This window comes from Metabacillus arenae, assembly GCF_014773385.1.
In the GTDB taxonomy this organism is placed as follows: domain Bacteria; phylum Bacillota; class Bacilli; order Bacillales; family Bacillaceae; genus Metabacillus_D; species Metabacillus_D arenae.
Window position 1 is genome coordinate 230,686 of sequence record NZ_JACXAI010000001.1, and the last position, 57,671, is coordinate 288,356.

60 protein-coding genes, 1 tRNA gene and 1 pseudogene are annotated in these 57,671 nt (G+C 33.9%); 6 read left to right on the forward strand and 56 right to left on the reverse strand.

Annotated elements, in window-relative coordinates; all coding sequences use genetic code 11:
* Positions 1-56: 56 nt before the first annotated feature.
* The 11 genes from IC621_RS01175 to comGA all read right to left on the reverse strand — a co-directional run bounded on the left by IC621_RS01175 (position 57) and on the right by comGA (position 5,672).
* Positions 57-527: a hypothetical protein gene (locus IC621_RS01175; protein WP_191154888.1), complete on the reverse strand. Its 471-nt coding sequence runs from the start codon at positions 525-527 to the stop codon at positions 57-59.
* Positions 524-730, reverse strand: a complete 207-nt coding sequence (locus IC621_RS01180) for a helix-turn-helix transcriptional regulator (RefSeq protein WP_191155068.1) — start codon at positions 728-730, stop codon at positions 524-526. The genes IC621_RS01175 and IC621_RS01180 overlap by 4 nt, the downstream gene beginning before the upstream one ends.
* Positions 731-880: 150 nt before the next feature.
* The gene (locus IC621_RS01185; RefSeq protein ID WP_191154890.1) at positions 881-1,060 is read right to left on the reverse strand and encodes a YqzE family protein; all 180 of its coding nucleotides are present in this window, start codon (positions 1,058-1,060) and stop codon (positions 881-883) included.
* Positions 1,061-1,110: 50 nt separating this feature from the next.
* Complete coding sequence (locus IC621_RS01190; protein ID WP_191154892.1) at positions 1,111-1,602, reverse strand: shikimate kinase; 492 nt, start codon at positions 1,600-1,602, stop codon at positions 1,111-1,113.
* Positions 1,603-1,647: 45 nt separating this feature from the next.
* A complete protein-coding gene (gene comGG, locus IC621_RS01195; RefSeq protein ID WP_191154894.1) occupies positions 1,648-2,019 on the reverse strand; it encodes a competence type IV pilus minor pilin ComGG in 372 nt (123 codons plus the stop codon).
* Positions 2,012-2,434 carry a ComGF family competence protein gene (locus IC621_RS01200; RefSeq protein ID WP_191154896.1) on the reverse strand — a complete coding sequence of 141 codons (423 nt, stop codon included), beginning with the start codon at positions 2,432-2,434 and terminating at the stop codon, positions 2,012-2,014. Before IC621_RS01200 ends, comGG begins: the two co-directional genes overlap by 8 nt.
* A 13-nt stretch (positions 2,435-2,447) precedes the next feature.
* A complete protein-coding gene (comGE, locus tag IC621_RS01205) occupies positions 2,448-2,756 on the reverse strand; it encodes a competence type IV pilus minor pilin ComGE (RefSeq protein WP_191154898.1) in 309 nt (102 codons plus the stop codon).
* Complete coding sequence (comGD, locus tag IC621_RS01210; protein WP_191154899.1) at positions 2,740-3,180, reverse strand: competence type IV pilus minor pilin ComGD; 441 nt, start codon at positions 3,178-3,180, stop codon at positions 2,740-2,742. Before comGD ends, comGE begins: the two co-directional genes overlap by 17 nt.
* Positions 3,170-3,469: a competence type IV pilus major pilin ComGC gene (gene comGC, locus IC621_RS01215; RefSeq protein ID WP_191154900.1), complete on the reverse strand. Its 300-nt coding sequence runs from the start codon at positions 3,467-3,469 to the stop codon at positions 3,170-3,172. The genes comGD and comGC overlap by 11 nt, the downstream gene beginning before the upstream one ends.
* Before the next feature lie 111 nt (positions 3,470-3,580).
* Entirely contained in the window at positions 3,581-4,615 is a 1,035-nt protein-coding gene (comGB, locus tag IC621_RS01220) for a competence type IV pilus assembly protein ComGB (RefSeq protein WP_191154902.1), read from the reverse strand.
* A complete protein-coding gene (gene comGA / locus IC621_RS01225; protein ID WP_191154904.1) occupies positions 4,605-5,672 on the reverse strand; it encodes a competence type IV pilus ATPase ComGA in 1,068 nt (355 codons plus the stop codon). Before comGA ends, comGB begins: the two co-directional genes overlap by 11 nt.
* A 199-nt stretch (positions 5,673-5,871) precedes the next feature.
* Between comGA and IC621_RS01230 the strand changes: the two genes are divergently transcribed.
* A tRNA-Gln gene (locus IC621_RS01230) sits at positions 5,872-5,943 on the forward strand.
* 82 nt (positions 5,944-6,025) lie between these two features.
* On the opposite strand, the gene IC621_RS01235 is transcribed toward IC621_RS01230, so the two are convergent.
* The 9 genes from IC621_RS01235 to galE all read right to left on the reverse strand — a co-directional run bounded on the left by IC621_RS01235 (position 6,026) and on the right by galE (position 14,563).
* Positions 6,026-7,825 carry an ABC transporter ATP-binding protein gene (locus IC621_RS01235; protein WP_191154906.1) on the reverse strand — a complete coding sequence of 600 codons (1,800 nt, stop codon included), beginning with the start codon at positions 7,823-7,825 and terminating at the stop codon, positions 6,026-6,028.
* Positions 7,826-7,828: 3 nt separating this feature from the next.
* Positions 7,829-8,995: a nucleotidyltransferase domain-containing protein gene (locus IC621_RS01240; protein WP_191154908.1), complete on the reverse strand. Its 1,167-nt coding sequence runs from the start codon at positions 8,993-8,995 to the stop codon at positions 7,829-7,831.
* Positions 8,988-9,464 (reverse strand): lasso peptide biosynthesis B2 protein, encoded by a 477-nt coding sequence (locus IC621_RS01245; RefSeq protein ID WP_191154910.1) that lies wholly within the window; start codon positions 9,462-9,464, stop codon positions 8,988-8,990. The genes IC621_RS01240 and IC621_RS01245 overlap by 8 nt, the downstream gene beginning before the upstream one ends.
* Positions 9,451-9,765, reverse strand: coding sequence for a lasso peptide biosynthesis PqqD family chaperone (locus tag IC621_RS01250; RefSeq protein ID WP_191154912.1), 315 nt, complete (start codon positions 9,763-9,765; stop codon positions 9,451-9,453). The genes IC621_RS01245 and IC621_RS01250 overlap by 14 nt, the downstream gene beginning before the upstream one ends.
* Positions 9,762-10,703 (reverse strand): aldolase, encoded by a 942-nt coding sequence (locus IC621_RS01255; RefSeq protein ID WP_191154914.1) that lies wholly within the window; start codon positions 10,701-10,703, stop codon positions 9,762-9,764. The genes IC621_RS01250 and IC621_RS01255 overlap by 4 nt, the downstream gene beginning before the upstream one ends.
* A gap of 81 nt (positions 10,704-10,784) precedes the next feature.
* Entirely contained in the window at positions 10,785-10,913 is a 129-nt protein-coding gene (locus IC621_RS01260) for a paeninodin family lasso peptide (protein ID WP_191154916.1), read from the reverse strand.
* 4 nt (positions 10,914-10,917) lie between these two features.
* On the reverse strand, positions 10,918-12,864 hold the full coding sequence (locus IC621_RS01265; protein WP_191154918.1) for an asparagine synthase-related protein: 1,947 nt from the start codon (positions 12,862-12,864) through the stop codon (positions 10,918-10,920).
* 93 nt (positions 12,865-12,957) lie between these two features.
* Positions 12,958-13,368 carry a VanZ family protein gene (locus IC621_RS01270; RefSeq protein ID WP_224752238.1) on the reverse strand — a complete coding sequence of 137 codons (411 nt, stop codon included), beginning with the start codon at positions 13,366-13,368 and terminating at the stop codon, positions 12,958-12,960.
* Positions 13,369-13,528: 160 nt separating this feature from the next.
* On the reverse strand, positions 13,529-14,563 hold the full coding sequence (gene galE, locus IC621_RS01275) for a UDP-glucose 4-epimerase GalE (protein WP_191154922.1): 1,035 nt from the start codon (positions 14,561-14,563) through the stop codon (positions 13,529-13,531).
* A 287-nt stretch (positions 14,564-14,850) separates the two neighbouring features.
* On the opposite strand from galE, the gene IC621_RS01280 reads away from it, so the two are divergent.
* A complete protein-coding gene (locus IC621_RS01280; protein WP_224752239.1) occupies positions 14,851-17,319 on the forward strand; it encodes a right-handed parallel beta-helix repeat-containing protein in 2,469 nt (822 codons plus the stop codon).
* A gap of 151 nt (positions 17,320-17,470) precedes the next feature.
* On the opposite strand, the gene IC621_RS01285 is transcribed toward IC621_RS01280, so the two are convergent.
* The 23 genes and pseudogenes from IC621_RS01285 to IC621_RS01395 all read right to left on the reverse strand — a co-directional run bounded on the left by IC621_RS01285 (position 17,471) and on the right by IC621_RS01395 (position 40,635).
* Complete coding sequence (locus IC621_RS01285; RefSeq protein WP_191154924.1) at positions 17,471-18,568, reverse strand: acyltransferase family protein; 1,098 nt, start codon at positions 18,566-18,568, stop codon at positions 17,471-17,473.
* 60 nt (positions 18,569-18,628) lie between these two features.
* Entirely contained in the window at positions 18,629-20,197 is a 1,569-nt protein-coding gene (locus tag IC621_RS01290; protein WP_191154926.1) for a lipopolysaccharide biosynthesis protein, read from the reverse strand.
* 47 nt (positions 20,198-20,244) lie between these two features.
* Positions 20,245-21,144: an SP_1767 family glycosyltransferase gene (locus tag IC621_RS01295; RefSeq protein ID WP_191154928.1), complete on the reverse strand. Its 900-nt coding sequence runs from the start codon at positions 21,142-21,144 to the stop codon at positions 20,245-20,247.
* Positions 21,141-22,115: a glycosyltransferase gene (locus IC621_RS01300; RefSeq protein WP_191154930.1), complete on the reverse strand. Its 975-nt coding sequence runs from the start codon at positions 22,113-22,115 to the stop codon at positions 21,141-21,143. The genes IC621_RS01295 and IC621_RS01300 overlap by 4 nt, the downstream gene beginning before the upstream one ends.
* 14 nt (positions 22,116-22,129) lie before the next feature.
* The gene (locus IC621_RS01305) at positions 22,130-23,317 is read right to left on the reverse strand and encodes a glycosyltransferase (RefSeq protein WP_191154932.1); all 1,188 of its coding nucleotides are present in this window, start codon (positions 23,315-23,317) and stop codon (positions 22,130-22,132) included.
* 59 nt (positions 23,318-23,376) lie between these two features.
* On the reverse strand, positions 23,377-24,573 hold the full coding sequence (locus IC621_RS01310) for a glycosyltransferase (RefSeq protein WP_191154934.1): 1,197 nt from the start codon (positions 24,571-24,573) through the stop codon (positions 23,377-23,379).
* Positions 24,570-25,688 carry a polysaccharide pyruvyl transferase family protein gene (locus tag IC621_RS01315; protein WP_191154936.1) on the reverse strand — a complete coding sequence of 373 codons (1,119 nt, stop codon included), beginning with the start codon at positions 25,686-25,688 and terminating at the stop codon, positions 24,570-24,572. The genes IC621_RS01310 and IC621_RS01315 overlap by 4 nt, the downstream gene beginning before the upstream one ends.
* A 16-nt stretch (positions 25,689-25,704) precedes the next feature.
* Complete coding sequence (locus tag IC621_RS01320) at positions 25,705-26,883, reverse strand: glycosyltransferase (RefSeq protein ID WP_191154937.1); 1,179 nt, start codon at positions 26,881-26,883, stop codon at positions 25,705-25,707.
* On the reverse strand, positions 26,880-27,917 hold the full coding sequence (locus IC621_RS01325) for a glycosyltransferase family 2 protein (protein WP_191154939.1): 1,038 nt from the start codon (positions 27,915-27,917) through the stop codon (positions 26,880-26,882). The genes IC621_RS01320 and IC621_RS01325 overlap by 4 nt, the downstream gene beginning before the upstream one ends.
* A gap of 15 nt (positions 27,918-27,932) precedes the next feature.
* Positions 27,933-29,126, reverse strand: coding sequence for a glycosyltransferase (locus IC621_RS01330; protein ID WP_191154941.1), 1,194 nt, complete (start codon positions 29,124-29,126; stop codon positions 27,933-27,935).
* A 9-nt stretch (positions 29,127-29,135) separates the two neighbouring features.
* A pseudogene (locus IC621_RS01335) lies at positions 29,136-29,894 on the reverse strand (glycosyltransferase family 32 protein); the annotation flags it as partial.
* Positions 29,895-29,913: 19 nt separating this feature from the next.
* Positions 29,914-31,020 carry a DegT/DnrJ/EryC1/StrS family aminotransferase gene (locus tag IC621_RS01340; protein WP_191155075.1) on the reverse strand — a complete coding sequence of 369 codons (1,107 nt, stop codon included), beginning with the start codon at positions 31,018-31,020 and terminating at the stop codon, positions 29,914-29,916.
* A 51-nt stretch (positions 31,021-31,071) separates the two neighbouring features.
* Complete coding sequence (locus IC621_RS01345; RefSeq protein ID WP_191154943.1) at positions 31,072-31,719, reverse strand: acetyltransferase; 648 nt, start codon at positions 31,717-31,719, stop codon at positions 31,072-31,074.
* Positions 31,716-32,330 carry a sugar transferase gene (locus tag IC621_RS01350; protein WP_191154945.1) on the reverse strand — a complete coding sequence of 205 codons (615 nt, stop codon included), beginning with the start codon at positions 32,328-32,330 and terminating at the stop codon, positions 31,716-31,718. Before IC621_RS01350 ends, IC621_RS01345 begins: the two co-directional genes overlap by 4 nt.
* A 33-nt stretch (positions 32,331-32,363) precedes the next feature.
* Positions 32,364-32,519: a hypothetical protein gene (locus tag IC621_RS01355; protein WP_191154947.1), complete on the reverse strand. Its 156-nt coding sequence runs from the start codon at positions 32,517-32,519 to the stop codon at positions 32,364-32,366.
* A 54-nt stretch (positions 32,520-32,573) separates the two neighbouring features.
* On the reverse strand, positions 32,574-33,644 hold the full coding sequence (locus IC621_RS01360) for an EpsG family protein (RefSeq protein ID WP_191154949.1): 1,071 nt from the start codon (positions 33,642-33,644) through the stop codon (positions 32,574-32,576).
* 30 nt (positions 33,645-33,674) lie between these two features.
* Positions 33,675-34,556, reverse strand: coding sequence for a glycosyltransferase family 2 protein (locus IC621_RS01365; RefSeq protein ID WP_191154951.1), 882 nt, complete (start codon positions 34,554-34,556; stop codon positions 33,675-33,677).
* A gap of 4 nt (positions 34,557-34,560) precedes the next feature.
* Positions 34,561-35,670, reverse strand: a complete 1,110-nt coding sequence (locus tag IC621_RS01370) for a glycosyltransferase family 1 protein (RefSeq protein ID WP_191154953.1) — start codon at positions 35,668-35,670, stop codon at positions 34,561-34,563.
* A complete protein-coding gene (locus IC621_RS01375; protein ID WP_191154955.1) occupies positions 35,655-36,809 on the reverse strand; it encodes a glycosyltransferase family 4 protein in 1,155 nt (384 codons plus the stop codon). The genes IC621_RS01370 and IC621_RS01375 overlap by 16 nt, the downstream gene beginning before the upstream one ends.
* Positions 36,810-36,968: 159 nt before the next feature.
* Positions 36,969-38,795, reverse strand: coding sequence for a polysaccharide biosynthesis protein (locus IC621_RS01380; RefSeq protein WP_191154957.1), 1,827 nt, complete (start codon positions 38,793-38,795; stop codon positions 36,969-36,971).
* Between the two features lie 4 nt (positions 38,796-38,799).
* Complete coding sequence (locus IC621_RS01385) at positions 38,800-38,979, reverse strand: hypothetical protein (protein WP_191154959.1); 180 nt, start codon at positions 38,977-38,979, stop codon at positions 38,800-38,802.
* 275 nt (positions 38,980-39,254) lie between these two features.
* Positions 39,255-39,923, reverse strand: a complete 669-nt coding sequence (locus IC621_RS01390) for a CpsD/CapB family tyrosine-protein kinase (protein ID WP_396652955.1) — start codon at positions 39,921-39,923, stop codon at positions 39,255-39,257.
* Positions 39,904-40,635: a YveK family protein gene (locus IC621_RS01395; RefSeq protein ID WP_224752241.1), complete on the reverse strand. Its 732-nt coding sequence runs from the start codon at positions 40,633-40,635 to the stop codon at positions 39,904-39,906. Before IC621_RS01395 ends, IC621_RS01390 begins: the two co-directional genes overlap by 20 nt.
* Positions 40,636-41,079: 444 nt before the next feature.
* Here IC621_RS01395 and IC621_RS01400 point away from each other — a divergent pair, with 444 nt between their 5' ends.
* Both IC621_RS01400 and IC621_RS01405 read left to right on the forward strand, forming a co-directional pair.
* A complete protein-coding gene (locus IC621_RS01400) occupies positions 41,080-41,424 on the forward strand; it encodes a helix-turn-helix domain-containing protein (RefSeq protein WP_191154961.1) in 345 nt (114 codons plus the stop codon).
* 355 nt (positions 41,425-41,779) lie between these two features.
* A complete protein-coding gene (locus tag IC621_RS01405; protein WP_191154963.1) occupies positions 41,780-42,025 on the forward strand; it encodes a DUF2626 domain-containing protein in 246 nt (81 codons plus the stop codon).
* Between the two features lie 117 nt (positions 42,026-42,142).
* Here the strand turns inward: IC621_RS01405 and IC621_RS01410 are convergent, their stop codons facing one another.
* Both IC621_RS01410 and IC621_RS01415 read right to left on the reverse strand, forming a co-directional pair.
* Entirely contained in the window at positions 42,143-43,249 is a 1,107-nt protein-coding gene (locus IC621_RS01410; protein ID WP_191154965.1) for an SAM-dependent methyltransferase, read from the reverse strand.
* A 3-nt stretch (positions 43,250-43,252) separates the two neighbouring features.
* Positions 43,253-43,885 (reverse strand): MBL fold metallo-hydrolase, encoded by a 633-nt coding sequence (locus tag IC621_RS01415; RefSeq protein ID WP_191154967.1) that lies wholly within the window; start codon positions 43,883-43,885, stop codon positions 43,253-43,255.
* A 91-nt stretch (positions 43,886-43,976) separates the two neighbouring features.
* On the opposite strand from IC621_RS01415, the gene IC621_RS01420 reads away from it, so the two are divergent.
* Together IC621_RS01420 and IC621_RS01425 are read left to right on the forward strand one after the other, a co-directional pair.
* Positions 43,977-44,471 carry a hypothetical protein gene (locus tag IC621_RS01420; RefSeq protein WP_191154969.1) on the forward strand — a complete coding sequence of 165 codons (495 nt, stop codon included), beginning with the start codon at positions 43,977-43,979 and terminating at the stop codon, positions 44,469-44,471.
* A 61-nt stretch (positions 44,472-44,532) separates the two neighbouring features.
* Entirely contained in the window at positions 44,533-44,706 is a 174-nt protein-coding gene (locus IC621_RS01425) for a DUF2759 domain-containing protein (RefSeq protein WP_191154971.1), read from the forward strand.
* 54 nt (positions 44,707-44,760) lie between these two features.
* Here the strand turns inward: IC621_RS01425 and IC621_RS01430 are convergent, their stop codons facing one another.
* The 11 genes from IC621_RS01430 to rpmG all read right to left on the reverse strand — a co-directional run bounded on the left by IC621_RS01430 (position 44,761) and on the right by rpmG (position 57,596).
* Complete coding sequence (locus tag IC621_RS01430) at positions 44,761-45,075, reverse strand: MTH1187 family thiamine-binding protein (RefSeq protein WP_191154973.1); 315 nt, start codon at positions 45,073-45,075, stop codon at positions 44,761-44,763.
* 148 nt (positions 45,076-45,223) lie between these two features.
* A complete protein-coding gene (locus IC621_RS01435) occupies positions 45,224-46,345 on the reverse strand; it encodes a YqgU-like beta propeller domain-containing protein (protein ID WP_191154975.1) in 1,122 nt (373 codons plus the stop codon).
* Positions 46,346-46,414: 69 nt separating this feature from the next.
* A complete protein-coding gene (locus tag IC621_RS01440) occupies positions 46,415-47,548 on the reverse strand; it encodes a M14 family metallopeptidase (protein WP_224752242.1) in 1,134 nt (377 codons plus the stop codon).
* A 445-nt stretch (positions 47,549-47,993) separates the two neighbouring features.
* Positions 47,994-49,910: an LTA synthase family protein gene (locus IC621_RS01445; RefSeq protein WP_191154977.1), complete on the reverse strand. Its 1,917-nt coding sequence runs from the start codon at positions 49,908-49,910 to the stop codon at positions 47,994-47,996.
* 569 nt (positions 49,911-50,479) lie between these two features.
* Positions 50,480-51,448 (reverse strand): ROK family glucokinase, encoded by a 969-nt coding sequence (locus IC621_RS01450; protein WP_191154979.1) that lies wholly within the window; start codon positions 51,446-51,448, stop codon positions 50,480-50,482.
* A 50-nt stretch (positions 51,449-51,498) separates the two neighbouring features.
* Complete coding sequence (locus IC621_RS01455; protein WP_191154981.1) at positions 51,499-51,702, reverse strand: YqgQ family protein; 204 nt, start codon at positions 51,700-51,702, stop codon at positions 51,499-51,501.
* A gap of 274 nt (positions 51,703-51,976) precedes the next feature.
* The gene (locus IC621_RS01460) at positions 51,977-53,440 is read right to left on the reverse strand and encodes a spore germination protein (protein ID WP_191154983.1); all 1,464 of its coding nucleotides are present in this window, start codon (positions 53,438-53,440) and stop codon (positions 51,977-51,979) included.
* 270 nt (positions 53,441-53,710) lie between these two features.
* On the reverse strand, positions 53,711-55,243 hold the full coding sequence (locus tag IC621_RS01465) for a rhomboid family protein (RefSeq protein WP_191154985.1): 1,533 nt from the start codon (positions 55,241-55,243) through the stop codon (positions 53,711-53,713).
* Between the two features lie 645 nt (positions 55,244-55,888).
* Positions 55,889-56,680 carry a DUF92 domain-containing protein gene (locus IC621_RS01470; RefSeq protein ID WP_191154987.1) on the reverse strand — a complete coding sequence of 264 codons (792 nt, stop codon included), beginning with the start codon at positions 56,678-56,680 and terminating at the stop codon, positions 55,889-55,891.
* Positions 56,677-57,240, reverse strand: coding sequence for a 5-formyltetrahydrofolate cyclo-ligase (locus IC621_RS01475; protein WP_191154989.1), 564 nt, complete (start codon positions 57,238-57,240; stop codon positions 56,677-56,679). The genes IC621_RS01470 and IC621_RS01475 overlap by 4 nt, the downstream gene beginning before the upstream one ends.
* A gap of 206 nt (positions 57,241-57,446) precedes the next feature.
* Positions 57,447-57,596 carry a 50S ribosomal protein L33 gene (gene rpmG, locus IC621_RS01480; RefSeq protein ID WP_191154991.1) on the reverse strand — a complete coding sequence of 50 codons (150 nt, stop codon included), beginning with the start codon at positions 57,594-57,596 and terminating at the stop codon, positions 57,447-57,449.
* Positions 57,597-57,671: the final 75 nt, after the last annotated feature.

Here is a 57,671-nt window from a genome sequence, read left to right on the forward strand (position 1 = left end):
CAATGTTTGCACCTCTAAAGTAAACCCGTTATATCGAGTTAACCAGCTTTATTTTTTTATATACTTTTTCTCATTGAGAAGTAATAAGACATGATTTGTACGACGGGAATCAGTAATACTACAATGATTGGATAATACGGAGCCCTGTCCTGAATGAATGGATAAAGCAACATCAAACCCGCAATTATTGGAACCGCTATATACAATGTAATATAGGAATTCCGGCAAGCTTTTGCTGTAATCATCATCTCCCTTTCGTCCTGTTCTTCAAATTCTGGAGGAATCATCATAATGGAAGCTAATTTTTTATGTTTTCTCTTGCTCCGTTTGAAAAACAGAAAAGAGATGAGTCCGCCAATTAAGAGAAATACTGTCAGAGGCATTAAGTTTATAGATATAAACCAAGGCGGCTCAGGATTTTTTACAATCTCAGCGAATTGTAACTGGGCATCATAAAATGAAATTAAAGCCAAAGCAAACAACACATATAAAACAATGGTGAATAAGACAGTACTAAAAGTTTTCATTTTCCTTCATCCTCCCCTAACCAAAATACGTCTTCCATTTTCAGTTGAAATGTTTCACAAATCTTTAATGCGAGCAATAATGATGGGATGTAATCTCCCTTTTCGAGGGCGGCTATCGTTTGCCTTGTAACCCCAACTGCAGCCGCTAATTTTTCTTGGGTCAAATCATTTCTGGCTCTTAGCTCCTTTACACGATTAACTATTTGCACGGCAACACCTGCATTCTACTATATTCATGTTAAGTAAACTTAACATCCAACTATTCACATTGTAAAACAGACTCAACATAATGTAAAGTTCATTTAACATATCGACCAAAAAATAATCACCCATCCGATGAGATAAGTGATGAACTATTTGCGTTTTTTTATCAGCAATTGCAGAGCAAACGGAATGATTCCAAACCATCTGGTAGCAATCGGACTGCGCTCGATTTTTTTTCGTTCTTTTCTCTGTTTTTTTTCTTCCTGTGGTGTATCCAGATATTTTACGATTTGTTGTGTTAAATATTTTACATAATCATTAGTAGACATACGAAAAGCCACCTCCCTTTCTACTAGACAGTGTGGCCCTTCAACTCTGTTTATAAACGGGATTGAATTTCATTAACAATATTTTCGACTGTTTTACTTGTTGTATTTACTTCAAATGTATTCTCTTTATAAAAAGGGAGACGCTCCTGAAACATCTTGGCGATGTCAGATTCGGTTTTATTTAGTATTAAAGGGCGTGTCCTATCTTCCTTAAGCCTATTGATCACTTCGCTTGGCTCACAGTATAAGAAAATGACGGTGCCTTCCTTTAGCATCAATTTTCGATTTTCTTCTTTTATGACAATGCCGCCTCCGGTTGTGATAATTCCTTCATAGCCTGAAAGCTCTTTTAAAGCATCTGTTTCCATTCCTCTAAAAGCCTTTTCGCCGGATTCAACAAAAATATCTCTTATTTTCTTCCCAGTCTTTTGTTCGATATAGGTATCTGTATCAACCACATCCAATCCTAATGCGATAGAAAGCGCCTGTCCAATTGTTGTTTTACCCGCTCCCATAAAACCTGTTAAATAAATGGCAGTCATTTGTTACACTCCAACTTTTTTCCCCTATCATATCATGAATTCTTTTTACTGTGTCCAATTAATGAGCGAAGAAGTTAATAAATCGTAATCATAGCTAGCTGAGTTTTGGTGACCACTAGTTGTTTGATAATCAATTTTTACAGAAATCACATTTATATCAGATCGGGGACTAATTTGATAGCTAAACTCTCCGTTATCCAGTCTAACAGTTTTTTTCATCTCCCCTGAATTTTCCTTTGCTTTGGCTAAAGATTCCTTTACGGCAAGCTGCAATAGTAGATGCTGCATATAGTATTCCTTTTCATCCTTTTGAAATTGTATTTCCGTCATCACTACTGTGGAGATATGGGCAATAAAAAGAAGGGATACAAGCATCAAAAGAAGTGTTGTAGGAAAGATATTTCCTTTTTCATTCATCTATTTTTCCACGTTCAAAACTTTCTAGGGTTGGGAATGAAACCTGCCGCTTCCTTCCAGACAAACTTGTTACTTCCATTTTTAATCCTTTCGGGATTTTTGTGAATTTTACATCCTTGACCTTTTTAATAACATATTCATTCCCTGCTGCTTCTACACTCCTCCGCAAAAATGTTCCGCTTCGTTGAAAGAGGATTTGCTGGTTGTTTTTGTTCTTAACAATGGCTGCGTAGGATATCGTAGATATACCTTTCGCCTCAAAAATATCTTTGCTCATTTGTTTGGTTGCTAAGCTCCACTCCAATGGATGAATATCTGAAGAGTTGTTTAGATTGATAAGAATTAACGGGAGAATGATAGTAAAAGAGGAGGTAATCATAAACGTGACAAATAATGAAAAAAGTAAGTTTAACAAAGAATAGCCTTTATTATTCGAAAGTATTTGCACAAATTTCTTTTCTCTCACTATTTTCCCAATAAATACACTTTTTCTGATAAGGCTTCCCCTCCATTGTTTGAAAATGGTAAGTAATCCCTTGATTTTCTATCGAATTTAATTCCTTTTGCAAAGCTATATTTTCAAATAATAGCTTATAAGCGGCAGCCTCTTCTTTAATGTTTGATCTTGTTTCATATAAAAGAATGAGCTGGGGAATAAGCGATAGTGCAAATAATGACCAAATGCTGAAAGCAAGTAGGGATTCTACAACGGAAGCTCCTCTATTGTTCCTTAACATTAAAACGTCCGCTCCCCAAATAAACAATAATTGAGTATGTTTTCCCTTGATAAGAAACTAGGAATGTCCCACTTTTTGATACCGTTCCACGATCTGTAAAGCGAATTTCAGGATCCATTGTACTCTTTTGAAAAGTAAATCCATTTTTAATCGACCGTTCGATAATTGTCTTTGCCCCAGCTTTTCCATAACTAACCGCCTGATAAGCATGATTTGAAAATGAGAGGACTGTCGGCACTTTATGAACCAATGAATAATGCTGTGCATACAAAATATCCTCCTCCATTTGTTCAAAAAAGTGCTCAACTGCTTTCTTTTCATACATGGGTTGAAAAGCTGCCCATCCGATTGCTGATAGAATAGAAACAATGGATAGAACAACAATGCTTTCAATTAAGGTAAATCCCTTTTGATTATGGAGCAATTCCTACAACTCCATTGGTTATTGTAATTGCTTTTCCGTTAGGACATTTAGGGGCTGACTCCTTTATATAATCTTCCGTTTGCATCTCTGCCAAGGTAGGCTCTTTATCTTCATTCATTCTAAAAGCTTCAGCTTGGCCTTGAATCATATTTACCAGTCCATCACAGCCCTTTTCTTGAATATTTGCATGATGTTTAGTCACATTAGGTATGGTAATTAGTAAAAGAATCGAAATGACAAATAGAACAATCAACATTTCAATCAGTGTAAACCCTTTTTCATTATTCATTTAAACTTCCTCCTTGTATATTAAGAGTAGCCCATATTTTAGTTAACATAATATCTAAAATCATGGGGGTACTCTTTTATTTGTTCTTTGATAATTTAATAGTGTTTAGCTCTAAATTTGATTCATCATTTGATACATTGGCATCAAAATAGACAGGTAGACAATGAGTACCACGATGCCTACGAATAGATAGATTGCCGGCTGGATGACCGTTGTCCATTTCTCCACTTTTCTTTCAAGCTGATCTAACAGAAATTGACTGTACGTATATAGTTCTCGGGACAACTGACTGTTTGCTTGACCGTATGCAATGACTTGAACGATTTTATCGTCATAAAAATTGCTTTTTAAAAATAAAGATTCAAGCATCTCTCCTCTAGTAAGTCCTTCAATAACTCTAATTCCTTCTTCCTTGTAAAAGGGCATATAGTGCTGGTCTTTAAAGATTTGAAAACTATCAAATACTGAAACACCCGCCCTTAAAAGGCTGCTTAGTTGGGCTGAAAAAAAATAGCTGTTGAATAAGCGGATAAAATGATTTATTAGTGGAATTCGAACATAATAAGACATTTTTTCATGGGGGGATTTTTTGCGAAAAACCAGAAAATAAAACACTAACAAGAGAACGATGACTCCTAAAAAAAGATAGAAAGCCCACTTAATGCCTTCAAACATATACAAAAGAAGACTCGTAAAAAAAGAGGGACTTATGTTCATGCTTTGATACATCGACTGAAATTGAGGACCGATTACACCTTGAATGATATAGATCATGATTGAGACAGAGAAAAGCAAAAAGAGAGGGTAGCGGATAACCTTTGTTATTTTTTCAAGATGGGAAAGTCTTTGATCCAAAAGCTTACTGCTTTCATTTAAAGCATAACAAAGATCGCCATGTTCCTCCGAAAATAGGAGAATAGCAAGCACATCCTTATGAAATTTTAATTGCTGCAAAGTTTCTTGAAAAGGGATTCCCTGCTTTAATTGCTGTAAGCAACGTTCAATTTCTTCCTTCTTTTGTTTAGACAGATGCATCATAACAAATTGTAAGGCTTCATTTAAGGTATAACCTTTGCTTAACAGGGAACTGAGCTGCTGCAGTAAATTTGCTTGATCCTTAAGTAGCCAGGTCCGTCTAATCTCCATGGTGTATCACCCATTTATGATAAATAGCAGGGTTCAAATAACCGAGTGCGATTCCCTTTCGAATGACATCCTTTAATAGAGGGTAGTGAAATTCACCCTCATCCCCTCTTACCTTCTTTAATACATTTGATAAGTTTTTGCCATAAAGGAGTTCATACACACTTACTTTGCGGTTTTTCCTCATTTTCTTACAATAAGGAGAACATTCGCCAATACAAAACGGACAGGCCAGGTCCACCAATCTTTGGGCAGCCAAAGCAAGTAATGTTTGTTCAATTTCAGATAGACGAACATCAAATTCAAGCAATCTGTGGACCGCACCAATTGCGTCCCTAGTATGCATAGAAGACAGAACAAGATGACCGGTAAGTGCTGCACGAACGGCAATCTGAGCGGTTTCAGAATCCCTAATCTCTCCCACCATAATAATATCTGGGTCGTGCCTTAGTATAGCTTTTAACCCTGTTGAATAGGTGATACCCGCCTTTTCATTTACCTGAACTTGAAGCACATCTTCATTTTTAGATTCGACAGGGTCTTCTAAAGTGATAATGTTCCTGTGAAAATGTTTTTTGGCATATTGCAAGAGTGAGTATAAGGTAGTCGTTTTACCTGATCCAGTTGGCCCGGTGAAAATAATTAGCCCATGAGAGTGGTTTAGCAGGGATAAGATCTTTTTGCTTGTTGAGGGAAAGAGAGACAGGTACTGAAACGAGGGAACCTTTTCTTGGGGCAGAATTCTAATGACCAAGCTTTCTTCGTAAACAGTGGGCAATGTTGATAAGCGGAGGTGAACATTTAATTTCTGTGTAGAGACTGATAGAACACCATTCTGAGGTTTCCTTCTCTCGCCAATATCCATTGAAGCCAGAAACTTAAAATGAGATATTAAACGTTGGGAAACTTGTTTGTTAATTTTCCTGCTTTCTCTTATGGCATGATCAATCCGATAATGAATATGAGCATGATTTGCCTGCGGGATAATGTGAATATCTGAAGCCTGCAAAAAGTATGCTTCCTCAACTAATCGTTCACTTAACAATTCAATCGGCTGCACTTCATTAATCAACTCCTTGCAAAATCAATACAGCCTTATTGTAAGCCCATTATTAAATGATTGCATATCGGTAAAACTTCCTTTTCCGTGCAGGACTGATGGCAAATTGTAAGTTTATGAGCAGATAATTATTAATTTTCTTTAGAAAAAATGAATAGAAAATGATATTTTACACATTCTAAAAAATGTTCATCTACAATGGGCTATAGCCAAGCGGTAAGGCAACGGACTTTGACTCCGTCACGCGTTGGTTCGAATCCAGCTAGCCCAGTAAAATATCTCCAAAATAGAACGGATGAAGGGAAGTCTTTTGAACAAAGACTTCCCTTCATATATTCTTGGTAGTATTTCAATTAATTAACCTCTAGTTGATTATTGAGTAAATGATGAAACATGCTCTTCTTCTCTTTAGCTAATTGGTTAAATCCACCTGTCTGGACAATTTCACCTTGGTCTAATACTAAAACTTGATCAGCATGTCGAATGGTAGATAGTCGGTGGGCAATGACAATAATCGTCATCTTCCCTTTTAATTCCTCTAAAGCTTCTTGGATTTTCTTTTCATTTTCTGTATCTAACGCACTTGTGGCCTCATCTAACACTAGAATGGAAGGTTTCCGCAGTATTGCTCTTGCAAGAACAAGCCGCTGGCGCTCGCCTCCTGAAAGTCTGATTCCCCGATCACCAATCATCGTATCAAGACCTAGAGGGAGTTTATTAACGAAATCTGCTGCAGAAGAGAATTTAAGTGCTTCCCATAATTGTTCTTCAGTTGCTTCTTCATCAACTAAGCTAAGATTTTCTCTTATAGTTGCATTAAATAGAAATGGATCTTGAGGCACATAGCTGATAGCACTCCGCAATGCTAATAGATTGTCCTCTGACAACAAAGTCCCATCTACCATTACTCTTCCTTTATCAGGTTTGTTAAGTCCCATTAGAATATCAATTAGAGTACTCTTTCCGGCTCCAGACGGACCTACAACTGCTGTCATTTTATTAGCCGGGATTGTAACATTTATATTTTTTAAGGCGTATATCGAAGAGTCCTTTTTATAACGAAAATACACATCCTGGCAAGTCATTTCTTTTTTTATTTGAAGCCTGCCAGCATTTTGAAAATGTTCCCCATTATTAATTTCTCTTGCTGAGTCACTATCATTTTGTAAATCTAAAAGGGAATGTAAAGACGGCAGCATTGAACTCATTGTCTCAAGGTTTGATTGGATACCCGCAAACCTCGGCCAAAGACGGGCAAAAATAAGAACAATCAGCATTAATTGAGCTGGCTGGGATTGAAAAAGCTGTATAGAAAAATAGACAAAGACAGCTAGAAGAACCGAAGAAGCGACCTTGTATCTAAGCTGTGAAACTGTACGTAAACGAATGATCTCAATCACATTGTTTTCCATTCTTTTGCATAGGTTATGAAACCAGGATATATGCTGGTTTTCCAATGTATTACTTTTAATATCTTTAATCCCGTTGATATGATCTGTAATTCCTGATAAATAGCTTTGTGATAATTTAGTCGTTTTTCCGCCTAACGCACTAGCTTTTTTTATAAATTTTCGAGAGAAAAAAAGTAAAATAAATCCAAAAAGTAATACAAAGCCAGTTATTTTTGCTGAGAACCAAATCGCAAAGCCAATTTGAATCAATGTAAATACGAAAGCTGCTAAAAATTGTAAAAACAAACTTATCATGCTGGAGACTCGTGCAAGTTCAGTGGTCATCGAATTACTAATATCCGTCTTTCTATTTTTCAAAAAGAATTCCCAATTGGCTAACATAATAGATTTGTATGTTTTTTCCCTTAAATGACGAAGAAAGCTCTGTTGGATTTTTGCATTTAATATGATTTGTTTATGCTGAAAAAAACTTTGACCTACTAGTAAGAGTACATAAATTCCTAAGATTATAAGGATACCAATTTCTCCAGGAATAGGATTGAATAGATTACTAAAATAACCTGCCTGCGAGTTTTCACCTTGTCCTATAGTCATCATTCCAGTCATCCCAATTAATGGGATGATAAGCAAGAGACCGATTCCTTCAAACAGACTAATTAAGATCATCCCAATTAAATTTAAGTATAAGATTTTCCCAGTATGCTGATGAAGTTGCTTTACTAAATATAGGATCTGCTTCATTGTTCAATTTTCTCCTATTGTTCTGGAAATTGTTTTACGAAAAAACCAAATAAAAGGCCTTAATGGAAAATATAAAAAATGCAGGAATTTCGGAAGCCGTAACACTTTTATATCCATCGGGTAGGGATATAAAAAACTTAGTATGAATAAGAATTTGTGCTGCAATGACTTTATTGAGAATAAATAGTTTTTATGATATTTGGCTACATCAGCTGGCAATGGTTCTCTATGTAGATTAATCAATTGTTCATAGTAAAAAATGGTTGATTGTGCCAGCTTCCATGAGCGATTGTTTATTTTCTGTTGAAGCCCCGTATTTATTGGTGTTTTAAAGAGCTGTGAACATAATATCAACGCTTGTTCAGTTATTGTAAGAAATTGAAATTTTTTTAGGTGCTTTTTTGTTTTTTTCCAATCAAATTCCTGCTTCATCATTTGATGAATGTCGACTAACCAGCGAAGTCTGGACCATCCATGTCTTGCCCCATGAGATATTAAAAACAATAACAAGTCCTCTTGACTTAAAAAATATACTGGGAAATTGGTCATTGAACTTTTTCTTTTTCTCTCCCAAAGCTCTGAAAAAGAAGGCTCTTTAGCTGGTCCTGGATTTAACCTCCAATGAACTTCCAGCTTGATTTGCTTTTTTGGATGAACGTATCCTATATGATGATGCCTCCACTTCCAATCGTTTAATACACTTACAAGCTCTTCCTTTACATAACCAGATTCCAGTAACATACGGTCAACCTTATTAAGCTCTGAAAGTGGAACCAGAACATCTAGATCACTTGAAGTCCTGAGTGAAAGGTCGCCATACAGCTCAGCAGCAAGGATAGGACCTTTTAAATGGATCATCTTTATGTTTTCTTCACCAAACTGCCTGCTTATCTGTTCCATTTCACCACTTAAGAAAAGCATTTTAAACGTATTCTTTTTGTATTCAGTCCTCAACCTATTAATCACATTTTGTGGAACACACTCTTTGTCTTTTAACTTGTAATAGAGAAGCGGATAAACACGATGATGAATCGAAAGCTTAAGAAATAAACTCCAATCGATATGTTCAAACTTTTCCCCGGAGATCATTTTATTTTCATTAAGAAGCTCACATATAAGGATAAGTTCTTTTGGGACTGATGCTATATTCAGATCGAACTGGCTATTCATAGGCCTCTCCTTCATATCTACTACTCATTTTCTTTGCAAACATAGCGACAACTGTGAATTTTTTCATTTCTTCAGAACCAGTTAGAAAATAGGGACCACTGCGGAGCCAGGCATGGGCAATCAGCTTCCCATTCTCATCCTTTGCTGTACCTAAATAGAGTGTGCTTTCAATTTGACGTCTTTCAAGCATCTTCATTGCTGCTATAGCTTTAACTAGACACATGCTTTCCCAAAATGTATGGCGGCTCATGGCATTAACAGCACTCGCTATATTAACAATTACTTCTCTATTTGAGCGATTAGATATAGATGTTTCTTCCATTTTCATTCCCAATTTTGGTGCTACCTCTAAAAAAGGCTTAGCCTTTAAGATTCGCGCCCAGCCCAGCAGAACAAATGCTTCAATAAATAGCAGCTGTAACCGTGGTCTAAATGAAAAAAAGACAAATAACCTTTTAAGAAATTTCATGGGCAGTCTTATTGATAATTTGGATAATCTCTTCTTCACACAATTTTTCCAAAAATGAAAGAACCTGTTGCTTACATTCTTGCTCCTCAACATCATATTGCTCCATTAATTTCACAATAAGTTCATTGACGGTGATCGGAGATTCAACGATATCCCAAATTGCACCCCCGACCTCTCCCAAATTATAATATTTACTGTTAGTAATGCTCATCATAACCTTTTCTCCATCCATATCACTGACAATGTTTCCATCTACTTGGACAACAAAAGAGTCTAACTCAATTGCTTGTTTGTTCATCATCCTTTTGCCTCCTCTTTAATTGTATTTAACACTAAATCCACTAATTGAGGTGCAGTGAAGCCAGTTAATGGCCGCTGTAATTGATACATCTCAATCTGATTAGAAAGATTTGCTGCCGTTTGAAAATGCCAGTTCATCAATCCAAGCTTTGGGATTAAAAAATTTCGATATGTATGTGTGTATAACGTGCGGAGTCTCTCGAGCTTGTTGATTGGTTGTATGCCAATTTGATCTTTGTCTGTTTTTATTAGTTCAAATACACCAGCAAGAGGTAATGGTTCGGAATAAAAATTTGAACGAACTGGAACAGCATATTTTGTTTCTCTTTCAAATAAAGGGCGGTACTGACTTACGTTCATACCAAACTGATTTAAGCTTTCTTCCCATAGTTTTTGCTGTGGATAAGAGGCGGTAACCATCGGCAGGTTCTCATTTGAAAAAGATACGGCAATAACATCATCAGTTAACAGCTTGTAACCATACCTTATAAAGGCAGATGCTAACGTTGACTTGCCTGCTCCAGACTCTCCGATAATCGCAATCGCTTTTCCATTCATTTTGATAACACTTCCATGGAGCGGGAGAATTTTTCTTTGCATTAAAAGAATACCCATACATGAACCAAGAATATAAAGTCTAAGCTTATTCTCGTCTACACCGATGAATGGCGAATATAATATTCTTTTCCCATCCTCTACGCAAAAAACAGCAGTATTTGGAACTCTAAATAGGACAGAATTTCCTGAAGCAATGAAACTTTGATTTGTTCCTGCTAACTCACTCCATCTCTTTGACAAATCTGCTTCCTCAACTGAAATCTCACCAATTTGATCTCTCTTTGTTTTACTATCCGGGATAACTAATTCAGGAAACATCATTTCACTTCTTATAGTAAATCCGAACGTATGATAGATTTTATAGGCAGTCTTCACTTTCATCTTCTTCACTCCTGAAAGAGTTCATGTAATAGTGCCCTCATACGATAAGAATGTATAAGGGCAAATCAGAAAGAATAATTCCTAGCTTTCGTGATGTACATGCTCGTCTGGATCGGTTTGAACAGCATCTGGAATAGTTAATCCAGGTCCCGCCAATGTTTCTTTTAGATCTAACACTTCTAATATTGGAGATTTCCAATTCTTTTTCATCATTTCACCTCCCTCCAAAACTTGCTTTCATAAAACGAAATAATACTAAAGACCTCATTAAAATTTTAAAATCCTTGTGAAAAACTAACTCTGGTATTGGGTTGCATCTTATATTTATTAGTGCATCTTTGAGTACCTTTAAATCTAAAAATTCAGCCATCATGCTATCTTGGAAACAATTATCTAACTCGTTAATCAGTAATGGCCATTCAGGTGTTAACCTCTGGATTCCATCTGCTCCTTGAACCCCTCTTACCTTTTGGTTCAGCCGAACTTTATTAGGAAGATATCCCTTTGTTGACCTCCTTATAAGTGCTCGATCTAGTCCATCCTGTACAAATTGGCTGTCAGGAAGAGCTAAACAAAATTTCATAATTCTTAAATCATTTGTCGGATCACGTTCCATTAAGGAATAATGTAAAGATAATTTCGTAGCGGTAGTTCCTGTTAATCCCCAGAAAAACAATTGTTCAAGCTGTTTCTTTCTTCCTTCATAAGCATTGAGAGGCATTCCGTGAATATCAATCCCATTGTTCAATAGCTTTTCAAATACATTTGTCCGCTTAGCAAAACTTGGATTAATAAAACTTGGAATGGCATAATTGTTACGATCTTTTTTGAACTTATTTATGAATGGAAATGCTTTTTTGGTGATAATTGGGAAAAGTTTTGATTTTTTTATCCCTCTATTTCTACTATACTTTTCTAATTCACCATAAAGTTTTAGCCATTTTAAATTTTTAAATAATTTACTTTGATAGTCTAGGGCTGAACCCCATGATATTGTGTAATTTCCCCGGTTCCCATTCAAAAGTACTCCTATTTCATTACGATTTGCTTCCTCATACATTCCTTTCAACCAAAATGAGTTTTCAAAAAACTTATAAGGAGCTTCGAGAATTCTAAGCCAATCATCCATTTCGGATAATGCACTTTTTCCTTCAAAACTATAATATCGATCATGAATATTCCCTACATAATCAACAGTTGATTTAATAAATGGTCTTTCATCAGCTATTCTGCTTTTTGGCGTCCAATCTATAAAGTTATCAACAGGGACATAACTGTATGTATACAGTTTTTTATGATCCTTTTGTAAATTCCTTGCTGCAAAGCTAGCAACTGAACCTGAATCTAATCCTCCACTAAGATGCGCTCCTACTTTATGATGGGTTCTTAATCTTGAGGTCACCGCCTCATTAAATACTTCACGAAAGGCTTCCTCATATTCTTCATTCGTTTTTAATTTTAATTTTTCACCACTATCGGAAAGCATGATATATCTGGAAAAATGAACCTTGTTATTAACTACTGTTATTGAATGTGCAGGAGGTACTTGTTTAATATGTTTATAGACGGAAGAATACACATCTACCGCTTCGTGCATGCCGGGTATAGCTATGAACTCTGCAAGCCATTCTTCGTTAAGTTCCTTGTTAATATAGGGTAATGAAAATAAAGGACCCATTGTCGTGCAAAATGCAAAGTTTAAATGATTATGGAAGTAATAAAGTGTTCTAGTTCCAGAAAAATCCCTTGCCCCAAAAAGTCTTTGTCTTTTTTCATCCCATATCATAAAAGAAAAATCCCCGATTAAATACTTTGGCGAATCTTCCCCCCACTTATAATAAGAGAGCAGGATTAGTTCACTATCCGTTATTATTTTTCTATATTCTTTTGAAACTTGCAGTCTCTCAAACAATTCATCCCGGTTATCAATGATTGCATCAGCCGTTATCGCTAACTGCCTTTCTTCATCAAAGTATGGAAGCTTTTCTCCAACAGATTCCGGTGTAATCCATTGCGCATGGCAGCCTAAAAACACTCCCCCTTTTTGCCACGTTTGAACACTGTCTGAAGGATATTTCTCAAGTGAACTCATTAGGCTTCTTCCATGTTCATATGGGACAGGTTCTTGATTAAAGTTTAAAATGCCAGCGATAGCACTCATGTTTTTCCTCCAATTTGGACCATAAAACAATTTTATTTACGATCTGTCTTAAATCAGAATTATTCTTAATAACGAACAAAAAGAATAAATTTGTTATGAGCTTTTTAATACGATCGTAATATTCTTAAGAAAATGACCGATTTTTGATCTAGATCGCTTAAAATAGCTTTTATGAATGATCATCCATAATAAACCTACTCCAACAACATTTTTTAACAAGTCGATCCCTGACATAGAACGATATGGGATATAAAATTGATGAATTTCATCAATAACTGAATACAGTATGGCTAAAACAGCTGCAACTAATTCATGTTTCGGTTTAAGCTCTTGAAATGTAAGGAAGAAAATAATAAATAGGGCATATAAAATACCAAACTGAATGAAATGAAGTAATTCAAGTAATATACCGATAATTAGAATGAAAGGAACATTGATCTGACTTGAAATGCTCGCCAGCTCTTCTGGATTAAAATAACTGGACTGCAGCCATATTAGTAACATATATGTAAACGGTAAACTTCTAAGTAAGAGCCGATAGATTGAGACTATGTATAAAGCCCCCTTTTTTCCAGACTTACACCAATAAAAAGTACTATATAAAGAACAATAAACCATTTTTATAAAGAACACAAGCAGGAATTTATGAAATGAAACATTCCTATTACTTAGATAGTGTGACTAATTCTTCTTTGTAGCCATTTGGATTATTTTTTTGCCAGCGCCAAGAATCCTCACACATTTCCATAAGCCCTCTGCTTGCCTTCCAGCTTAGCTCAACATCAGCCTTTGTAGCATCAGCATAACTTATGCCGATATCACCAGGTCTTCTATCGATTACTTTATATGGAATCCTTCTTCCCGTTACTTTTTCAAATGCTTGAACCATTTCCATTACACTGTAGCCACTGCCGGTACCGAGATTGTAGGCATTCACACCGGTAGAGTTCATGACTTTATTCAGTGCCTTTACATGACCTTCTGCAAGATCAACAACATGGATATAATCTCTAATACCAGTGCCATCACGGGTAGGATAATCATTTCCAAATATTGAAAGCTCTGATAATTTACCTGCAGTTACCTGGGTAATATAAGGCACTAGATTATTAGGAATTCCATTCGGATCCTCCCCGATCCGACCACTACTATGAGCTCCAACAGGGTTAAAGTAACGCAACAAGGCTATGCTCCAATTTTGATTCGCAGTATATACATCTCGTAATATTTCCTCGATCATTAATTTAGTCCGACCATATGGATTTGTCGCCTGAAGAGGAAGATTCTCAGAAAGAGGTGTTTGATCCTGCAGCCCATATACGGTTGCAGATGAACTAAAAACCATTTTATGTACACCATATTTCTCCATGACCTCACACAAAATGAACGTTCCAGTAAGATTATTATGATAATAACGCAATGGGGCCTGAACAGATTCGCCAACAGACTTATAGCCGGCAAAGTGAATGACAGCCTCAATTTGATGTTCAATGAATACTCTTTCCACTTCAGATTTATTAAGTAAATCCGTTTTATAAAAAGAAATCTCTTTCCCCGTAATTTCTTTCATACGATTTAATGCCTGTATGCTGCTGTTTGATAAATTATCTATTATGACTATTTCTAACCCGGCATTCAATAATTCAACGCAAGTATGACTTCCGATGTATCCTGTTCCGCCTGTTACTAAAATGGTCAAGTAAATTTCCTCCAATTAATCAAATTCAATAAGCCTCATCAGAACATTCTCTGTTCTTTATATTGAAAAAACACATATAGATCTAATTATTTTAGCGCACATCGTTCTTAATAAAGAACCTAAGTTAATTTTACATCTTTTTTTTGTTTGCAGCAACAAATTTTTGTTTACAGCAGACAAAAATTACTGCAATAAAAGAAAAGTCCAAGCATTTAATATTTTTCTGAATTTTATATAGAAAGAAACTAAAAAGCTTCTACTAACTAGGGTTAAATGGAGGTATTCTATTGACTAAAATACAAATTAAAAATAGTTTAAAGACAGATCTAGAGGATTTAGATATTGGCGAATTATGTTTAACTACGGATACAGGGGAATTATTTATAGGTACTGATAATGGTAATATGCAACTTGCCAATAAAAAGGAAATTGGAAAATTGTCAAATTTAATAACTTCTGACAAATCTAACATAGTCAATTCTATTAATGAAATAGTAGAAAATAAAAGTACCATTAATATAAATCTAGATGATTTAAATGATGTAGATACATCATCAAATACTCCTGAAGCAGGAAATATCCTTTCTTATAATGGAACAACATGGATTCCTAAATCTATTTCTAGCTATGTTGTTGAACTTGATCGTTGGGGAATTAAAAATAATGGAACAGATGCTTTGAATACAACGAATGGAATTAATAATGCACTAAAATGGGCAAGAGATAACAGTTTCTATACTGTTGTATTACCGAAAGGGCAGTATATTATTGATAAAAATTCTTCAGTATTACTAGAAAGCAATACCCATTATAAATTTTATGATTGTTTATTCTTTAAAGAATCAAATAATCTTACTGGTTACTCAATTATTACTTGTGATGGAATTAAAAATGTATTAATTGAGGGTGCGGCAGTAAAAGGTGACAGAGAAACTCATGATTATTCTAGTGGTGGCACACACGAATGGGGACATGGGATTCAATGTATTAATTCATGTTACAACATTACTATTAAAAATTGTGAAGCTTATGAATGTACTGGAGATGGGTTTGTAACGATAATGGATTTTTCTGCACTTGGCGGAGTTCAACATCCAGCACATTTTGCAAAGGGAGACATAGATAGTCAAGGAAATATTGATAGTACAAAAACAAACTATACGACAGTTTCAAGATATTTTGATGTAACTGGTAACTTAGTAAAATCTGTTGGATACTTTTATTACTCTGGAGATGGTTATGGGGGTTATGGTATTGGAAGTAACCTTAATAAAACGGTCATTAAAGTACATTTTTATAAAGCAGATAACACCTATCTTGGTTTTAGAAATACTCGTACTTATGAATTTATCTATCTAGAATCATTACCGGTTGGGACGACAAAAGTAAGATTCTCATTTATACAAAACTTCGATTTAATGAATGGCAATCTACACTATGTCATGTGTGCAAAAATTCCTCAGTATATTAATTTTTCGAATTGTAAATCGCATAGAAATAGAAGGCTCGGTGCATCAATTAATGGAGGTAGATTTATTACATTTGATAGTTGCGAAATTTATAATAATAGTAATCCTATGAGTACATCAACTGGTGTTAATCCTGGTTATGGTATTGATATTGAAGATGGTTACATGACAAATCAAAAAATTACAATTAAAAACTGTAATATATATGATAATAGAGCAGGGGCATTTGTCTGCATTAGCACTAGAGGGGTTCATGTAGAAAATAATAAATTTAGAGGTTCGTTTGTTTTCTCAGGCAGTGGAGATGATTATTTCTCATTAAATAACATGTACTATGGAAATATTAGTGGCAGGTCAATAACCAGCGGGGTTGAAAAGGATGGCACATTTTGTACGTTTAGAAATGATTCAGTATTCGGCGCCTCAGTCTCTGTATTAGCTGGCAACACCACTATAGAAAATTGTGTATTTTCTAAAACCAGCCTGACTTTAGGTGGTGAAACAGCAAAGGTTATCAATTGCAAGCTTACTTTTGATGATCCAGAAAAAGATAATGCATTAGGTTTTTCAGGAAAAAATATAGAGGTATATAATTCCTTATTCGATATTAGACGGTCAAAGGGTGTGGCATCAGCTTATTATAATTCCAGTGATCATGTACTTTTATCAAATGTTAAAATTCACACAAATGAAACTAGTGGCGGACACTACGTAGGAACGAAAAACTTAATTATAGATAATTGTGAATTTATTCATAGTGGAACTACTACAAACTATAGCCGCATGATGGTTTCTGAATTTATGAGAGTGGAAAATTCAATTTTTAAAAATCAATCATTTAGATTTGATGGCGGCAACATGTATGGAACAGAACAATTAGCAATAGACACTGGATACATTACACATAGTTTTAAGAATAATAAAATAATATGGGATGCTCCATACTCAACATATACTCATGAGGCCAGAGGACCTGGCATTGCCTTCCTCTATATACCAAGATTAGAAATCTTGAATAATATTTTTAATGTTATAGACCAAGGCATTTCGCTCGGCTCGTTGTACACTTTAAGAATATTTACAGAAAATCATTTGAACCTTTCAATTAATACAATAATTACTACTAAAACTTCGAATACTAACACGAAAGGAACCATTACAATAGAAGGTGTTTATAGGAAAAGTGGATCAACAATACCAATACCGAAAACAACGATTGTTGATCAAAACAATGTTAAAATAAATTCAGAAATAATATATACTGATAATGTGCAGGAACAATTTTAATATTATTTTATTAATGTCAAAACATAATAGGACTTCGAAAACAGATTGCTTTTTAAAATGAAATATAACAACATTCCTCAAAAATAATGTTTCAAAACCAAATTATGTATTTATATTACAAAAAGCTGTGTGAAATATCTACACAGCTTTTTTATGCTGTTTTCTTTTGCCCATATGGTACCAATCTACTAGTGTTAAAATTATTAATATTTCCGACCAGGAACTTCCCGAATTTTAACTTATTAACAATGTAAGCAAATATAATTGAACATGAAATTGTAATTATTGATGCAAATAAAAGATATGTGAATTTATTTAAATAACTAAAAGGTAATGCTAGTTCTAACAAGTGGATGAAAACCATGTGAAGTAAATAAATGCAAAATGAATAATTACTAAGTAAAAATATTATTCTAGGAGTTTTAGGTATAAGTTTTGAAATTAAAATAATAAAAAAAATTATGCTTATTGTATAAAAAATCATATCAATCCTTTTCGAAGTTGTATACTTAAATATTGCATATTTGTTTACTACGACACATAAAGAATACGTTACTAATGGTAAGAATATAAAGACGTACTTTAATCTTAATAGAAATGATAAAAAAACATCATAAAATTTTCCACAGTAAAAACCTAATGAAAAGTAAAATATCCAGCCGAGGAATGGTAACCAATACCCATACCTCCAAATCTCTTTGAAGAATAAACTTGTATTTGGAGGATCCATAAAATTAAAAATCCCCAGATAAACAACATTTATTACAAAAGTCAATGGTAAAATAAATAATGGTGATAATTTATTCAGATATTTATTAAAAGCTAAATGTAAAAAGTAAAATTGGAAAACAATTAAAACAAAATACAATATTGAATGCCCTAAAAGAATATTTTTTAAAGACTCAATGACTAAGGATTGTATACTAAAGTTTTCCAAATGCAAAATGGCATAAACAATATTCATAAACACAAAAGGCAAAAATATATATTTAATTCTTTTTCTTATAAATTTGCTTGGCAATTTTTTAGGATATTTTTTGGACAAAAGCATCTCAGAAATAAACACAAAAATTGGTGTACCAAAGAGACTCGCTAAGAGAAGATAATTCAAAAATATACTATAAATGTTAGCTGGTTCGATGTGATTAAATTCCACATTTGTTAATTGAATAGTATGACCTATTACTACAGCAACACATGCAAAAGCTCTTAACCAAAAAATTTCATTTAAATTGTTATTAATTTGCATAGTATTTATTTCCTTTCAAATTTTGTGTATTTATTAATGTTTATTTTGTAATATCAATTTTTACTGAGCACCCCCTTTGAATATACCTAAATACCTCTGTTTAGAAGAAACTAATATAACTTTTATTCTATTAAAAGCAGTTCTCAATATATATTGAAATTCTTTATTTCTATAAAATATTAAAATATAAATTATATTAGGTACAATTAAACAAATTGTACCTAATCCAAATAAAGATAGGAGGCTGTGCCCATTCACTAAAGTATTGCATAGATATGAAGTAACCACAGTAGTTATTATGGTTAATATTGCATAATACCCATATTTAATGAAATAGGACCTAACAGGTCTCTTAAAAACATTTTTATAAACAATGAATGGTTGAGTCCAAAATACTGTTGAAATTGTACTAATTGTAGTTCCTAAGATTATCCCAGCTAAACCAAAAAATTGTAATAGTACTAGTGAAGCAATTAAATTAATGAGTCCTTCAATCAATGGAGCATACTTATCTTGAACAAACAATCCTGCCTTATTTTTAAAGGTAGCTATGGCTGCACGCATTCCAGTTAAATAAAAGTTGATTAAGACTAAGACAAATACTATCCAATCTAATAAAAATTCTTCACCTATCCACCAACTAATAAACGGTTCTAATAAATTGTATAAGGAAATTACACCAAATGAGTACATCCAAAAGTTAACAAGATAAGTTACCTTAAATATTGAATAGTTTTTATTATTGCTTTCCGTAGCAATTAAATTTCCAACACTAGCACCAATTCCATTCAATATTTGAGCTAATAAAGAAGATAATTGACCAATTACCATCGTATAGTTAGAATAAATTCCTACAGTTGCAACACCAATGAAAGTGGCAATCAGAATGTTATCTGTTCCAAATACAAAAAAACCACCGATATTGTGTAAAAAAAGAGCTTTTACATTCATTATTATGTTATCTTTTGTATCCTTATCAATTGAGTGCTTTACTTTCGTTTTTATATACGAATATCGTTTGTTTACTATACGACCGTTAACAATATTTTGGATTACAAAAATTAAAAGTTCAATTATTAGATATAAAATATAATTTTGTGTATAAACAAGCACAGTAATTTTAGCTAAAGTAGTAAAAGCTTGGAAGATAAGATCCATCTTTGCTAATATATACCCTTTTTGATCTGCATTTATCAAGGACCATTTGTGTGCATTCAAATATGAAACCATATTTTTTGCTACAAATAAGAAATATATTAATGTAAGGTTGGAAATAGAATCTCCATCTTTCATTAAATTATCTAGGAAAGGATATAAACAAAGACTTATTAATAGAATAATAATAGCTAAAATCCCATAAACTTTTTTGTACAACTGAACAAGGGCTATAACTTTTTGTCTATCATTTTCAGCGAGTGGCTTATAAAGATTGTAAACAATACTCATCCCTATTCCGCCTTCAACTAAAGCCATCATCGATAAAACATTTGTTAATAACCCATTAACTCCTAAATAATCTATACCCAAACTATCTAGAAATACTTTCCTCGAAATAAAACCTAGAATAACCATAATAACTTGAGATAAGAGACTTATTGAAATATTCTTTAAGGAATTACTTGTTCTCATAAATTAACTAGTCCTTTAAAATTAAGAGTTAGGTGAAATCTAAAAATCTATACTACCTTTGAAATAATTTCACTTTGGTATTTCTTATCTTCAATATTATCAACTTTAGTTCCGTTAGGAATTTCACCTACATATTTATTTTTTACAGGAGCCTTTTCTACTGCTTTTTGCAAAAACCATTCATATTCTATATCGATATGTCCAATATCGATCGCTTGATACCCACTTAATGATAAGTCATAAGATAATATAGTAGCAGTTGGCCCTAGAGCAATTAAGATTAAATTTGATTTTTGAAGTTGCTTCACTTCTTTCAAAATTTCAATGTATTTTGAAAAAGCATTTGTTGAGGGACAAATAATTCTCTTAATTGATGAAACATTATCATATAAGTCGTTACCCATTCCTAATCTACTTTGTTCGCCTTCTACAATAACAACATCTCTTTTATCCCATAATTCCTTAAATTTTTGAAAATATTTTTCCGATTTGCTTTTTTCTAGGTGATCAATATATAATCGAGTTACTAGTGAATCATAATACCACTTTTTGCTATCTATTAATTTATAGATTTTAACCCTATTTAGATTTAAATATTTTAACCAATATTTTTTTGACTTCTCAGTACACCAATCAACATTATTAAATACGTTGGGTATACAAACTTCATGATTTCTTTGGTTACTCTTTATAATTTCTCTTAATCGAATTTCTATCTCTATACTATGTTGTTGAAATAACAAACTTTCTCCATACATAAGTGTAAATTCACCATCTCCATATCTGCTTATTGAGACCCGGTCAGTAATAATCTTATTTAAAGTTTCTTCTGTAGACCTTATTAATGGTGGTTTAACAAAAAATGAAAAAATTCTATTATACATAATAGTTATTAAAACTTGAATTTTTAGCAATTTGTAGTACGTATTTAATAAAATTCTTTTCATATAATTTTTTTCCTCGAAACAAGATTAACTATTATTATATAAAATATAGGATGAACTTTAGTAGCGATTAATAGTATTTTTACTGTTTTAAGATATTCCCTCATTTTTATTGTTTTATTAAAATACTGATTTAATATAATTGCAACCTTATAATATTCCTCTTTATATTCATGCCATTTTTTCTTACCAGCTATTATATTTAAAACATTCATAGCACTATTTGCTAATTTTAACGTTACTAAGTTTCTTAATTCTGGATAATTATTATCTATAAACCTATACATTTCATCATATACAAGAACACTATCTATTCTTACGTTTTTTATAGCACGATCCATTGTACTATCTTCACGTTTGATATAATGATATTTAGGAGCACCAATGCAGCAAACTCGGTTACTTTCATGAATAACTCTATATGTGAATGCAGTATCCTCATAAATAATCCCGGTTTTAAATCGAATATCTTTTAATAAATTCTTTTTAAAAATTTTTGTCCATACAACTTCGTCATATAACTTTCCTTCGAGCATAGCTTTCATTGCTTGTTTCTTATCGTGTATTATTAATTGATGCCTACCATTAAAAACTGTTTTATTACTATAATGAATTGCACTTGAGCAACTTGCTATATCACATTCATTTTCAATACACATGTTATAAAGCAATTCAAACATATCAGGTTCAATCCAATCATCACTGTCAACAAACCCAATATAGTCACCTATCGCTACATCAAGACCAGCATTTCTTGCATCAGACTGGCCACCGTTTTCTTTATGTATTACCTTTACTCTTTTATCTTTTTGAGCATACTTATCACAGATCTTCCCACAATTATCAGGCGATCCATCGTCCACGAGTATAAGTTCAAATTCAGTTAATGTTTGCGTTAATATTGAGGTTATACATTTGTGTATAAATGGTTCTACCTTATATACTGGAACAATAATACTAATTTTAGGATCCATATTGTTATTCCTTTCTAGTCAACAAAATTGAACAATTTAAATACTTCATTAGTTGTATCTAAATTGGTTCTTGATAAATTTTCAATTAATTTATTTCGTTGTTCAGGGTTGTCAATAAGGTATTTAACTTTTTGGTATATATCATCAACATTACAATTGACAATTAAACCATTATGTCCATTTTTTAGTTGCTCATATGCTCCAATAAAATTTGTTGTTACTATCGGTTTTTGTAAGCACTTTGCTTCTGCTAAAGTAAGACAATACCCTTCATGCCTTGAGGTTTGAACATAAATATCTGCTTTAACTATAAATGGATAAGGATTAGGTGATGATCCTAATAGAATGAAATCATTACTTAAATTATAATGTTCTATAAGCTTTTCATATTCTTTTCTATCAAACCCATCGCCGACACAATACCACCTGACATCATAACCTTCCTTACGCAGCATCGATAAAGCTTTAATTGCTAGATCTTGACCCTTTTCCTTTGAAAGTCTTCCTACTGTTACAATTTTCAATCCTTTAAATTTCTCATTAAAACCTATAAATTTTTTCGACATTTCATTGATAAGTTTATTAGAAACAATATTTAGGAAAACTTCTGCCTTTCTCTCAACTGCAGGGATTTTTTTTAATAATTGCTTTTTTGCCTCGTTTGATACTACAAATACCTTTTCAAATTTTTCATATAGTTTTTCGTATAATTTTTTATTAACTTGGTGTTTTGAAACATCAAAGTGCACCCACGAGATTTTCTTTTTTGAATTCACTTTATTTGCAATATAATAGTCAATTACATCAGTAGGTCCTTGATATGCTATCGCCACATCATATACATCAATTTTTACAGGAACACCTTTGAAAACCTGCTTGTAAAAAAAATACCTATCATCTAACTTTTTAGATAATAGGTTGGAATAAATAAAGGATGGTATTTTTGTATATTCTTTATTTTGGAAATAGGCATTGATTGTTTGTTGAGGTGGTTGTATTATTATTGGCTTAATTTTATTAAACCAGGTAGCTTCTTCTACGTTAACCCATTCTGGTACATAATCTAAAAAATCGCCCTTTTTTTCTAATAATAATAGTGTAATATCATACCGTTCTTTTGGAATAACAGATAGAAGAGAAAGTAGTGATTTTTCTACACCTCCAATATTCATACTACTAACCATAAATAAAATTTTTTTCATAACCAAGCTCCCTTTTATTCAACAATATTCTGATTGATATCTGTCCTTCACTAAGGAGTTTAAATACTATCTGCTAATTTATTTAATTTTTCTATTTCTTTTACAGTGTCTATCTCATTATTTTTCAGATTTGATTGCATTTTATTTTTCAAATGTTCATCATTTAATAACCGTTTTAATGCAACTAACAAATGATTCTCATCAAATTTTACAATTAAACCTGTTTCTTCATTTAATATCTGTTCATTTGCACCTGTAAAGTTCGTAGTTATTATTGGAATTTGGAAACAACGAGCTTCTGAAAGGGTTATACAGTAACCCTCATGTTGTGAAGGTTGAACATAAATATCACATTGTTTCATAAAAGGATATGGGTTTGGATTAGCCCCCATTAGTATGATGTCATTTTGAACATTGTATTTTTTAATAAGCTTTTCATATTCTTTTCTCTCATTTCCCTCTCCTATACAATACCACCTTACTTTATAACCTTCATTTCTAAGTTGTGCTACTACTGATATAGCTAAAACCTGCCCCTTTTCTTTGCTTAAACGTCCAACAGTTAAAATTCTAACTCCTTCAAAATCATCATCAAATCCTCTTCCATCATCAGCCATCTCAACTATTAATCTTTGTGACATAATATTTAAAAAACACATTGTTTTATTTTTAATTCCTGGTACTAATTTATCTAATTTATTTTTTCCTTCATTTGATACAACAAAAATCCTATCAAATTGTTTGTAAGTTATTGAAGCAAAATATTTATCAAACCCTATTTTTGTAACATCGAAATGGATCCATTGAATTCTCTTTTTGGCCTTTATTTTTTTTACAACAAAATAGCTTATAAAGTCCATTGGGCCTGCATAAGCTACTGCAATATCATATTCCCTATCTATCTTAGGGTACTTGTTCAATATATACTTAAAAAATATACTTCTGTCTTTAAGAACCTTTGATAGTATATGAAAAAAAAGTATTTTAAAAGCTTTAACATATTTCCCAACCCTGAATAATTGTAAAGCGGTTTTATGAGGTGGACTGTTTAGTGCACCTTTCAGTTCTTGGTAATTTTTTAAGTATTCAACCTTTACCTCAGATGGAACAGAGCTCAAAAAACCACCAAATTCCTCTAGCATTAAAATAGTTATCTCATATTTTTCTTTTGGGATCTCTGCAATCATGTTAAGTAATGCTTTCTCAGTTCCACCCACATTCATATTTATTACCATAAAAATGATCTTCTTTTTCATATAATCCCTCTAAATTTATTCTGATTTAAAAAATCATCAAGCTTAGAAAACTGATTCCTAGCATTATGCAAGACCATATCTAAATTTGTTTTATTCTTAAATGACCTACTAAGCGTATTTTCATCAAATTGCAAAAAAAGTTTATCCATATTAATAAGAACATTCGTAAGATTAATGTCCTCAAACATATTGGTGGTTTTTTTGCTGTAGATAATCGGCATTACCCCAATTCCAAGTAACAAAGCTAAAATATTAGCATGAAATCTAGCCGCAATAAATAAATTAAAAGAAGCGATCAAACTAATCGCTTCTTTTAAATCACCTTTATATTCGTATATAATTACTTTTTTGAGTTTATTAGAGGAAAGTTTTGATCTAATTTCATCTATAACTTGTAAATCTCCCTCTTGCTCACAAAAAGACATTAAACAGCATTCATAATCCTTTTTCACAAAAGATTCAATAGTTCTAACTGTACTACAAATATAGTCATTATGGTATTTCTCTAAACCTTGTTTATGCCTTACATCTATTATTGAAAATCCAATTCTTTTATGAACCGTACCGGTAAAATATTCATTTATATCCATTTGAAAAACAATATCCGGTGCGTACCTAACTTGTGGAAGATTCTTAAATAAATTATATGAATATAAATCTCTAAAACAAACATCGTCACAAAGGTTGAAGAACTCCCTATAATCGTTTAAAAATGCTTCTGACTTAAAAGGTCCAAAGTTTGCTCCGAGAATAAATATTGACTTTCCTCGAATCTTAAATTCCTTAACCATTTTCATACGATCCTGGTATAGTGTTTGATGATAATCTTCTTCTCTAAAAATAGAACCACCAATAAACAATAACGCATCATGCTCTTCAGCTACTTTATCATAGTTAGTTATGGAATCTGAGATTTTAAGACGCTGCCCTATTTTATTGAAAAGTGAATATTTTCTTCTGTTAACATTATGATATTTAGAAATAAATTGATCGTAATTATCACCAAGATAATTTATTGTAAAATCACACTGGGGAAATTTTTTTGCAAGTATATCTAAAAATAAATCGTCACCTAAATTAAATTGCAAATAAATATCCACAAAAACTTTTTTCATTTACTTTCACCACTCTTTAACTTTCAATTAATTTATAAAAATTTTCTAATTGATTTACTGAATTATAAGGTTGTGTAGATACTAGTTTTTTCATAATTTTCTCTTTAAAACTCATTTCATCCAGATACCTTTTAACACCTTTAAATATACACTCAATATCATGATCTACAATTAAACCATCAACTTCATGATTAATGATTTCCTTTGCTGTAGGAAATCTTGTGCATACAATCGGTCTTTTTAATATCTTAGCTTCACTTACCGTAAGGCCAAATCCTTCTTTTATTGAGGTTTGGACATATATATCACAATTTTTCATATAAATATATGGGTTCAGTTTTTTTCCAAGTAAAATGAAATTCTCTTTTAATTTATATTCCTCAATCAATTTTTGAAGGTCTTCTCTTTCTGGTCCTTCTCCAATTCCAAACCATCTAAATTTATACCCAGAATTCTTTAGTAATTTTGCTACCTCAATTGCTTTTTCGTACCCCTTTGCAGTTACTAATCTTCCTACAGTTAAAATATTTACTAACGACTTATCAAACTCTTTTGCATCATCTTCAATAGACATTTTGGATATCAATGTTGGATCAACAATATCTAAAATAAGTTCAACCTTTTTCTCATATTCTTTTCTTAGCTGGGACACAGAAATTTTTGTGTGGTTAGAAACTGCAATCATCTTATTGATTTTACTGTAAGATTTATAATCAAAATCTTTATCATACAAAGTATTTACATAGTCTGTATTTATCCATGCTAATTTTTTTGATGCAATAACCTTGTTTGCTACTAAGTACGTAGGCATTCCTTGACTGTAAGCTATTGCCACATCATATCTTTTATTTAATGGCGAAATAATCTTTTCAATACTTTTATAAACAATCTGTTCACTATGTAATACTTGTTTTTTATAATTGCTTACTCTTAAACTTAAAGAAGTTTTGAGTCTGTAATAAAGGTTTTTTACATTTATTAAAGTAAATTTGTTATCTATAGCACTAAAATATTTTGGTATCGGTAAAATATTTATATTAGAAGGAATATATTTCTCTAAATCCCCTCCTCTTTTTATTAGCAATAAATCAATTTCGTATTTAGTTGAATCAATTAAATTTAACAATGAAACTAAGCTTTTTTCTGCTCCTCCAATCGTTAGTGAATCAATTACGAACAAAATTGATTTTTTCATAATTCCACTTGCTTTCTATTTATTAATTTCTTCTTTAAAATTCTTAGCATATATAAAAAAAGACCATAAATAACACATGATTTAATATATTTATGTTTTATAAAAAATATATAAGGTTTATAGAAAAAACTATTACTTCTAAATTCACTTGTATATTTCACTATATACTGTATTGACAAGATTTCTTTGACCTTGATACTGGCTTTTTTTATCCCTATCTTTTTAGCAAAAATGCTTTGCTGCTCTATTATGCTTAACACTAATTCTTGAATACGGTTAACAATTAATTGATTTCCTTTTTTTTCTTTTAATTTAACTGAATCAAATATTCCTTCAAGATATTCACAAACCAAAATATTATTTTTTATATAATTTATTGATATGTTAGCACTTATGCTTCCCTGATTTAGTCTGTTGTAATTATATAAATACTCTTTTATAGCAGCAAATAGCTTACAATGAGAAGCATATTGGAGAACAAAAACTAAATCCTCTGACATAAATATATTTTTGTCCATTTTCAAATTGTGTTTAGCGATGATTTCTTTTTTGAATATTTTACTCCAAAGGACTCCTCCGGTACCATTACAGGCCATCTCCATAAAAGAATGTATCGAAACATTATCTTTAAAATCAAAATCTGTATGATTCTTTACTCCATAATTAGAATAATCTTTATAACCACAACAGACTAAATCAGCATTTGAACTTATTATTTTTTTAAATAATAATTCAATATACCTTTTATCAACCGTATCATCTGAATCAATAAAAACTAAGTATTCACCTTTCGATGTTAGAATCCCTTTATTTCTGGCTTCGGACGGTCCACTATTTTCCTGGTGTAAATAAATAATACGGTTATCCTTTTTTTTATACTCTTCAATAATTTGTTCACTTTTATCAATTGATCCATCATTGATAATGATAATTTCAATTTTGGAATATGTTTGGTTGATTATACTTTCTAAACAAGAAGAAATATAATTCTCACAGTTATAAGCCGGTACAATTACGCTTACTTTGGGAACCATCCTAACCTCCTTAAATTAATTTACGATATGATATAACTTCTCTAATTGAGATTTATTACTGAAATTAGTATTCCTGCAGTGATTAATTAACCTATCTCTTATTTCTTGACTTTTATATAATTTTTCAATTCCACTTACTAATCCCGTGATTGATAGATCGGTAATGTAACCGTCAAATCCATCCTTCACTTGACTTTTTGCTGTTGTATAATTCGTTATTAAAACTGGCTTTGAGAGTATTTGTGCTTCTCCCACTGTCACAGCCTTTCCTTCATATCTTGACGGTTGTACGTATAAATCTGTTTCATTCATAAAAGGATATGGGTTCGTTTTCTTTCCTAGTAAAACAAAGCTATCATCCAGTTTAGATTCTTTAATCAAGTCTTTGATCATGGCTTCATCACCGCCATAGCCAACTACATACCAAGCAATATCATAATAGCCTTTTTCTTTCAATTTCTTTAACGCTTTTACAGCATTATCGATTCCTTTGGCATGAGATAATCTGGCAACTGTTACAATTTTAAATCTATTATCCTTCATCATTGGATTGTCAACTTTTTCTTTTGCCATTTCTCTAATAAATTCAGGTGATGTTATATTTTCAATGACAATAACCTTATTTTCTAATTCGCCATATTTCTTCAAAAATGAAGATTTACATGCTTCGGATACAGCTGCAATATAATCGAATTTATTCCACATTCTAAGATCTAAATTAATATCTGTTTCAATAGTAGAGTAATCTGTATGAATCCATGCTATTTTTTTCTTTGCTTTAACTTTTTCAGCAACAAAATAATGTGGCCACAAATAACTAATGGCTACATCATACTCTTTATCTAACTTGGGTAAAAAGGGCAAAACATATTTCCACATTAATTGCATTTGGTAATAACCTGGTTCTGACATTCCTTTGAACTTACCGACTAGTTCTGCATGTATCTTTGAAAAAATTCTTGAGAATCCTATACTAATTTGTTTATCTTTAAATACTTCACTTATTGATTTTCTAAAAGTTGTGTATTGAGGGATTTCATTTAACAAATTTGTCTTTTTGTTTAGTAATTCTAGAAACTCTCCTTGATGTCTGTATAACATCAAATCTACTGCGTAATTCTCATAATTAAAATGGTCGAGCATACTAATCAGACTTCTTTCAACTCCCCCAACTTCCATATCAAAGGAGGATATCAAAACTGTTTTCATGTCTACCTCCTACCTTTTTGAAACAATCCCTCTAATTTTAGCAATGTTATTACCACCTATTATTTTTGCAGCTGCAAGTTTGAACTTACTTTTAAGTCTGGCCGTCGGTGACAACCAGCTCTTATAGAAATAATGCATAGTATAAGTGTTTTCCCTCATAAAATTTCGACAGTTAATATAATCATAGGGTGAAAAATAAGTTTGTGGATAAAAGACTCCCATTCCATCAATTTCTTGGTATTTGCCATTTGCTTTTAACCCTATTTGTTTAAGGATTGAGGTAATAGCTGCTACATTGGTGAGATCATCATAGGAACCATCATCCTTGATAAATTTTTTTCCTTGATATGAATCTAGGAAAAGCCCAATAAGCTTGTTTTCTTTCTTAGCCCCTATTGTACTTGTAGCAATATAGTTTTCTTGTTCGAAACCCCAGAATGATTCATGATCTAAAAGTGGATCAAATGATTTGAATACTTCTACATCGGTATCCAAGTAAATTCCACCATGATGATATAATGAATGGACCCTTACAAAATCACTAACAAATGCATATTTTTTTGCTTCATATGCTTCTTTTACATAAGTGTTACAGGTGGTATCAAAGTTCGTTTCATTCCACTCAATCAGTTCATAATCTGGTAGTTTTTCTTTCCAACTTAACAAGCATTTTTTCACGATATCTGGCTTTTCATTATTTCCGAACCAGCAATAATGGATCTTTTTAGGAATTTTCTCCGCTGTAATCAACTGCAGACACTCCTTTCTGTAAAATTTTTTATAAACTTCACAAGTTCAAGGATTTTTTTATACAATCTATAACACGGTCTTGGCTCTTTTCGCTCATATTTGACCCGGAAGGAAGGCAAATACCGGTATTAAATAATTGTTCAGAAATACTATCAGCTTCATGAGGGTAGTATTTTGCCCCTTCAAAAAGCGGCTGCAAATGAAGTGGCTTCCAAACTAGTCGTGCTTCTATGTTTTCTTCTTCAAGTATTTTCATTAATACTGTTACAGGAATACCTGATAATCTCTCATCTAATGTTAAAACTGTAAGCCAGCGATTAGATCGTGTATTTTCTAACTCTTTCATAAAAAATAGACCTGGTATATTTCCTAGTTCTTCATAGTATGTTTCAAAAATTTCTCTTCTTTTCCTAACTCTTTCCTCTAAAATCTCTAATTGAGCTCTTCCCACCCCAGCTAAAATATTACTTAATCGGTAATTATATCCCAACTTGCTGTGTTGATAATAAGGGGCTGGATCCTTTGCTTGGGCTGCTAAAAACCGAGCTCTATGAATAGCCTCAACATCATTCGAAACTAGCATACCGCCGCCAGACGTAGTAATGATTTTATTGCCATTAAAAGAAAAAATCCCATACTTTCCAAATGAACCGCTTGGCTTGCTTTTGTATGTAGTTCCAAGCGATTCAGCAGCATCTTCAATGATTGGAACATCATATTGGTTACACAATGAAACAATTTCATCCATTTTTGCACTTTGCCCGTATAGGTTAACTACTATTACTGCTTTAGGCATTTTCCCTTCAAGCAAAGCATTTTTAAATGCTTTTTCTAATGCTTGAGGGGACATGTTCCATGATTCTGGATCTGAATCAATAAAAATTGGCTCCGCCCCTTGATAAAGAATGGGGTTTGCACTTGCTACAAAAGTAAGAGTGGAACAAAAAACTTTATCACCTTTTTTCACATCTAATAAAGAAAGAGCCAAATGAATAGCTGCAGTACCAGAACTAACTGCGACAGCATCATTGACTCCTAAAAATCTTGCTATTTCTTTTTCAAATAAATCGACATGTGGTCCTAAGGGAGCAATCCAATTGGTTTCAAAAGCTTCATTTATATATTTCTGTTCGTTACCACTCATATGTGGAGGTGAAAGAAAAATTCTTTTTTGTAATGTTGTACTTTCCAATTTTCACACCTCCATCCTTTTTGACTGTTTATTTTTAACTTTCGCGGGTACTCCGGCAGCTGTACAATAAGATGGAATGTTATGTATGACAGTTGCTCCAGCTCCTATTTTAGCCCATTTGCCAATGTTGATATCCGGAATAATAGTCGCTCCTGCACCTATATGGGCCCCATCTTCAATTGATACAGATCCTGTCAGTGTAGCGTTCGGGGAGACATGAACAAAATCTCCAATTGAGTTATCATGTTCGACAACAGCACTGGTATTAATGATTGCATGATTGCCGATTTTCGTGTCAGCATTAATTACGACGTTAGGCATCACAACTGTTCCGTAGCCTATCTTTGCACTTGAACTTACTATTGCTGACTTGTGAATGAATGTAGCGTAATATTCATTGGAAATGGATAATTTTTGAGCTATTGATTTCCTAACTTTATTTTCACCTATACTAATTACAATTTTGAATTCATAGGATTCATTCATTATCTCCTTGATGGATAAGACTGGTCCAAAATAAATATTGTTTTTAAGTTCGAGTTTTTTGTACATATCATCAAAGTATCCAATTATTTGATTTCCTTCAATAGAATCAATAATATCTTGAATTACTTTACTGTGACCGCCGTTACCTATAATCGCAATCTTCATCCCTGACCTTCTTTTACAACAGTATTTGAACCTTTAAATTTTTCCATTGTAGCATTCCCTGCTTGGTTTACACCTTCTGATTTAATCACTTTTGACACTGTTAACCATAATATTTTAAAATCTAGAAAGAAGGATTGATTCTCGACATACCATACATCTAATTTAAACTTTTCATCCCAAGAAATGGAGTTTCTGCCGTTGACTTGAGCCCAACCTGTAATTCCTGGTCTAACATTATGCCGTCTTGTTTGTTCTTCAGTATAAAGCTCAAGATACTCCATCAACAATGGTCTAGGTCCAACTAAACTGATATCACCTTTTAGGACATTTATTAGTTGGGGAAATTCATCTAAGCTAAATTTTCTTAGAAGTTTTCCAATAGAGGTTAGTCTCAAATGATCATCTAATAATTGACCATCACCATTTTTTTCTAGAGACATCGTTCGAAACTTATAAAGATAAAAAGGGTGCCCATATAAACCCGGTCGCAATTGCTTGAAAATGATTGGAGACCCCAATTTTATTTTTACGATACATGCAACAAATAGGATAATTGGGGACAGACAAATGACTAAAAACAATGAAACAAATATATCAAACACACGCTTCATAACATACACCCCGCAAAATAAGCTACCGATTATTCAAATTTTTGAATCAGAAACAGCCGACAAAATATGTTGTTTGATTTCTTCGATTAGTTCCATCGTTTTGATGTTTTCAGTTTCTTCCCCTTTTAAATATGTTTCTATGAGAATTTCTTGGAATATTTTTAGAGTTAATTGCTCTGAAATCTTCATTCTTAACCATACCTTCTGATTATTTTATTCATGCAATTGATTCATTGAATTTTTTTAAAAATTAATATATTCACTTCTGTAAACAAGATTAATGGAAAGCACTTGCTCATAAAAAAAATAAAGAAAATAACAAACTAATAAGGAATAATAAATGAACTTCTTATTATTTTCTTTAAAGAGACAGACAATCCAGGATATTAAGATCAGATTATATAAACTAAAATAAATATTAAATCTCGCAAAAATCCAGTTTTGCGTTGCAATGATCATAAACAGCAAACTTATCATGGATAAATTTACGATGATGTCGCTCTTCGGCCATAATTGTCTTAATTTATGTCTTCCCAGAAATGCTATTATAATAGGAACAGAATCAACCAACACTCTGATTTTGTTCGCTCCACCTTCTGCAAAATTACTATAATTACCATATTGTGTATCCTTTAATAAAGAGAAAAGCAATTCAGAAAACTCATTAAAACCCATAACGATAAAGATTGAGCCTGTTAACAGTATGAATGTTACTTTAGTCCAAGCTTCTCTTCGTACAAGAAAATAAATGGGTATGAGAACCATTGCACTAATATGAAAAGTTGAAGCAATTAGAACAGTTATCAAATATTCCTTAAATTTCCCATCCATCAAAAATTTCGTTGTCCAAAAGATGATGGCTGCTGCAAGAAATTGGCGAACTCCATTCATTGAAACGATGAACATCCCAGAAGTTATGTAAACATATATACTTAGTTCTATCATCTTTGTATATTTGTATAACGTCATTACAATTAATAAATTTGTTACCAATGCCGTTATGAATAAAAGAATCTGGGGATCATTCGTAATACTTTTTAAGATCATTTGTAAAACGCTGAATCCTGGATCTTTATTTTCTAGAACATACTCCCATGTGAAATTTTGTGTCTCGTATAAATGCATATAAAAGTAGGTATCACCTATCGTATTCCTTAGCCCTGATACAAGTACTAAGCTTACAATTGTAAAAAGAATTAGCAGTTTATTAGGTCTTATATCTGGGTATCCAAATGCTGCGTTGCTAACTGGTACATACCTCGACATAAAAGAAAGGATAAATACAATTAGGAGCAATGCCCAGAGTACAGTCATTATAAACTCCTTTCGAAAAAGTTAAATAACCTAAGCTTTTGTTTTTGATACAATCAAGAAGTATAAAATAATTCCAAAAGGGGTTGCAAAAAAGGTTAATATCTTTGCTGGTGATTCTTTTAGGAAGTGCCTGTTTTTGATTAAAATACTACTAGAAACATAATGAATAGCTTGCCTAAATTTAAACTTCATATCAGAAAAAGAGAGCTTCATCAACTCTTTCCGATAAAATGCAAAGCCTTTGGGATTATTCTTGTATTGATTTAGCATATTCATAGAAGAGCCATCTGCTAAATATTCAACGATACAAATAACCTCATTAATTAGAAGCATTGGGTATTCTTGGTCTAATTTAAAGTACTTGTAAGCCAACCCAACATATCTTTCATTTTCAAATAAGGGATATCGGTACTTTTTTGTTAATTCTGTTCTGTAAACAAGCTTCTTATCACCTTTTACTCCCAATTTGTTATATAGGTTATAAAGTGTTGATGTTTTTATATGGACTGGTATTTTAGTCCCGATGATTTCTCCATTTTCAAATGAATCAAGTCCTATAATTCCACTTACTTGTTCATCTCCGTGCTTTTCCCAAAAAGAAAGGATTTTTTCAACTCCATCATCTGGCATATAGTCATCAGAATCTATACACACATTCAATTCTGTTTCAATATGATCATAAGCCGTGTTATGAGCCCCGTGCATTCCTTGATTTTCTTGTTTTATATAATGAATATCTATGCTTCTTTCCGATATCCACTTATCAACTAAATCATTAGTGTTATCCGTAGAACCGTCGTCAATTATTAGCCACAAGAAATCCTTGTTTGTCTGCCTCTTTAAGCTTTCGTAGCATTTATGCAAGCAATAAGCTCGATTATAGGTCGGAGTAAAAACAGTTAGCTTTTTCATCATTTCACCTCGCTAACCCTAAGTAAAAATTATTTATAAGATAAGCCGTATTCTTAATGTCGTATCCTTGTTCGGCTAATGCTTGCTTTGGAATTTTTCTTGTTGCCTTTTCATTACATATCCTTTGAATTTCATTTAACCATTCTTCCTTGTCAGTTATTGATAAGAATTTAGCTAAATTTATCCCTAAATCCACTTCTTCAGAAACATTTTCAGAGATTACACAAGGCAAGCCTGCACCCTGTGCCTCTATTAACGTCAAAGGCAAACCTTCATGAAAGGACGGAAAAACAAAAATATCAAATGCTTGTAACAAGCAATGAATATCACTGCGGACTCCAAGAAACTTTACTTTTCCATCTAATTTCTTCTTATTTACTTTGTCTTCAATGTTTGAGCGTAAAGGACCGTCTCCAACCAAAACAAGAATTGCATCGGGTTTTTGTTTGTGAAGTTCATAAAAAACATCAATTAAAAAAGCATGATTCTTTTGATGGTTAAATCTCCCAACATGGCCAAGAACCAGGCAATCCTTATTCAATCCTAGTTCTTTTCTTACCTCATCTCTCACTTCTTTTGAATAAGCAAATTTTTGAGTGTCTATTCCATTTTGCAAGAGAACTGTTGATTTCAAATTATTTTTAAACAGCCAGTTTGCAGCCAGTTTAGAACAGGCTAAATAATGTGTTGCCGAATTTCGGATATAGCTTCCTGCATATGATTTATAAAGTCTTGCAGCAAATCCACCTTCACTTTGTGTATTATGACTATGAGCAATTCTAACGGGAATGCCCGCCTTTTTAGCAGCTTTTAAGACAAAGCCGCTCATCTTATCCATATGTGAATGAACGATCTTGTACTGCGAATTTAATATAAAAAAGTGGTCTAAGTTCTTTAGATAAGCAAAATGTCCACCATCTGTAAGATAAGGAATCCGGTGCACTTTTCCGCCCATCTCCACAATTTCCTTATCGAATACACCTTCCTTGCAGGTTAGGAAGTCAAATTGTATTTTTGAGCGGTCGATATTCCGGTATAAATTCATGATGAGTGTCTCTGCTCCGCCCCGGTTCATATTGACGACCACATGCAATATTCTTATTGGGCTGCCCAACTAAAGTCCTCCATTTCTTTCATATACTCCAAGTAAATGAAGCTTTTTTGATTTATCACATTATTAACACTGTATTTTGATTCAATGATTTCCCTGCCTTTTTGTCCAAAGGTTGTTAGGAGGTTTGGTTCTCTTGCTAGCAATACTAATCTTTCGACCATCTCTTGGATGCTTTCATTGTCTACAGTCCAGCCGCTGCAATGATGCTGGATTAATTCATTATGGCCTCTATTCTTAGTAGCCACTACAGGAAGTCCGCATGCCATCGCTTCCATAATGTTTACGGGCAGCCCTTCTCTGAGACTGGAAGCAACCGCTGCATCGCATAAAGGTAATATCTCGTCAATATTATTTCGGTAGCCAAGAAAATGAACCATTTTCTCTGCTCCAAGTTCTAAAGCTAGCTTTTTGCACTCTTCAAGGAGCTGACCTTCTCCAGCAAGTAAAAGTTTTGCATGAGGGACTTGTTCTTTCATTTTTGCTATGGCCTTGATTAGGAATTGTTGATTTTTATTTTTGTTAAACTCAGCTGCGTAAAAGAGCAAAAAGTCGTTTTTGTTATATCCGAGTTTCTTTCTTCGCTCATGCTTATTGTTTTCATCAATTGGCTTAAATCGATCTATATCCACACCAACACCATGGACATGTTCAATTCTATCTGCCTTGAAGTGATGATTTACAGCAAGCTCGTAATCTTCTTGATTTATCGTGATAAGACAGTCTGTATTACGAGAAAGCATTTTTTCAATCGGGTAGTAAACCAACCAATTCATAATCGGTGACCCCATACAGAAGTGAAACCCATGTGCGGTATAAATCACTTTTGTGCCGTTTTTTCGTGCTGATTGTGCAGCCAGTCGAGTGAGGACGCCACCCATTGGTGTGTGACAGTGAATCATCCTATATTGCTGCTCGCCTATGATTTTCTTTAATTCTTGATAGGCTTCCATATTTTTTAGCTTAAAAGGTGACCTTTGAATAGGTATATGAAATTTTCTATCGACAAAAGGTAGCTCCATGTCCCCAAAAGCTGCAACATGAACTTCCCATCCTTGTTCTTTGAACCATTTAAGGATTGGGAGATGAAAGCTTTTAAAATGGTAGTCGACCGTCGCACAAAATAAAACTTTATTTTGCATTTTTAATCACCCGATTTTTTTAAAGTTCAAACAAAAAGATACCAGTATAAGGTATCTTCCTTATCATTATTTAAATTTCTTAAAGCCTTATTCTTTCTAAGGGCTTAAGTTGCAGCTGGTGAAAACCTCGATCTGGAATAATGGCATTTGATCCTTCATTTAACCTGATAAAGTCATTAAACTTTTTGCTGGAATACGATTATTCGCTAGGTTTAGTAATTGTTCACGAAGAGTATCTTTATCCATATCGGAATAGGCAGCAATGATCTCTTCAATTTCCGCGATGTAGAGGTTTGATGTTTTACCTACATAAATCTTAGGATAAACCTGTTGTTCTTGAACCTCATCTTCTTTCAGCAATTCCTCAAAAAGCTTTTCTCCAGGCCTCATGCCGGTAAATTCAATCTCGATATCATCTAGGGAATTTCCCGATAATTTAATAAGGTTTTTAGCAAGATCGACGATTTTTACCGGTTCACCCATATCGAGGACAAAAATTTCTCCTCCTTGCGCCAACGCTCCTGCTTGGATGACCAGTCTGGACGCCTCTGGAATGGTCATAAAGTAACGGACCATGTCTGGATGGGTGACTGTAACCGGCCCTCCTTTTTGAATTTGCTTCGTAAATAAGGGAATAACGCTTCCGCGGCTTCCTAAAACATTTCCAAATCGAACGGCAACAAATTTTGTATGGCTGTTTTGATCAAAATGCTGGACGATCATTTCAGCCAATCTTTTTGTTGCTCCCATTACACTTGTAGGATTTACAGCTTTATCGGATGAAATCATGACAAAGGTGTCTACATTATGCCAGCTTACCGCTTTGGCAAGATTCATCGTTCCAATGATGTTATTTTTTACAGCTTCATCAGGATTTCGTTCCATTAACGGTACATGTTTGTGTGCGGCAGCATGGTAGACTACATTTGGGTGGTGAGTGTTCATCACCGTCATCATTTTCTTCTCATCCTGTAAGTCGGCAATTTCTGTCACGATTTCAATTTGATCCTTTACAACAAGCTCTTTAAGTTCCATCTCTATTGAATAAATACTATTTTCTCCATGACCTAACAGAACTAATTTTGCAGGTTTAAATTTTGTAATTTGTCTGCAAATTTCCGATCCAATTGAACCGCCTGCCCCTGTGACCAAAACTACATTATCTGCTATATTTTCAGAAATACTATCAATATCTAATTCTATTGCTTCCCGGCCCAGAAGATCTTCGACTTGAACATCCCGAAAATGGTTTACAGACACTTTACCTGTTATTAAGTCCTCAAGCATTGGAATAATTTGTGTTTTGGCCTTTGTTTTAGCGCATTCCTTAAAAATCGTATTGAGTTCTTTTTTACTTAAAGAAGGAATGGCAATGACAATATTTTCGATATTCAGCTCTCTAACTGTTTTCTCGATGGAATTTACTCCGCCTACTACTGGAATCCCTAAAATATCAAGTTTTTGTTTCATTTTATTATCATCAATAAAAGCAACCGGATATAATTCTGCACCATGATTTCTTTGAAGCTGCCTTGTTACCATTGTCCCTGCTGATCCAGCACCAATAATTAATGTTCGGCGACGCAAAGCTGACCTGCTTATGTAGGTATCGCGGTAAATCCGCCAGATAAATCTTGAACCGCCAATCAGCAGCATGTGAATCATCCATGTGACAGCTAACAGCCGGAAATGAATTTCCTGCTCTACAATCAGCTGAAAAAAAGCGGTCGTGACAACTGAAAATGAAATGGCTTTAAAAATATTTAATAATTCACCAATACTCGCATACTCCCACGCTTTTTTATACAGCTTATAAAAGAAAGAAAAAAAATGATGACTGATTAATAGAGTTAGAGAACTGATGATTAATGGCAGGGTAATAATATGCAGACTAGCCTCTAACAAAAATCGGCTGAAAAAAATAGCGGATAAGACAATAAATGAATCTACCAGGATTAAAAAGGATAACCTCCGGTGATAAGTCATAAAATCACCCCTTCATAAATCCCTTATTTTTCGAAATTTCCTCAAGTGTTAACATCCTTTGATAAATTGAACTTTCTAATAATCCTCTAAGTTCCTTAAGCTGTTCTAAAGAACCATCTTGTTTAATATAGCGAATAGCTTTCGTAATTGATTTTGGATATTTATTAAATGTAAAATCCTCCAACGTCTCTACTCAACTCCTTATTTAATTCTTTATAAAGTTCTTAACTATATGGTCTTCATTCTGAAAACCATATAAAAAAAACTTTATAGTTAAACAGGGCATTTAACCCTCCCTCACACCACACTTTTGACGACAAGCGTCTAAGGTATAAAAACCCACAGCATGATCGAGTGCCTCCATTGGTAACGGTAAGGAGACATTCCCTAGAGATTAAGTTGAGGTTCTTTATAAAGAACAATTACTCAAAAAAATAGATTTACAATCCACTGTATCCATTATTTTTTATCGTTTAAAATAACTCCTAATAATGTTGCCCGAGCCATAGTTAGTACTCTATTTGCTTCCAGCGCCTTCTCTTTATCTGTTTTACCGCTGCTAACTACTAGAATGACTCCGTCGCATTCATTTGCCAATATTTTAGTATCTGCTGCTTCAAGTACAGAGGGACAATCAAATAAGACCAAATCATAATCGGCTAATGCCTTTTTTATTAAATTTCTCATGGCCTCGGAACCTATTAATTCTGCAGGATTAGGTGGAGTGGGACCGCTTGTTAGCACGCCCAGCCTCCCAATCTCTGTTTGATAAACAGCGTCATTCACAGAAGAAGTTCCTATTAATACATTCGTTAATCCAACATCATTATTTAAATTAAAGGCAGTATGTATCGTTGGATTTCTGACATCCGCATCAATTAAAAGAATTTTTTCTCCTTGCTGTGCCATTGAAATGGCCAAATTTGATACAGTTGTAGACTTTCCTTCTCCAAATCCTGGTGAGGTAACAGCTATTGAGCGAAATTTTTTCTCAACAGAAGAAAATTGAATATTTGCCCTTATCGTTCGGTATTGTTCTGCAATTAAACTGTTTGGGTTAATATAAGTAATCAAACTTTTTTTTCTATCCGAGATAGTAGGAAGTAAACTACGAACCAATGGTCTCACCCCTTAATGCCTGACTTTCTTTCTTGTTTACGCCCTTGGTTGTATTACGTTTAGTCATACCCGCAACGCTTCCTAATATAGGAAGACCAAGTAATTCATCCAACTCCCGTTCATTTCGAATTCGATCGTCCAACGAATCAAGCAAAAAGATAAACCCAATTGAAATAATTAAACCTCCTGCCAATCCCATCATCATATAGCGATTGTGATTTTGATTAATTGGATAATGGTTTGCTTTTGCTTGTGATAATATCGTCACACCTTTAAAATTCATAATATTTGAAATTTCTTCTTTATAGACAGTTACAGTTGTATTAGCTATTTTTGCAGCCAGCTCCGGGTTCGAATCGGCAACAGTGATTTTTACAACCTGTGAGCTTTCAATACTTTCCACTCCAATTTGTCCGCTTAAAGCTTCACCAGATCGATTTAACTTTAATTCTCCCGCCACCTTCTCCAAAACAGCAGGATCTTTAATGATAACTTTTAAAGTATTGATAAGCTCCGTATTAGCATTCAGAATGATTCTTGTAGAGGTTTGGTAAACTGGAGTTGTAAAATAAAAGCTATAAATAGTTGTAAGAGTAGTTGTTATCAAGGTCAGAAGCAAAACGATCCAAATCCGTCTTTTAATAAGATTGAAAATCGCTTTTAAGTCAATTTCTTTATTCTTAGGCATTAAAATGTCTTCATTTGCTTTGTTGGAATTCATCCAAGCACCTCTTATTAGGAGTTAAATTTTGTTCTTTAAAAAGAACAATGGCCGAAAAATTAATCGGAATCAATAACGGATTACACCTATTATTTTAGTTCTTTATAAAGAACGTGTCAATAACTATTTCAAGAATTTCTCAATATAATTTGAACTTCTCACTATAATCATCAAAGAAATAAGCAGGATTTAGATTACCTAGTAAATGAAACCTATTTCTATACATCATAATAGAGATTTATAGTATAAATATAAGCTATTCGAATCAATTATTTAAAATTCCATAATTTCTTGAATTTTCGTTAAAAAGAACGTTTTCTTTAGATTTTCTTTCATTTGCTTAATATATCACACTTTATTATAATTTTATAAAGAACGAATTGTTTCTTATAATGAATATGTTGCGATTTTTTTATTACTTAAATGAAATTAAGGAGACTTGGCATGGTAGGAAACCGTATGAGGGAGTTGAGGCAGCAAAAAGGATATTCCATTAGTGAGTTGGCTGATCTAGCGGGTGTTTCAAAATCTTATTTAAGCTATATTGAAAGGGATATTCAAAAGAACCCCTCCCTTCAGTTTTTACAAAAGATCGCCATCACTCTTGAAACGGATATTGAATATTTACTTGGAAACCAGTCAAATAAAAATTCCGCAAATTCAATTGACGACGAGTGGAAGAAGCTTTTAAAAAGGGCAATCGACGAAGGCATGAGCAAGGATGATTTCATTAATTTTAGAGAGTATTTAAAATACAAAAAATGGAATAATAAAAAAAGTAAATTATAAGTTAAATGGATGAAGAGAGCTTTTTCTCTCTTCATCATACTATTCATCTTGACTAGTATTCATTACCCTATTTTTAAAACATAAAGCTTCCAGCAACCTTAATGTTTGCCCCTTAATCATGCTCTTTAGTTCCTCTTAACTTTCTAAAAAATCCCGCTTAGCATTTAGGAAAAGATGGCTTTTTCGTATTCTCTGAAGTATAATTAATTATTCACAATGCGTTTTATTTTTTACAAAACGTGCTATTTCTTAGACTTTGCCTCAACAAGAATGTAAGCGCATATTTACAAGCAATATGAGGGTACATTATAATAAATAAAGTACATACTTGCGGCACAAAGGAGGGAATACATATATGGATCGTATGTTCCGAGTACTCGGATTCTGGACAGGGATTTTTGCGGTCATGTTCTATCTTGGGGACATGAAAACAGCATCTTTATTATTTTTCGGACAAACAGGATTTTTTGTATTTTTATCTTACTTAAAACTTTCAGAACGCATGTACATTTATGTGTTTGGAGCTTATTTAACGATTTTCTTCGTAGGCTTCACATATTGGACAACATTTATGATGGTACCTGGACAGGGCGGGCATTAAAAAACAGGCATTCATGCCTGTTTTTTTATGTTTGAAAGTTTTAGTTAACCGATAATTGTTAAAACTGACTATCCATATACAGCTCCAGCGCCTTACCGTTGGTTTTTAAAGGGTGTTTTAGCTTTTCTTTTTGTTTATTTTTGCCCCAAGCTTCATCTCATGTTTAATCCCTTTGCTATGGACAAAAACATGCATATGAGAGCTGATTCCCCCTGGTGTTATCAGTGAGCGGATTTGGCGATTTCGTTTATTGATTTCGGAAAAGGGATTGGGGTCTGTTGTTTGTTCTAAATAATCCAGAATGCCTGATTCAATTAAGAAAATCTCTTGTTTATTCGAAAAAACGGTTTTCCATCCATTTTCCTCAGCCTTCTTTTGGTAGGCATCCAAATGAATATGGGTTGTTACATCCATTTCAAACGGCTTTTCTAACACATCTGCATAAAGCTGATGGTTGCTGTATCCTCTTAAGCTTCCTTTTTGATGCTGCGCGAGTGACCACTCTTTATTTGTGTACCCATAATCAATTGTCATTATGACGGCTTGATTTAGCTGGTGATTTAGCCTTTCAAGGTCAGCCGCCATTTTTATTGGTACTTCAAACCGCTGGCCATCTGATAAGGTAATCTCCTGCCAATCCAGATAATCGATAATTTCCCTCTTCTCTAACGGAATAAAATTCTCAACAAGCTCGTCATTCCTGCTTGAAACAACCACTTCATATACACTGCCACTATCTTTTACAATAATATCTACTGGATAGGCATCAAATAATTCATTTGAAAAAACAAAACCATTAAATGATTGCAGATCTTGAAATTTTGTTAACAATGTAATCTCTTGGCCGAATTGTTTTCTTAACAATTTCTGATGGAACGTGCTTTTTTCAACAGAGTAGAGGCACATCCTATTCGAAACTTCTGGAGAAAGCCGTTTGCATTCTTCCCGAAAGGAAGCTAAAAACCTGCCTTCGCCGCTCCCGATTTCACAAAAATTAGCATCAAGCTTTCCCGATTCTACCCATTGAACAAACTGCCTGGCAATTACTTTTGCAAACACTTCAGAAACATAGCTGCTTGTATAAAAATCCCCTTCTCTTCCTATTTTCTTTTTTGTTTGCTGGTAATATCCATATGTTTTATCATATAAGATCAACTCGATATAGTCGCCGTAAGGAAGATAGCCCCCAGCTTCTTTTATTTTTTCTATGACAAAAGGTTTCATCAATTAAAAGCCGTTTAGGAAAGGGTTTTGTTCCATTTCCTTTTCAATACTCGTTTCAGGGCCATGCCCAGATAAAACAATCGTTTCCTCAGGTAATGTAAGGAGCTTTTCATGAATGCTTTTAATTAATTGCTCATGATTGCCGCCGCGTAAGTCTGTTCGGCCAATACTTCCTGCAAAAAGAGCATCTCCTGAAAATACAGCCTGCGATTCTTTATGATAAAACGATACACTGCCTGGTGAATGACCAGGTGTTTCATACACAGAAAAAGTAAAATCCTGAATCGTTAACGTTTGGTCACCTTTAAGCAAGTGATCAGCCGGTTTTGCGGTAATGCCGCCTGTTAAGAAAAAAGTTGAACCATTCAGTTCAGGATTAGTCAGCCAATCTTTTTCTTCTTCATGTATGTAGACTGGAATGCACCATTTTTTCCTCACATCATCTACTCCGCCTATATGATCAAAATGAGCATGTGTTAATAAAATCGCTAGTGGATTAAGCTTCTCTTTCTGAATATATTGATTAACCTTGTCCCCTTCACTTCCCGGATCAAAAATAACACAATCTTTTTCCTTATTCGATAAAATATAGGCATTGGTTTGCAGCGGTCCTAATGGAATTTGTACCCAATTCATTCGATCACCTCATTGCAAGTTTTCTTAAAGCGTCTTACACTAATTATCATAGAAAAAAGAGCGATATGCAATGAATAGGAGATGAAAGAGTGTGGAATGTTGTTATTATGGGATTGAAATAAATTCACTTGAGGAATTCACTTCAGAATATATGTCAGATACTATTCCCAAGATTACAGAGGCAGTACATGTACTCGACAGCAGCGAGTCAATCTTTATAGTCGGAACAAAGGAAGAAAGCCAGCGCCTTGCATCATTACTTCAAAACAAGAACATGTACGAAGACACCTATGAACTAATAAAATTAGATGAACCTGTTAAAAAGGGCTGCTTTGAAGATTTCAGTATTCAAACCAATTCAAATCATTATTATTTACTAAATGAGCTAGTTGCATATTTTAAAATTGCCAGTGGTCAGGAAATACAAAAAGAAATGGCAATGCTGCAATTTGATGAACATTTAATTGCAATGGACAATGGTTATTATTTTGTAGAAAAATCACTTTTAGAATTGATAGAGAATATTTCCAAGGCATATGAAATTGAGGTTGTGTTTTATCTCGACAAATATTATGAAAACGATTAAACTAATAGAAGGAATGATTTATTTATTAAGGGCAATACATAGGTAAGGGGGCTTTTAAAAAATGGGATTAGTTATTATATTTGGACTGGTTACTTTATTGGCAGTTTATGCTGTCTATCGCACCATTAAAGACAAAAACTTGCTTGGATTTGCGTTCGCTTTTGGTACACTTGCTGTATTCGGCTGGTTTACGGTCATGACAATTATAGAATCCGGTTATCCAACTGTGCATTAAAAAACCTTGGCAGCGGCCAAGGCTTTTTTAATGGTTTTTCAATTTATGGTTTCGTTATTTATTCATTGCTTGCTTAACGCTTTGAAGCTTGCTTTCCATCGTTGATTTTTTGTCGCGGCGGTCATCTATTCTCAGATTGGTGGCCACTCGTTTAATCCCTTTTTGAAAAGGGGCCTCGTGAATCGCTTGAACGACTTGAAATAAATCTGACAGCTCCCCTTCGATAATCGTATTCATCGGCGTTAGCTGATAGCGGATTTTCCCCTCAGATTCAAACCCCTTTAAAATAGTTTGAATTTCTGCCACATACTCACTTACACTTGGCCCTTCTGTACCTATTGGAATAACCGTTACATCGACAATTGCCATAAATAAGCTCCTTTCTATGCAGTCCCTATCTATTGATGTTTAAAAGATAAATAAAGTGAAGAGGTGTAGCTCACTCTCCTCAAGTAGAACCAAAGATCTCAAAAGGATGATCAATGTTCAAATCCAACAACATTTACATTAACATCCTTTAATGAAGGTTGATAAATGGTGTGATTTCTTTGCTCTTCAAATGAATCATTTTTTCTAGTGTAGGTCCAAAGAGTAATACTTCTCGAGTCGGTGAAAGTTTTAGGTTTCCATGTTCGATGCTCTCAGCAATGACCTCTTTCGTTCCATCTTTCAAATTAAATTTTACTAAATTGAAGCTTGTTTGCGAATCATTTACATCAAAGGTATAAAAATCCCTGTTTTCCGCATCATATTCGAACTCCGGCAGTACCCAGCCTGAATAATCTGGTAATAGCTTCAAATCAAATGATGCAATTTTATTTTGAGTACCTTTTTCATTGAAAGTTATTATCCCATTATTTGACTTTTCATCCTTCACCTGAATCGATAATGTTACATCCTCAAGGATCGCAAAATCAATCATACTTTCTCCTAACAAAACTTCTTCTTTGCTTTCAAGGTCATAACTGAATAAAGGAGCTGTTAGCTGCGGCTCCTCCTCATTCCATTTCAAGTAGGACAAGGTTGTATGGTTGACCCATTGAACAAATGGGACTTTTACCGGATTTTTTTGTTGCTTTCCTGTTAGTGTATCAATTAAGTATGTTTGAAATGTCCAATCTTCATTAAAAGAAGTAACGTACAGTTGATTAGCGTTTTCAATATTCCAGCTATATTGAAGCTCAAATGATTGGAAAGTACCCTTGTAGAGTTCATCCTTTGAAAGCAAATCGATGATCGCGAGCTCAGCTTTATTTGTTGAAGGACTTGTATGCACCAGCAATTGATTTTGTTTTTTATTAACCTGCATATTCACAATTGGGGCTTCTGTTTCCAGATAAAGTTCTTTTTTTCCTGTTAACACATTATACAAATAAACAGCTGAGGCATTTGTTTGGTTTTCTATAAGCAAAACCGTTTTTTCGTCATACCAATCAATGACAGAGTGAAAAATTCCTGCACTAATATCAATAGGTACAATTTCTCTTTTCTGAAACAAAACCGTTTCTTTATTTTCTTCCTCAACTGACTCTTCTGTTTGAATCTTTTCTTCTGCTTTTGTTTTTTCAAGTTGATGAGAAGACTGACAACCGGCTAAAACAAAACTTAAAGCAAACAAGATCATAATACTTACTCTCATCAACACACCTCTTTCACGAACTTATCTCTCTCTTAAATATGACGTATAAGAGGACTTAATAGTTTCAATTTACATGTATAAAGTTGACCAAAAAATACCTTTACTTTTTGAATAAATTTCATCAAATTGTTCGATGGGTAGAGGGTTAACACCCAGACCTAATTCAACTGTATATCCTGGCTTTTTATATTTATATACAAACCAGTCTCGAAATCCTGCATGACTGTCTATATTACGAATTGCTTTATATCCGCTATTAATTGAAAACTCCCTGACAATCATTTCAGCTTCAGGAGGTTCACAATTTAAATATCCCCAATAAATTTCCTCCCCTTGCGTGTGGAAAGCAACAATTCGGTCAAACGCGTATCTAGTGACTAGATCGGCCATTGTGATTGCTTCTGGTTCTGTAAGGGGAGCTTCACCAGGATAATCTCGATTTGCCGGTTTCTTTGGAATTTTGCGTTCTTTTTCAATTTCCCAGTATGCCGGGTATTGGTTATTTAAATCTACTCCTTGAATATTTGCTTTCCACTCTGAGAAATCCTCTGAACCATTATTTATTTCCAGCACCTTTTTATGAAAAGGTGCATCAGGCGGAGCTCCATGAATGGCTAGATTTACGCCGTCTGGATTAACCATAGGGACAAAGGATAAGGTTGTATCTTTATATAGCTCATAAGAAAAATGACTGCCGTATGACCCATTGCACACAACGGAAAATAAATAGTCATCAAGCCATCTCATCATTACAGCTGTTGTAATCCATTCATTCCCATGAAAAGCGCCGTTCATATGGATTTTTTTTGGACCGTGACCAATCACTAATTCATAAATTGGATTTCCCAATACACTAGTTCCAATTACATTTTGCCTAATGAATGGATATGCTGCAGTAAGAAGCTCAAGGTCATCCTCCAATGAAGCCAGATCGTAGTTCTTCTTTGTATCGAGAAAAGGGCACCCTAAACGGGTAATATTTTCTTCAAAAAAAGAATCCATCCTATTTATCATATTCCTGGATAGATCAAATTTCGAAGAAAATGACTCAAAGCATAAAGGAATTTCAATCACTTCACCCTGGATTGCCTTTTCATTTTGAAGCTGTGGATTTAAATCCTTTAACAGTTCCATAGCTAGGTTATATTCCTCAGCAATTCTCTTTAATTCTATATCCTTTTTTAAGGTCACTTTCATCTTCATCAGCCTCCCCCTCTAGTTTATGTAGGAAGCAGCGTCAACTTGTAGTCAAACAAGAAAAAAGCTTTGCACTAAAATGAATAGTCGGCCGGCTTACGAAAAGGCTGCGTTTGATTTTTAGGAGGATTGCGTGCATACAAGGGCTAGAACAACATTCCAAAAAGTGAACCTTTTATCAGTCAGGATCAAGGCAATGGTAATTTCAACAGGAGGACGGTTTAATTAATCACTCTCTTTACAATTTGAGACTTTTGATCCAAGCAGATCTCTAAAGGTGGTAATTCCAATGTATCTTGAAAATTTGAGCCATGTTGGTTTTACTCGGTATAATTGCACTGTTACCCGAATATTTGCACCATTATCGGGATATTCGCACCGTTATCGGACTAAGTTCAATCTTTCTCATAATAAAAGTGCCTCCCGTCAAGGAGACACCATTTATATATGTTTATTCTTTTTTTGAAGAGTCAGCTGGTTCAGATCCATCTTTATTTTCGGTCTTTGCTCGATCTTTTTCATAAAACCTGAGTAAGTCACCATAAATGATCTGATCTGAGTAATTTAATTCTTGTTTCGCTTTTTCTTGATATTGTTCGCATGAGCCATCTTCAATTTGTTCCCCAGTTTCACGGTTATAACATTGGCCGTCTGTATAAACACTTTCGCCTGTTATAAAGCTTCCATCACGCAATACAGTAAATGGATTTGGGTCTTCGGAAAACATATCATTACCAAATTGAATTTGGTCTTTCGTGTCAATTCCTAATAAATTCATTAAAGTTGGACGCATATCAATTTGTCCAGTTGGCTTTGAGAATGTTTTTGGTTCTTTATCAGTAACACCAGGAATGTGCACAATAAAGGGAACACGCTGTAATTGAACTTCTTCGTATGGTGTTACTTCCTTACCTAGAAATTGGGACATTGCTTCATTATGGTTTTCAGAAATACCATAGTGGTCACCATACATAATGATAATTGAGTTTTCATACAACCCTTCTGCTTTCAATTTATCAAAGAAACGTTTTAAAGCTTCATCTTGATAACGGACAGTTGGGAAGTAATTGTTTAATGTTTTACTGTTTGAGTCATATTCGTCAATCATTTTGTCCTCTTCATTTAGTTCAAATGGAAAATGATTCGTTAACGTAATCATTTTTGTATAAAATGGCTGAGGCAAGTCCTTCATTAAATCAACAGATTGTTCAAAGAACTCTCCATCCTTTAACCCCCAGCCAACAGAATTTTCTTCGGTAACATCATAACTATTCACATCAAAGAATTTATCATATCCAAAAGACTGATACATGATATCACGATTCCAAAAGCTTTTATTATTAGCATGCATGACAGAAGAATGATAGCCATGCTCTTTAATGATTTCAGGCGTTGCTACATAATCGTTATTTGAGTTAGTGAAAAAAACAGCTCCGCGACCCAATGGATACAGGGAATTATCTCCGATAAATTCAGAGTCAGACGTTTTCCCTTGCCCTGTTTGATGATAAAAGTTATCAAAGTAATAACTTTCACCAATTATGTCATTTAGAAATGGGGTAATTTCTTGACCGTTCACTTTTTCATTTACAACAAAGCTTTGTGTAGATTCAAGTGAGACCATAATTACATTTCTGCCTTTAGCAATGCCCTTCATATCTTGATTGGGCTCTTTCTGGTTGGCATTTATATAGTTTTCAATTTCTGTAAGGCTGTTGCTGTCTGCTAGGGCACGCTGCGCTGAAGTTCTTGATTGTAATATTCCATCATATATGTGAAAGTTAAAAATACTGATATTTTTAACAAGCACTTCTCTGTCAAAAGAACGAGTCAACAGTTGGGAACGTTCTGTCTCAGCTAACCCTAAATTAAAGAAGAAAACAGCCGCAACTAAAAGATAAAAAGCAGATTTTTCTTTACGGGTTGTGCGAATGTCCGTTCTAAAACTCGGTGTTCTTTTATAAAGCCAGATTAAAACAGCAATGTCGACAACCAACAGTAGGTCTGTCCATTCGAATAAGCCTGAAATACTGCTTCCTAAGTCGCCCATATTACTTGTTTGGAATAGTACTGGTATGGTGAGGAAATCATTAAAGAAACGGTAGAAAACCATATTAGCTAATAGGATGAAAGTAACAACAATACTTGCTCCGATAATATATCTGTTTCGATTCCGTTCTTTCATCAATAAACCGATACCGAAAATGAATAATAAAAAGCTCAATGGGTTAATAAATAAAATAAACTCTTGCATAAAATTTTCTATTTTTATATTAAAGCTAGTTTTATAGACGACATATGTTTTTATCCACATTAACACAGTCGCAATGAGTAAAAACGATATTTTCGAAAATGAATTTTTACGCATTCTTTTTCCTCCTCTTACGGTAGAACCTGCGGAACAACAAACGATTTTTCTGTTTTTGTTTTTTAAAGTTAACAATTTCCATAAATTAGGTCTCATACAAAACAACTAAATCATATCTTAATACTTCTTTTACAAAAAATCAATATTTTTTAATACTGAGCTTACATTCAAATGATAGAATAGTATATGTCCTATGTTTTCTTACCCAATATTAGACGTGTTTAAACAAAAAAAGTTTCGATTTTATTAAAAGTAAAAATATTATGAATATTCTAATGTAAATGTTGAACAAATGTATAGAAGTAATTTGACTTATTTTATTGTTCCCCTGCATATTCCAAAATATCTAGATTCCAGGAATATGCCTATATTTTCCATTTTTGCAACATCTTTACTATCCCCTTCTAAAAGTAGAATAGATTTTTTCTCCAAGAACGAAAAGTTTAGAAGCACTAGTATGAACTCGAGCCGATGGCGCCTGGAGCTGGACATCGATAGCTAACTTTAATTTATTAAACTTCCAAAAACGAAAAAAGAACTGCTGGACGCAGTTCAATTTCTCTTGAGACTTATCGAGAGAATTTCGTTTTCGCTAGCCATGCGCCGCCAATTACACCTGCATCATTGCCTAAAGTGGCAATAACAACATTTGCAGCTTTGGCAGCTCGTGGAAATGCGAAGTTTTTAAAATGGTTTTCCACTTTTTCGCGCAATATTTCTCCTGCTTTTGAAACTCCTCCACCAAGTACAACTTTTTCCGGGTTTAATCCACTTGCCAAGTTGGCAATAACCAGACCTAAATGAAAAGTTATGTATTCAACAATTTCATTAGCAAGCGGGTCCCCGTTACCTGCTTCTTCAAAGACATCCTTTGAAGTTACTGCCCCATTCTCCTCTAACAATCGATGTAAGGAGCTTTTATTATTCGTTTTTTCTATTTTTTCCATCGCAATTCGAACAATGCCAGTAGCAGAAGATATTGTTTCTATGCATCCCGTTTTACCGCAGTTACAAGGAGCTCCCCCTTCCGGAATAGAGGTAATATGACCAATTTCTCCTCCTGCCCCATTTATGCCATGGATAATTTCGCCGTTCGAAATAATTCCTCCGCCGACTCCTGTTCCGAGTGTAATAAAAATGAGATCTCTGGCACCATCTCCGGCCCCTTTCCACATTTCACCTAATGCTGCAAGATTTGCATCATTGTCAATGACTGAAGGAAGCCCCGTTTCCAGCTCTAAATGATCTTTTAAAGGATAGTTTTCCTTCAATCCAAGGTTTACTGTTTCATATATTACCCCTGTTTCAAGGTTTACAGGTCCTGGTGCCCCCATTCCAATACCAATAAGTCGTGATTTTGGTTCGTTTAATTCCAATAATTTCGCATCTATTGCCTTAGCAATATCTGTTGTAATATTTTCCCCTGATTTATCAGTAGGGATTTCCCATTTCACAATTATTTCCCCATAATGATTAGTAAATGCCATTTTAATTGTTGTACCCCCAAGGTCAACACCTACATACCATTTATCTTCCAAATTCCTCACCCTTTTTTGTAATAATTAAGAAACCGTTTGCATTGTTTGCATTAAGACAAACTATCCCGCAGACGCTGAGCCTCTTGCCTTAAAAGAAGAATTGCCAACTGATACTCTTTAGATTCAATTAACCTTGTTTGATACAATTGAACAATTTCCACTTCCATCAGTTCAAGATCTGAAAGCCGGTCCCCTATGTAAATAAAAATACCATATTTTTTTAACAGCTGCTGAACATCATATACCGTTTTCATTTTATCACCAATTTTAATCATTCTCTACAAAATAAGTATAAACTAAAGTTTTTCAGCGTCAAGAAGGAAAAATGCCTTTATGAAGAAAAAGCGAAAGTGGATTGAAAAGGAATAGCCTAAGCACCAGACACAAACCCTTGGTGGTTGAACCTTAAGTTTTCTGGTCTAGGAAAATGAAGCTGCATCCATACTTAGTTAAATACGATTTTAAAATAAAGAAAACCAGACTTCTCGATATCGCTATAGAAAAGTCCGGCATTTCAGCTTATTCCTTTTATCGGTCAGGGTCCTGTGGATGCAAATACCTTGGTCTTCGGTTTTTTAAAGGGATTGGCGCTCTAATAAAGACATCTCTAATCGCCCGATAATTAAACGGGATAAAGGGCCATAAGTATGGGACATTAAATGATTTAAGGCGAGCAAGCATCAAAACCCACAGGAAGATTCCGATAACAAAACCGTATATTCCGAAAAATCCGGTTACTACCAGTAAAACCATCCTTACAATACGGTTTGCCATTCCAAGTTCATAACTAGGGGTAGCGAACGTTCCGATTGCTGCAATAGAAAGGTACAAAACCACTTCATTTGAGAAAAGGCCAACTTCAACTGCAACTTGACCGATCATAAGCGCTGCAACCAGTCCTAATGCTGTAGCTAACGAGGATGGGGTGTGGATAGCTGCCATCCTCAGCATATCTATTCCTATTTCAATAAATAAAAATTGAAGTAAAAGCGGCACTTTACCAGCTTCGTTGGGGCCAATAAAGGCAAGTGGGTCAGGCAATAGGTTAGGATTATCCGCAAAAATATACCAGAGCGGGAGAAGAAAAATAGCCGCAAAAACCGCTAAAAATCGAACCATTCGCAAATATGCACCAGTTATCGGTTTATTCCTGTACTCCTCTGCATGCTGAAGGTGATGCCAAAAAGTCGTCGGAGTAATCAATGCACTAGGTGAACCATCAACAAATATGATGACATGCCCCTCATAAAGATGGGCTGCAGCTGTGTCAGGCCGCTCTGTATAACGGACAAGCGGATAAGGATTCAGATGGTGGCCTGCAATAAATTCCTCCAATGTCTTTTCTGCCATTGGCAAACCATCTGTATCAATGTTTTGCAGAGATTTCTTCACATCTTCCACATGCTCTAGATCTGCTATATCTTCTAAATAACTTATGACAACATCTGTTTTTGATCGTCTTCCGATCTGAATATATTCCATCCTGAGAGAACGATCACGGACTCTTCTTCTTGTCAGAGCAGTGTTAAAAACGATTGTTTCTACAAAACCGTCTCTAGACCCTCTGACAACCCGTTCAGTGTCAGGTTCCTCTGGTCCTCTAACCGGGTATGTTCTGGCATCAATAACAATCCCCTGCTCCACTCCATCAACTAAGAGAACGGTTGGACCAGCAAGCACTGTGTCAACAATTTTTTCCAGATCATCTATCGTATCAATTTCAACATATGGAATATATGTTTTTATCAACTTATGTAATGGACTTTCCTCTATATGTTCAGGTAATAGCTGAGCTAAAAATTTCATTAAATAGTGTAGAATATCGTCTTTTACGAATCCATCAATCATAAATAAGCTCATGTTCCTGCCTGCATACTCAACATCAAGCTCTATAACATCAAAGCTTTTGCCTACGCCAAGCCTTTCTTTTAGATAGGCTCTATTTTCACTTAATTCACTTAAAACAGGATGTTTCAGCTTATCTTTACTCATCGATTTACTCCAATCTTTTAACAAACAGTTCAAAAATAAGCTTTGACATCCATTTGGAAAAACATACCTTGAATATAGGAAAACTTCTATCAAGAATAATCATCGGGAGTAAGTGGGAGGGTGTAAAAAATTACTTTTTACGTGTTAAAAATCAAAATGGAACGGGCACTGATCCTATTGGCAGTTCCGTTCCATTTATTTTTATAGCAAATGACTTTTCCCATTTAAAAGTATTAACCTGTTGAGCAGCCGTAACAATTTATTCAGAAATTAAGCTGACTCCAGCGCGGTTTTATAACTTTTATAAAGTTCATCATCTGGTTTAATTTCTAAAGCCTTATCCAATGCTTCCTCAGCTTTATCAACTTTGTTTTCCCTAAGATAGATTAGATGCAAATTAAAATAAGCTTGATGGAAAGTCTGATCTCTTTCTACCACAGTCAACAAATTTTTTTTAGCATTATTTATTTCTCCGAGCTGAAGTTCTGTATAGGAAAGTAAAAAAACGATTTGAACAGGTGCTTGTTCATTTTTACTCGCTTCCAAGAGAAGCTCTTTAGCCTCTTCAAATTGCTCCTGCTCAACTAGCTCTTGGGCTCTCGATAAAGCAACTGCTGGATAAGCTGATACGTGTTGAGAAAAACCAAAGTAAGCAAGTCCGCCAAATAACGCAGCAGTTAATAGTAGACCAAGCAGTCTGCCGCTAACATTCGAATTATTTGGAAGCTGAACTAGAATAGCTGCTGCAAATCCTCCAATCAATCCCCCTATGTGACCAGCATTGTCTACAACCGGCACGATAAAGCCGATCGACAAATTAATAGCAATGACAATGATAATGCTTGAACCCATTGTTCTGAAAAATAGCTTTGGTTTTTTTATTCCTAAAAATAATAATGCGCCAAAGCACCCAAAAATAGCACCGGATGCTCCTGCTGAAACAGATTGGCTAAAAGCAAAGCTTGCAAGTGATCCAGCAATACCCGCGATAAAATAAATGAGTAAAAATCTAAATGAACCATAAATTTTCTCGACGGCACTTCCTATGTACAATAAAGCCAATGTGTTCATAAATAGATGGATCATCCCAATATGCAGGAAAATTGGTGTAATAAGACGCCACCATTCCCCTGTTAAAATAAGCGGATTATATTTTGCGCCAAAACGGACGAGCGTTTCCGTGTTCTGGCTGCCGCCAAAAAGCTCAAGCAAAAAAAACATAATAACTTGAATCCCAATAAAAAAATAAGTGAAGATTGGTTTACCGAACTCAAAAACCTGTCTTTCTTCATTTACTCTTTGTGAGTGGTGTTGCTCAACTTCATTCTTTAAGCCTTGAATGTCACTATAATCAATGTCTTTCCCTTGATCAACCAAAAGATGTGCAAGCTGTACATGTAAATATTCCTCAAGATCCTCAAGTTTTTCCCTTTGAAACTCTGATGCAATCAGCTCTGTCTTTAACACTGTTTTATTGAAAGTTATCGGCCTTTGAAACTCTTCATGCCAATCATCTACAGGAAGATATGTGGTGACATAAACATTTAAAATGTTCAGATCTCTTCTACCTGTTTGCTTGCGGATCTTTTCAAATTCCTGACCGGCCGATTGGGCATCCTGTCTTAAAGAATGGCTCCAGTCAATGTCTAGCCGTTTCAGGCGGATTAACTGAAATTCCTTTACTTTTACAGGCTCAAGCCATACTTCCTGATGGTCGTTCGATAAATTAATCAATTGATAATCATGTTTAATTATTAATTCTCTAATTAATTCCCAAAAAAAATATTCTTGTTTTAATAACATAAATTGATACGCTCCGTATCCTTTTTCTTCATTATACCAAGCAATGACAATTTACAGAAGTAAAAGCATACAGTCCGGTATTTACATTACCCCTGATGATTGTTTCTTATAGTAAGAAAATTCTATTCCTTAGGGGACAAGGAAGAACCTTAAAGCAAGTTGTTCTTTAACCCTCTTGAAGGATTCAATTGTGACATAGGCTCCTACAGCGCTTGGAGCTAACTTTCATACCCTTCATAAAAATAACCAGACTCCCATTGGAAGGCTGGTTATTTTTACAATTTATTGAAATACCCTATGAACAAACTTGTCACGTAAATAAGGTATTCTTAACGAAGAATGGATAAAAAACCGCCGGATACTTCTCTGTCCTAAAATAAAGTTGACTAACTGATATCTGTACCTATAAGCAAACATACTTCCTATAAGCAGGATTAAAATAGTATTCATTTTTCGCACTTTTCATCCCTCCTACAGTTACTGTTTGTTTAAATAAGTTTTTTTATGCTGTCCACCACTCAGATTGAAAACTTTTTTAGAATGAATAGCTTTTTGTCGACAAAAGGAAGTCGAGCTGACAGGAAGGCAGTGATCTCTCCATTTTAGGCAGATTTGTTTATGATCTCAAAGCATACTTAAAAAATCCTATACTTTAAAGGAAAAACCAAATCCTATGATCACTGCAGCCACTATTGAAACAAAGTTCACTACATCATTATTGAAGATCGAAATCCCAGATATCTTCCTGCCATGAACTTTGCAATGAACAGGATTCTCAGTTACCTTTTTACATGAGGAACAGAGGTACTTCACTTGTAATATTCCGCCAATTATTGTATCAATTAAATTTCCAGCAAAACCAAAGACCATTATCAACACAAAGGCAAGCACAGTTATATCTGTTACGATCAAAGCCAAAATAGCTATGAAAAAAGAGCCGCTTAAACCTGCTAATGTCCCAAGCAAAGAGACAGCACCTGATGTTCCCCGTTCGACCTGTTTTAATGTGAACATCATTCTAGGATTACCTTTACTCAATGTCCCAACTTCACTTGCCCAAGTATCAGAATTTGCAGCCGCAAGAGAAATAGAAAATAAAAAAAACCATATATGTGATGGAGCCATTACTTGAAAAATACTAATAACCGCTGGAACCCCTCCGTTTGCAAGTACTTGAACATAGTCCCTTTTATCACTTTTTGCCAATAATTGTTCCACAGATTTTTTCTTCTCTCTTTTGAATTTACTTAAAAGGCTTGAGCTTACAAAGAATGCTCCTAACAACAGAAAACCTATCCAGCAAAATCCAAGGAAAATACTACATCCTACAAAGAAAGCTGCAGCAGCCCCGCTTTTAGTTAAGGAATGGGCGCGGTAGCCTCCATATGAGATAGCCAGGCTAAACAAAGAACCAACCAGCATATCCCAGCCATTCATTGACAAGAGATCACCTCATGTTCTGTTATAATTTTTCTAACCGGGATGTCATGGTCTTCTATTGGCAAATCATCGACAAGCTGGCAAGATAATCCTAAAGACAAAGTTATCCCTTGAAAGTCAGCTAAATATCGATCATAGTATCCACCGCCATAGCCAATACGAAAACCGCTTTTATTAAAGCAAACCCCTGGAACGATTAGTAAATCAATATCTTGAGGCTGAATAAGTTCTGTTTTTAATTCAATCGGCTCCTTTAATCCAAAATAAATGGTTTCAAGCTCATCTTCATGTGTGAATTTGCGAAAGTTCATCTGTTTCGTAACGGGGTTGCATCTTGGAAGGCATACTATTTTTCCCTCTTCCCATGCCTTATTAATTAAAGAAAAGGTAGGAATTTCCCGATTTCGTGCAAAAGTAACTCCAATTGTTGCTGCATTTTTCCATTCTGTTGTATGATATAAGTTATGTAAAACTCTTTCCGTTAATTGGTTAAATATAGGTTGTTTATACTCTTCTAATTTTTTTTTCACATTTTCACGAAGCTTCTTTTTGTTCACTTTCTCCTCACTCCTTCCATCACCTTTTATTAAGTTCAATTTAACTCACTTTATTAATAATGCTAGAAAATATGAGAGTTAGTGTTTACTGAATCTATATTTGCTTGGTTTTGATAATCCATCTAATTTCCAGGCTAATCGTTAGGATGATTTTTAGCAAATAAAAAGATGACTATAGGATTCTCTTTAGTCATCTTTAGCTTGCATTATTTTGTTTCACGGTGCGTTGTCATTTTATTATCACGTGAACAATATTTTTTTAATTCCATACGATCTGGATTATTTCGCTTGTTCTTTTTAGAAATATAGTTACGTTCGCCGCATTCTGTGCAAGCTAGTGTAATGTTTACACGCATGATTTTCCCTCCAAACTGGATAAACAATAATGAATCAGACCTAACTATAATATCACTATTCGCCTGGGAATTCCA

Excerpts from the sequence above, each read along its gene's own strand:
- IC621_RS01415 (WP_191154967.1), bottom strand. The coding sequence starts at position 43,885 with ATGAATTGGGTACAAATTCCATTAGGACCGCTGCAAACCAATGCCTAT.
- IC621_RS01365 (WP_191154951.1), bottom strand. The coding sequence starts at position 34,556 with ATGAAAAAGCTAACTGTTTTTACTCCGACCTATAATCGAGCTTATTGC.
- IC621_RS01190 (WP_191154892.1), bottom strand. The coding sequence starts at position 1,602 with ATGACTGCCATTTATTTAACAGGTTTTATGGGAGCGGGTAAAACAACA.
- IC621_RS01380 (WP_191154957.1), bottom strand. The coding sequence starts at position 38,795 with ATGACTTATCACCGGAGGTTATCCTTTTTAATCCTGGTAGATTCATTT.
- IC621_RS01315 (WP_191154936.1), bottom strand. The coding sequence starts at position 25,688 with ATGAAAAAAGTTTTTGTGGATATTTATTTGCAATTTAATTTAGGTGAC.
- IC621_RS01410 (WP_191154965.1), bottom strand. The coding sequence starts at position 43,249 with ATGAAACCTTTTGTCATAGAAAAAATAAAAGAAGCTGGGGGCTATCTT.
- IC621_RS01255 (WP_191154914.1), bottom strand. The coding sequence starts at position 10,703 with ATGAAAGTGAAGACTGCCTATAAAATCTATCATACGTTCGGATTTACT.
- IC621_RS01355 (WP_191154947.1), bottom strand. The coding sequence starts at position 32,519 with ATGAAGATTTCAGAGCAATTAACTCTAAAAATATTCCAAGAAATTCTC.
- IC621_RS01375 (WP_191154955.1), bottom strand. The coding sequence starts at position 36,809 with ATGCAAAATAAAGTTTTATTTTGTGCGACGGTCGACTACCATTTTAAA.
- IC621_RS01265 (WP_191154918.1), bottom strand. The coding sequence starts at position 12,864 with ATGAGTGCTATCGCTGGCATTTTAAACTTTAATCAAGAACCTGTCCCA.
- IC621_RS01460 (WP_191154983.1), bottom strand. The coding sequence starts at position 53,440 with ATGAGTAAAGATAAGCTGAAACATCCTGTTTTAAGTGAATTAAGTGAA.
- IC621_RS01270 (WP_224752238.1), bottom strand. The coding sequence starts at position 13,368 with ATGTTACTAATATGGCTGCAGTCCAGTTATTTTAATCCAGAAGAGCTG.
- IC621_RS01240 (WP_191154908.1), bottom strand. The coding sequence starts at position 8,995 with ATGAATAGCCAGTTCGATCTGAATATAGCATCAGTCCCAAAAGAACTT.
- IC621_RS01245 (WP_191154910.1), bottom strand. The coding sequence starts at position 9,464 with ATGAAATTTCTTAAAAGGTTATTTGTCTTTTTTTCATTTAGACCACGG.
- comGE (WP_191154898.1), bottom strand. The coding sequence starts at position 2,756 with ATGTTAAGGAACAATAGAGGAGCTTCCGTTGTAGAATCCCTACTTGCT.
- IC621_RS01455 (WP_191154981.1), bottom strand. The coding sequence starts at position 51,702 with ATGAAAACGGTATATGATGTTCAGCAGCTGTTAAAAAAATATGGTATT.
- IC621_RS01330 (WP_191154941.1), bottom strand. The coding sequence starts at position 29,126 with ATGAAAACAGTTTTGATATCCTCCTTTGATATGGAAGTTGGGGGAGTT.
- IC621_RS01310 (WP_191154934.1), bottom strand. The coding sequence starts at position 24,573 with ATGAAAAAGAAGATCATTTTTATGGTAATAAATATGAATGTGGGTGGA.
- IC621_RS01445 (WP_191154977.1), bottom strand. The coding sequence starts at position 49,910 with ATGCGTAAAAATTCATTTTCGAAAATATCGTTTTTACTCATTGCGACT.
- IC621_RS01285 (WP_191154924.1), bottom strand. The coding sequence starts at position 18,568 with ATGCAAATTAATAACAATTTAAATGAAATTTTTTGGTTAAGAGCTTTT.
- IC621_RS01340 (WP_191155075.1), bottom strand. The coding sequence starts at position 31,020 with ATGAGTGGTAACGAACAGAAATATATAAATGAAGCTTTTGAAACCAAT.
- IC621_RS01345 (WP_191154943.1), bottom strand. The coding sequence starts at position 31,719 with ATGAAGATTGCGATTATAGGTAACGGCGGTCACAGTAAAGTAATTCAA.
- IC621_RS01405 (WP_191154963.1), top strand. The coding sequence starts at position 41,780 with ATGGATCGTATGTTCCGAGTACTCGGATTCTGGACAGGGATTTTTGCG.
- IC621_RS01250 (WP_191154912.1), bottom strand. The coding sequence starts at position 9,765 with ATGATGAACAAACAAGCAATTGAGTTAGACTCTTTTGTTGTCCAAGTA.
- IC621_RS01435 (WP_191154975.1), bottom strand. The coding sequence starts at position 46,345 with ATGAGAGTAAGTATTATGATCTTGTTTGCTTTAAGTTTTGTTTTAGCC.
- IC621_RS01465 (WP_191154985.1), bottom strand. The coding sequence starts at position 55,243 with ATGTTATTAAAACAAGAATATTTTTTTTGGGAATTAATTAGAGAATTA.
- IC621_RS01185 (WP_191154890.1), bottom strand. The coding sequence starts at position 1,060 with ATGTCTACTAATGATTATGTAAAATATTTAACACAACAAATCGTAAAA.
- IC621_RS01430 (WP_191154973.1), bottom strand. The coding sequence starts at position 45,075 with ATGGCAATTGTCGATGTAACGGTTATTCCAATAGGTACAGAAGGGCCA.
- IC621_RS01470 (WP_191154987.1), bottom strand. The coding sequence starts at position 56,680 with ATGAATGGCTGGGATATGCTGGTTGGTTCTTTGTTTAGCCTGGCTATC.
- IC621_RS01425 (WP_191154971.1), top strand. The coding sequence starts at position 44,533 with ATGGGATTAGTTATTATATTTGGACTGGTTACTTTATTGGCAGTTTAT.
- IC621_RS01290 (WP_191154926.1), bottom strand. The coding sequence starts at position 20,197 with ATGAGAACAAGTAATTCCTTAAAGAATATTTCAATAAGTCTCTTATCT.
- IC621_RS01320 (WP_191154937.1), bottom strand. The coding sequence starts at position 26,883 with ATGAAAAAATCAATTTTGTTCGTAATTGATTCACTAACGATTGGAGGA.
- comGG (WP_191154894.1), bottom strand. The coding sequence starts at position 2,019 with ATGAATGAAAAAGGAAATATCTTTCCTACAACACTTCTTTTGATGCTT.
- rpmG (WP_191154991.1), bottom strand. The coding sequence starts at position 57,596 with ATGCGTGTAAACATTACACTAGCTTGCACAGAATGCGGCGAACGTAAC.
- IC621_RS01295 (WP_191154928.1), bottom strand. The coding sequence starts at position 21,144 with ATGAAAAGAATTTTATTAAATACGTACTACAAATTGCTAAAAATTCAA.
- IC621_RS01360 (WP_191154949.1), bottom strand. The coding sequence starts at position 33,644 with ATGACTGTACTCTGGGCATTGCTCCTAATTGTATTTATCCTTTCTTTT.
- IC621_RS01350 (WP_191154945.1), bottom strand. The coding sequence starts at position 32,330 with ATGAAGCGTGTGTTTGATATATTTGTTTCATTGTTTTTAGTCATTTGT.
- IC621_RS01325 (WP_191154939.1), bottom strand. The coding sequence starts at position 27,917 with ATGGTTCCCAAAGTAAGCGTAATTGTACCGGCTTATAACTGTGAGAAT.
- IC621_RS01235 (WP_191154906.1), bottom strand. The coding sequence starts at position 7,825 with ATGAAGCAGATCCTATATTTAGTAAAGCAACTTCATCAGCATACTGGG.
- IC621_RS01395 (WP_224752241.1), bottom strand. The coding sequence starts at position 40,635 with ATGAATTCCAACAAAGCAAATGAAGACATTTTAATGCCTAAGAATAAA.
- IC621_RS01300 (WP_191154930.1), bottom strand. The coding sequence starts at position 22,115 with ATGGATCCTAAAATTAGTATTATTGTTCCAGTATATAAGGTAGAACCA.
- IC621_RS01305 (WP_191154932.1), bottom strand. The coding sequence starts at position 23,317 with ATGAAAAAAATTTTATTTATGGTTAGTAGTATGAATATTGGAGGTGTA.
- comGC (WP_191154900.1), bottom strand. The coding sequence starts at position 3,469 with ATGAATAATGAAAAAGGGTTTACACTGATTGAAATGTTGATTGTTCTA.
- IC621_RS01400 (WP_191154961.1), top strand. The coding sequence starts at position 41,080 with ATGGTAGGAAACCGTATGAGGGAGTTGAGGCAGCAAAAAGGATATTCC.
- IC621_RS01175 (WP_191154888.1), bottom strand. The coding sequence starts at position 527 with ATGAAAACTTTTAGTACTGTCTTATTCACCATTGTTTTATATGTGTTG.
- IC621_RS01260 (WP_191154916.1), bottom strand. The coding sequence starts at position 10,913 with ATGAAAAAGAATTGGAAATCTCCAATATTAGAAGTGTTAGATCTAAAA.
- IC621_RS01440 (WP_224752242.1), bottom strand. The coding sequence starts at position 47,548 with ATGAAGATGAAAGTGACCTTAAAAAAGGATATAGAATTAAAGAGAATT.
- comGB (WP_191154902.1), bottom strand. The coding sequence starts at position 4,615 with ATGGAGATTAGACGGACCTGGCTACTTAAGGATCAAGCAAATTTACTG.